This is a genomic window from Peribacillus sp. NPDC097197 (assembly GCF_050278025.1).
Lineage (GTDB): Bacteria > Bacillota > Bacilli > Bacillales > DSM-1321 > Peribacillus.
In genome coordinates this window covers 57672-115342 of the sequence record NZ_JBNNST010000012.1, presented here as the reverse complement: position 1 = coordinate 115342, position 57671 = coordinate 57672, and the positions used below count along the sequence as shown (strand labels likewise).

At 42.3% G+C, this 57671-nt stretch carries 55 protein-coding genes and 2 riboswitches (2 of these 57 cut by a window edge); of the genes, 15 read left to right on the top strand and 40 right to left on the bottom strand.

All coding sequences use genetic code 11. From position 1 onward, the window contains the following. Both ACQKL6_RS15920 and ACQKL6_RS15915 read left to right on the top strand, forming a co-directional pair. Positions 1–378: the 3' portion of an ATP-binding cassette domain-containing protein gene (locus ACQKL6_RS15920; protein WP_402958498.1), read on the top strand. 375 nt of this gene lie to the left of the window's left edge; the window shows 378 of its 753 coding nt (coding positions 376–753); its start codon lies beyond the left edge, outside the window; the stop codon is at positions 376–378. Beyond that, positions 368–1534: an ABC transporter permease gene (locus ACQKL6_RS15915; RefSeq protein WP_427651460.1), complete on the top strand. Its 1167-nt coding sequence runs from the start codon at positions 368–370 to the stop codon at positions 1532–1534. The genes ACQKL6_RS15920 and ACQKL6_RS15915 overlap by 11 nt, the downstream gene beginning before the upstream one ends. Positions 1535–1568: 34 nt before the next feature. On the opposite strand, the gene ACQKL6_RS15910 is transcribed toward ACQKL6_RS15915, so the two are convergent. The 7 genes from ACQKL6_RS15910 to queF all read right to left on the bottom strand — a co-directional run bounded on the left by ACQKL6_RS15910 (position 1569) and on the right by queF (position 9055). Then, positions 1569–2717 carry an ABC transporter permease gene (locus tag ACQKL6_RS15910; protein ID WP_427651459.1) on the bottom strand — a complete coding sequence of 383 codons (1149 nt, stop codon included), beginning with the start codon at positions 2715–2717 and terminating at the stop codon, positions 1569–1571. Next, positions 2714–3907: an ABC transporter permease gene (locus ACQKL6_RS15905; RefSeq protein WP_427651457.1), complete on the bottom strand. Its 1194-nt coding sequence runs from the start codon at positions 3905–3907 to the stop codon at positions 2714–2716. Before ACQKL6_RS15905 ends, ACQKL6_RS15910 begins: the two co-directional genes overlap by 4 nt. A gap of 12 nt (positions 3908–3919) precedes the next feature. Further along, entirely contained in the window at positions 3920–4855 is a 936-nt protein-coding gene (locus ACQKL6_RS15900) for an ABC transporter ATP-binding protein (protein WP_427651456.1), read from the bottom strand. 141 nt (positions 4856–4996) lie between these two features. Next, entirely contained in the window at positions 4997–5656 is a 660-nt protein-coding gene (locus tag ACQKL6_RS15895) for a response regulator (RefSeq protein ID WP_402872008.1), read from the bottom strand. After that, positions 5656–6843 carry a sensor histidine kinase gene (locus ACQKL6_RS15890; protein ID WP_427651455.1) on the bottom strand — a complete coding sequence of 396 codons (1188 nt, stop codon included), beginning with the start codon at positions 6841–6843 and terminating at the stop codon, positions 5656–5658. Before ACQKL6_RS15890 ends, ACQKL6_RS15895 begins: the two co-directional genes overlap by 1 nt. A gap of 123 nt (positions 6844–6966) precedes the next feature. Then, complete coding sequence (locus ACQKL6_RS15885) at positions 6967–8313, bottom strand: aspartate kinase (RefSeq protein ID WP_402872014.1); 1347 nt, start codon at positions 8311–8313, stop codon at positions 6967–6969. Between the two features lie 244 nt (positions 8314–8557). Then, positions 8558–9055: a preQ(1) synthase gene (queF, locus tag ACQKL6_RS15880; RefSeq protein WP_402872017.1), complete on the bottom strand. Its 498-nt coding sequence runs from the start codon at positions 9053–9055 to the stop codon at positions 8558–8560. 266 nt (positions 9056–9321) lie between these two features. On the opposite strand from queF, the gene ACQKL6_RS15875 reads away from it, so the two are divergent. After that, positions 9322–10179, top strand: a complete 858-nt coding sequence (locus ACQKL6_RS15875; RefSeq protein ID WP_427651454.1) for an EamA family transporter — start codon at positions 9322–9324, stop codon at positions 10177–10179. Positions 10180–10457: 278 nt separating this feature from the next. Further along, positions 10458–10592 (top strand): BA3454 family stress response protein, encoded by a 135-nt coding sequence (locus tag ACQKL6_RS15870; protein ID WP_402872021.1) that lies wholly within the window; start codon positions 10458–10460, stop codon positions 10590–10592. 156 nt (positions 10593–10748) lie between these two features. Here ACQKL6_RS15870 and qoxD read toward each other — a convergent pair whose 3' ends face one another. The 7 genes from qoxD to ACQKL6_RS15835 form a co-directional block, all read right to left on the bottom strand. After that, positions 10749–11033, bottom strand: a complete 285-nt coding sequence (qoxD, locus tag ACQKL6_RS15865) for a cytochrome aa3 quinol oxidase subunit IV (RefSeq protein ID WP_402989226.1) — start codon at positions 11031–11033, stop codon at positions 10749–10751. Beyond that, positions 11033–11629, bottom strand: coding sequence for a cytochrome aa3 quinol oxidase subunit III (gene qoxC / locus ACQKL6_RS15860; RefSeq protein ID WP_402989229.1), 597 nt, complete (start codon positions 11627–11629; stop codon positions 11033–11035). The genes qoxD and qoxC overlap by 1 nt, the downstream gene beginning before the upstream one ends. Beyond that, on the bottom strand, positions 11629–13575 hold the full coding sequence (gene qoxB, locus ACQKL6_RS15855; protein ID WP_402872029.1) for a cytochrome aa3 quinol oxidase subunit I: 1947 nt from the start codon (positions 13573–13575) through the stop codon (positions 11629–11631). The genes qoxC and qoxB overlap by 1 nt, the downstream gene beginning before the upstream one ends. A 69-nt stretch (positions 13576–13644) precedes the next feature. After that, entirely contained in the window at positions 13645–14565 is a 921-nt protein-coding gene (qoxA, locus tag ACQKL6_RS15850) for a cytochrome aa3 quinol oxidase subunit II (RefSeq protein WP_402872032.1), read from the bottom strand. Between the two features lie 597 nt (positions 14566–15162). Then, positions 15163–15462 (bottom strand): hypothetical protein, encoded by a 300-nt coding sequence (locus ACQKL6_RS15845; protein ID WP_402872035.1) that lies wholly within the window; start codon positions 15460–15462, stop codon positions 15163–15165. A 219-nt stretch (positions 15463–15681) separates the two neighbouring features. Continuing rightward, positions 15682–16893, bottom strand: a complete 1212-nt coding sequence (locus ACQKL6_RS15840; protein WP_427591630.1) for a S1C family serine protease — start codon at positions 16891–16893, stop codon at positions 15682–15684. Positions 16894–17112: 219 nt separating this feature from the next. Beyond that, positions 17113–17892, bottom strand: coding sequence for a hypothetical protein (locus ACQKL6_RS15835; RefSeq protein WP_402989239.1), 780 nt, complete (start codon positions 17890–17892; stop codon positions 17113–17115). Between the two features lie 190 nt (positions 17893–18082). Between ACQKL6_RS15835 and ACQKL6_RS15830 the strand changes: the two genes are divergently transcribed. Both ACQKL6_RS15830 and ACQKL6_RS15825 read left to right on the top strand, forming a co-directional pair. Further along, the gene (locus ACQKL6_RS15830) at positions 18083–18439 is read left to right on the top strand and encodes a hydrolase (protein ID WP_402872044.1); all 357 of its coding nucleotides are present in this window, start codon (positions 18083–18085) and stop codon (positions 18437–18439) included. A gap of 66 nt (positions 18440–18505) precedes the next feature. Next, positions 18506–18886, top strand: coding sequence for a hypothetical protein (locus ACQKL6_RS15825; protein ID WP_427651453.1), 381 nt, complete (start codon positions 18506–18508; stop codon positions 18884–18886). Between the two features lie 60 nt (positions 18887–18946). Here the strand turns inward: ACQKL6_RS15825 and ACQKL6_RS15820 are convergent, their stop codons facing one another. From ACQKL6_RS15820 to ACQKL6_RS15800, 5 genes are all read right to left on the bottom strand, one after another. Continuing rightward, positions 18947–19960, bottom strand: a complete 1014-nt coding sequence (locus tag ACQKL6_RS15820) for an ABC transporter permease (protein WP_427651451.1) — start codon at positions 19958–19960, stop codon at positions 18947–18949. 1 nt (position 19961) lies between these two features. Further along, the gene (locus ACQKL6_RS15815) at positions 19962–21464 is read right to left on the bottom strand and encodes a sugar ABC transporter ATP-binding protein (RefSeq protein WP_427651450.1); all 1503 of its coding nucleotides are present in this window, start codon (positions 21462–21464) and stop codon (positions 19962–19964) included. A gap of 67 nt (positions 21465–21531) precedes the next feature. After that, entirely contained in the window at positions 21532–22647 is a 1116-nt protein-coding gene (locus ACQKL6_RS15810) for a sugar ABC transporter substrate-binding protein (RefSeq protein ID WP_402872056.1), read from the bottom strand. 113 nt (positions 22648–22760) lie between these two features. Further along, positions 22761–22867: riboswitch (SAM riboswitch) on the bottom strand. A gap of 89 nt (positions 22868–22956) precedes the next feature. Further along, positions 22957–25698 carry a GTP-binding protein gene (locus ACQKL6_RS15805; RefSeq protein ID WP_427651449.1) on the bottom strand — a complete coding sequence of 914 codons (2742 nt, stop codon included), beginning with the start codon at positions 25696–25698 and terminating at the stop codon, positions 22957–22959. 400 nt (positions 25699–26098) lie between these two features. Beyond that, positions 26099–26272, bottom strand: a complete 174-nt coding sequence (locus ACQKL6_RS15800) for a hypothetical protein (RefSeq protein ID WP_402872063.1) — start codon at positions 26270–26272, stop codon at positions 26099–26101. A gap of 462 nt (positions 26273–26734) precedes the next feature. Here ACQKL6_RS15800 and brnQ point away from each other — a divergent pair, with 462 nt between their 5' ends. The 4 genes from brnQ to rluF all read left to right on the top strand — a co-directional run bounded on the left by brnQ (position 26735) and on the right by rluF (position 30996). Next, positions 26735–28060 carry a branched-chain amino acid transport system II carrier protein gene (gene brnQ / locus ACQKL6_RS15795; RefSeq protein WP_402989253.1) on the top strand — a complete coding sequence of 442 codons (1326 nt, stop codon included), beginning with the start codon at positions 26735–26737 and terminating at the stop codon, positions 28058–28060. 113 nt (positions 28061–28173) lie between these two features. Further along, on the top strand, positions 28174–29106 hold the full coding sequence (locus tag ACQKL6_RS15790) for an aldo/keto reductase (protein ID WP_403124399.1): 933 nt from the start codon (positions 28174–28176) through the stop codon (positions 29104–29106). A 201-nt stretch (positions 29107–29307) separates the two neighbouring features. Next, the gene (locus ACQKL6_RS15785; protein WP_427591636.1) at positions 29308–30201 is read left to right on the top strand and encodes a DMT family transporter; all 894 of its coding nucleotides are present in this window, start codon (positions 29308–29310) and stop codon (positions 30199–30201) included. Positions 30202–30288: 87 nt separating this feature from the next. After that, positions 30289–30996 (top strand): 23S rRNA pseudouridine(2604) synthase RluF, encoded by a 708-nt coding sequence (rluF, locus tag ACQKL6_RS15780; protein WP_402872080.1) that lies wholly within the window; start codon positions 30289–30291, stop codon positions 30994–30996. A gap of 200 nt (positions 30997–31196) precedes the next feature. Here the strand turns inward: rluF and ACQKL6_RS15775 are convergent, their stop codons facing one another. The 18 genes from ACQKL6_RS15775 to ACQKL6_RS15690 all read right to left on the bottom strand — a co-directional run bounded on the left by ACQKL6_RS15775 (position 31197) and on the right by ACQKL6_RS15690 (position 49730). After that, positions 31197–32165 carry a sugar phosphate isomerase/epimerase family protein gene (locus ACQKL6_RS15775; RefSeq protein WP_402989263.1) on the bottom strand — a complete coding sequence of 323 codons (969 nt, stop codon included), beginning with the start codon at positions 32163–32165 and terminating at the stop codon, positions 31197–31199. Between the two features lie 21 nt (positions 32166–32186). Next, entirely contained in the window at positions 32187–33227 is a 1041-nt protein-coding gene (locus tag ACQKL6_RS15770; RefSeq protein WP_402872084.1) for a Gfo/Idh/MocA family protein, read from the bottom strand. An 18-nt stretch (positions 33228–33245) separates the two neighbouring features. Next, positions 33246–34268: a Gfo/Idh/MocA family protein gene (locus ACQKL6_RS15765; RefSeq protein ID WP_427591637.1), complete on the bottom strand. Its 1023-nt coding sequence runs from the start codon at positions 34266–34268 to the stop codon at positions 33246–33248. 18 nt (positions 34269–34286) lie between these two features. Then, complete coding sequence (locus ACQKL6_RS15760; protein ID WP_427591638.1) at positions 34287–35009, bottom strand: ThuA domain-containing protein; 723 nt, start codon at positions 35007–35009, stop codon at positions 34287–34289. 189 nt (positions 35010–35198) lie between these two features. After that, positions 35199–36242 (bottom strand): LacI family DNA-binding transcriptional regulator, encoded by a 1044-nt coding sequence (locus tag ACQKL6_RS15755; RefSeq protein WP_407407080.1) that lies wholly within the window; start codon positions 36240–36242, stop codon positions 35199–35201. 54 nt (positions 36243–36296) lie between these two features. Continuing rightward, positions 36297–37118 (bottom strand): carbohydrate ABC transporter permease, encoded by an 822-nt coding sequence (locus ACQKL6_RS15750; protein ID WP_402872094.1) that lies wholly within the window; start codon positions 37116–37118, stop codon positions 36297–36299. Next, on the bottom strand, positions 37115–37975 hold the full coding sequence (locus ACQKL6_RS15745; protein ID WP_402872097.1) for a carbohydrate ABC transporter permease: 861 nt from the start codon (positions 37973–37975) through the stop codon (positions 37115–37117). Before ACQKL6_RS15745 ends, ACQKL6_RS15750 begins: the two co-directional genes overlap by 4 nt. Positions 37976–38085: 110 nt before the next feature. Beyond that, a complete protein-coding gene (locus ACQKL6_RS15740) occupies positions 38086–39381 on the bottom strand; it encodes an ABC transporter substrate-binding protein (protein ID WP_402872101.1) in 1296 nt (431 codons plus the stop codon). Positions 39382–39771: 390 nt separating this feature from the next. Further along, entirely contained in the window at positions 39772–39957 is a 186-nt protein-coding gene (locus ACQKL6_RS15735) for a hypothetical protein (RefSeq protein WP_402989277.1), read from the bottom strand. Positions 39958–40154: 197 nt separating this feature from the next. Further along, positions 40155–40994 (bottom strand): YitT family protein, encoded by an 840-nt coding sequence (locus ACQKL6_RS15730; protein ID WP_402872314.1) that lies wholly within the window; start codon positions 40992–40994, stop codon positions 40155–40157. Positions 40995–41171: 177 nt separating this feature from the next. Beyond that, a complete protein-coding gene (locus ACQKL6_RS15725) occupies positions 41172–41849 on the bottom strand; it encodes an ABC transporter ATP-binding protein (RefSeq protein WP_427651448.1) in 678 nt (225 codons plus the stop codon). After that, a complete protein-coding gene (locus tag ACQKL6_RS15720; RefSeq protein WP_402958535.1) occupies positions 41846–42934 on the bottom strand; it encodes an ABC transporter permease in 1089 nt (362 codons plus the stop codon). Before ACQKL6_RS15720 ends, ACQKL6_RS15725 begins: the two co-directional genes overlap by 4 nt. Before the next feature lie 108 nt (positions 42935–43042). After that, entirely contained in the window at positions 43043–44422 is a 1380-nt protein-coding gene (locus tag ACQKL6_RS15715) for a sensor histidine kinase (protein WP_427591639.1), read from the bottom strand. Beyond that, positions 44422–45096, bottom strand: a complete 675-nt coding sequence (locus ACQKL6_RS15710; protein WP_402958539.1) for a response regulator transcription factor — start codon at positions 45094–45096, stop codon at positions 44422–44424. Before ACQKL6_RS15710 ends, ACQKL6_RS15715 begins: the two co-directional genes overlap by 1 nt. Positions 45097–45762: 666 nt before the next feature. Continuing rightward, complete coding sequence (locus tag ACQKL6_RS15705; RefSeq protein ID WP_402958541.1) at positions 45763–46137, bottom strand: immunity 22 family protein; 375 nt, start codon at positions 46135–46137, stop codon at positions 45763–45765. Between the two features lie 12 nt (positions 46138–46149). After that, positions 46150–47673 (bottom strand): T7SS effector LXG polymorphic toxin, encoded by a 1524-nt coding sequence (locus ACQKL6_RS15700; RefSeq protein WP_427591640.1) that lies wholly within the window; start codon positions 47671–47673, stop codon positions 46150–46152. Further along, positions 47670–47957, bottom strand: a complete 288-nt coding sequence (locus ACQKL6_RS15695; protein ID WP_403124382.1) for a YwqI/YxiC family protein — start codon at positions 47955–47957, stop codon at positions 47670–47672. Before ACQKL6_RS15695 ends, ACQKL6_RS15700 begins: the two co-directional genes overlap by 4 nt. A gap of 366 nt (positions 47958–48323) precedes the next feature. Then, complete coding sequence (locus ACQKL6_RS15690) at positions 48324–49730, bottom strand: M28 family peptidase (RefSeq protein WP_402872122.1); 1407 nt, start codon at positions 49728–49730, stop codon at positions 48324–48326. Between the two features lie 254 nt (positions 49731–49984). Here ACQKL6_RS15690 and ACQKL6_RS15685 point away from each other — a divergent pair, with 254 nt between their 5' ends. The 3 genes from ACQKL6_RS15685 to ACQKL6_RS15675 are packed head-to-tail and all read left to right on the top strand — an operon-like array spanning position 49985 to position 54172. Next, positions 49985–51133 carry an iron-containing alcohol dehydrogenase gene (locus ACQKL6_RS15685; protein WP_402872125.1) on the top strand — a complete coding sequence of 383 codons (1149 nt, stop codon included), beginning with the start codon at positions 49985–49987 and terminating at the stop codon, positions 51131–51133. 11 nt (positions 51134–51144) lie between these two features. Continuing rightward, positions 51145–52740 carry a sensor histidine kinase gene (locus ACQKL6_RS15680; RefSeq protein ID WP_402989295.1) on the top strand — a complete coding sequence of 532 codons (1596 nt, stop codon included), beginning with the start codon at positions 51145–51147 and terminating at the stop codon, positions 52738–52740. A gap of 1 nt (position 52741) precedes the next feature. Continuing rightward, complete coding sequence (locus tag ACQKL6_RS15675) at positions 52742–54172, top strand: sigma-54-dependent transcriptional regulator (protein ID WP_402958551.1); 1431 nt, start codon at positions 52742–52744, stop codon at positions 54170–54172. A gap of 52 nt (positions 54173–54224) precedes the next feature. Here the strand turns inward: ACQKL6_RS15675 and adhP are convergent, their stop codons facing one another. Then, entirely contained in the window at positions 54225–55238 is a 1014-nt protein-coding gene (gene adhP / locus ACQKL6_RS15670; RefSeq protein ID WP_402958646.1) for an alcohol dehydrogenase AdhP, read from the bottom strand. Positions 55239–55512: 274 nt separating this feature from the next. Here adhP and ACQKL6_RS15665 point away from each other — a divergent pair, with 274 nt between their 5' ends. Next, positions 55513–55809 (top strand): DUF3892 domain-containing protein, encoded by a 297-nt coding sequence (locus tag ACQKL6_RS15665; protein ID WP_402872134.1) that lies wholly within the window; start codon positions 55513–55515, stop codon positions 55807–55809. Positions 55810–55967: 158 nt separating this feature from the next. On the opposite strand, the gene ACQKL6_RS15660 is transcribed toward ACQKL6_RS15665, so the two are convergent. Both ACQKL6_RS15660 and ACQKL6_RS15655 read right to left on the bottom strand, forming a co-directional pair. Next, entirely contained in the window at positions 55968–56780 is an 813-nt protein-coding gene (locus ACQKL6_RS15660; RefSeq protein ID WP_427591643.1) for a hypothetical protein, read from the bottom strand. Between the two features lie 101 nt (positions 56781–56881). Then, the gene (locus ACQKL6_RS15655) at positions 56882–57391 is read right to left on the bottom strand and encodes a YbaK/EbsC family protein (RefSeq protein WP_402958553.1); all 510 of its coding nucleotides are present in this window, start codon (positions 57389–57391) and stop codon (positions 56882–56884) included. Between the two features lie 163 nt (positions 57392–57554). Continuing rightward, positions 57555–57599: riboswitch (PreQ1 riboswitch) on the top strand. A 6-nt stretch (positions 57600–57605) separates the two neighbouring features. On the opposite strand from ACQKL6_RS15655, the gene ACQKL6_RS15650 reads away from it, so the two are divergent. Next, positions 57606–57671, top strand: partial view of a QueT transporter family protein gene (locus tag ACQKL6_RS15650; RefSeq protein ID WP_402872143.1) — the beginning only. It continues 420 nt past the right edge of the window; only the first 66 of its 486 coding nucleotides appear in the window; it begins with the start codon at positions 57606–57608; its stop codon lies beyond the right edge, outside the window.

Genomic DNA, 57671 nt, shown 5'->3' with positions numbered 1-57671 from the left:
GGGATGAAGGATTATCTCGATCGTAAAGTCGGCGGATTCTCGAAAGGCATGCGCCAAAAAGTGGCCATATCGCGGACGCTCATCCATGACCCAGAAATCATCCTGTTTGACGAGCCGACGACAGGACTCGATATCACTTCATCGAATGTATTCCGCCAGCTTGTTCTTCAGCTAAAGAATCAAGGCAAAACCATCATATTCTCAAGCCACATCATGGAGGAAGTCACCCTGCTATGCGACTCTGTGGCCATGATGCACAAAGGGGAAATGGTGTATAAAGGCCAGTTGGAATCTCTATATAAAGAAGAGAACAGTCGTGATTTGAATTATATATTCATGTCCAAACTTGTAAGGGGGAATCAGTCTCATGTTTCTTAATATGTATATAAAAGAATTGAAGGAAGCTTTACGGGATCGACGGACGCTATTATTAAGTGTATTTCTTCCCATCCTTTTGTTGACGGGACTGACGTTATTTTACGAGAGCATGATGTCCACGGATGAGGAGGAGACCCATACCCTTGCTGTAGATCCATCATTCACGACGGACGCCAAATCACTTCTGAAGGACTTCCCCCAAATTGATGTCCAATCGTTTCAGAATCCGACAGATGCTGTCCAAGACGGAAAAGCCGCTGCCGCCCTACAAGTTAGTGACAAGTTCATGGAGCAAATCAAACAGGGGGAACAAGTCACATTCAGCCTTTCAGGTGACTCCTATAGCCAAGATAGCTCCTTCGTCCTTTCCCAGGTCGAGTCAGCTTTAACTCTCTTTGAAAAACAAATCATCCAGGAGCGCCTACAATCGATCAATGTGGATACTAACATGATCAGCCCGCTAAAGGTCGACTTCAAAGAGGCCGGGCTAGATAGCGATAATGGTGCCTCCTTGAGCATACTTTCCCTCTTTCTGCCCATGATCATCACGATGGCGATCAGTACAGGCGCCTATCCGCTTGCCTCTGACTTATTTGCCGGGGAAAAAGACCGGAAAACGATGGAAGCTTTACTTATGACACCAGTTAGCCGTGGAAAGATTCTGCTAGCCAAATGGCTGACGATTTCCTCCATCGGGGCCCTGGCGGGAATCGTCTCGATCCTTGTCGTCACCTTGGAACTCATGTTTTTAACGGAAGAATTGAAAAAGGGCTTTCATTTCGGTAGTGACCTATGGTTGATTCTTCCGACCGCCCTATTGATCACCATTTTATTTTCTCTATTCATTGGCGCCCTGCAAATGTCAGCCAGCATCATATCCAAAACCGTGAAAGAGTCGCAGAACTACCTATCGCCGATTACGATGCTCGGTATCCTGCCTGTCCTATTCCTAGGAGGCACTGGCCTGCACGAATTGACGACCAAGCATTTCTTGATTCCATTCTTCAATATATTCGCCCTTTTTAAGGAACTGCTTTACGGCGTTATCGACTACCAGAATATCGTACTGACAGCAGGTAGCCTTATCGTCTCCATTGCCATCTTTTTCACTGTATCAAGACTATTATTCTTGAAAGACAAATGGGTATTGAATTAAGTAAAAGACGCGCTGAGCTACCAGCGCGTCTTTCTTATTCAAATCGGATCCTCCGTATGCCCAGTAATAAAAACACGAGTCCGAATAACAGTAAGATAGCGATTGATTCAATAGGGAGGGACCCATTGCCCGCAATATCCGTCAACCCCTTCATGGCCCACCTCTGAGGCAGGAACTCCGCCATCTTCTGCATAAAGGCGGGCTCGATTTCCAGTGGCCAATACACACCGGCAATCATGCAGGTGGAAATGACGACGAGGTTTCCGATTGCAGACTGTTGCTCGACCGTTTTTACAAAGCCCGAAATCATCAGGCCCAGGCCTACAATCGCGAACAACATAGCAGAAACGAGAAGCACCAAATAGATGGGATTTCCCCAGCTAACATCAAAAAAGATAGAAGTCGCCAGCATCAAGATTCCAAATTGAATCCAGCCAATCATGAAGAAGGAAAGTAGGTAACCGAAAGCTATTTCAAAACGTGATGCCGGGGTGGACAGTAAACGGTACCATACGCCGTTACTTCTCGCCTCTAAAATCGTACCCGTGACACTCATCATCGTAATCATCAAAAACATGATGGAAAACCCGGAAGCGCTGCTCGAAAAACCTCCCTGCTCATTAACCTGGCCTCCACCGAGGGTAACCTGTTTCAGACCTGATTCTTCCGTAGCCGATTCCTTTCTCAGCTTTCCATATAGCTTTTTCCAGTCTTCGCCGCTCTGTTCACTCCAAACGAGGGAACCGGCCATTTCGATATTCAGTTTCGAAAGCTTATTTGAAAGATACCCGGTGATCGTTTGGGGCGTGGTGAACTCGGGAATATGTTCAAACCGAACATTGGGAAGGTCCCCCTCCAACATTTTGGCTTCGAATCCCTTACCGACATGAATGACTCCGACAATCTTTTTATTATCAAGATCCGTGAGCGCATCCTGGTTAGAACCCTTTTCCAAGGTGAACAGGGCATTCTTCTCATGCAATTCTTCAAATAGCGATTTCGATAACAAGGACTTATCTTCATCCACGAATGTAACCGCTAGCGGATCTCGATCATCCGATCCCATTAAGGTACCGAATAAAAGTGTAAAAATAAGAGGCATAGCAAACATGATAAGATAGCTCTGCCGTTCCTTAAAGACCCGCTGGATTTCAAAGCGGCAGATGTTCCAGATTTTTCTCAAGCGTATCTCCCCCTTAAGCGCCAAGCACCAATCAGCATGGATACAAACCCTATTAGCCCCAAAACCGAAAACGGCAACAACAGTCCACTCCAGCCCACGCCGGACATGATGTCCAAGAAACCGGTCAGTGCCCAATTATTCGGCGTTAGTGCTGCAATGGTTTTAAGCCGCTCAGGAAACGCATAGATCGGCAGCATCGAACCCCCGACGATTGCAAACAGTTGGATGCCGATCCCACTGATCAGGTCGGCTGTCTTCTCTTTCTTGATGAAGGCGGCCAACAACATGGATAGACCCGCGACGGCGACGGAATACATGAAACCGAACGCCACCACCTGCCCTCGACTTTCTCCCCAATTCACGTTGAAGAAGAGAGAAGTGGCTACGTAAAAGAGCAATAATTGAATGAATGCGAAATAGAGGGTGCCCAAGAACTTCCCGATAAGGATGGAATATTGATTCATCGGGGCACTATTCAATCTTGCCAGCGTATCTGTATGACGTTCCTGGATCATGGATTTGGCTCCCAGAGTCACATTAAAAAGCAAAAACATGACCAGCATCGCGGCTGCATAATACTGCATCGACGAAATGGATGTTTCGCCGACCGATTGATCACCGACTTCCATGTCCACCTCTCCACTTTCCGTCAACTCCTTGGATACTCGCTCTGCAGTTTCCTTAGCATCGCCTTTGCCCGTAGCGACCGCTTGTGTCTGCGTCACATTTTTCATGACTACCTCGGATGTCTTTGAAATCGTCTGAACCCGCTCGGTAAAAGAAGAGATGATCGATTCGACGACCGTCGCTTTTAGTTGAGTATCTTGATTCGAGTAAAGAACGGCCTCATCAAAGTTTGCTCCCCATTCAGCCGGGATAAGGATTCCAACTTCAACTTCCCCCTTTTTCACCATTTCTTCAAGCTTCTCTTCACTGTCTATCGTTTTCAGCGTAAGGAACTCCGTCTTTTCTAAGACATCTTGCTTCAATGCATCGGCCATCGGATCTTTTTTATCCACGTACAGCCCGACAGATGTATCCTGAAACCCTTCATCTCCACCAAAGATATCCTTCAAAGCCATCCCTAAAATCAACGTCAAGATTAAGGGCATAATCAGCATGGTCATGAAACCTCGCCTGTCCATGGCCCGTATCTTAAAATCCTTCCATGCAATCAGAAAGCTCTTCATTCTCCACCCCTCCTAATCCCGTAGCGATTTCCCCGTCAATTGTAGGAAAAGACTCTCTAAATTCGGTTCCTTCCTTTCAAAGGACAGCACTTTAACAGTGGACTTCACAGCAGAAGCTATAATATCAGAGACGATATTCGGGTGATTGGTCACCATGACTTCTAGTGTGTGTTTTTCTTCATTGATCACGACTCTATCCACATTCTCCATCCCTTCCAATTCCTTAAGCCACAAACCATTGAGGGAATCGACCTGTAGCTTGATGAATATTCCCTCCGCCAACGTGTCACATAAGGCTTCTTTCTTGCCGAGCGCAATGATTTTCCCTTCATCGACGATGGCGATCCGGTCGCAAAGGTGCTCGACTTCCTCCATATAGTGACTGGTATAAATCACCGTCATCCCTTCCCCATTCAACCGCTTCACCGTTTCTAGAATATGGTTGCGCGATTGCGGATCGATTCCGACCGTTGGCTCATCCATAATCAGTAGCTCAGGCTCATGCATTAAAGCGGCTCCGATATTCAGCCTCCTTTTCATCCCGCCCGAGAAGGTTTCGACTTTATCTTTAGCTCTATCCAACAACCCGATGATTTCAAGCACAACCCCTGCCCTTTGTTTCCCTTGTGCCCTCGTCAGTCCCTGCATCCTTCCCCAGAACAGTAAATTATCCTGTGCGCTCATCGTCGGGTACAGGGCAATTTCCTGTGGAACGATTCCAATTTTCTTTTTAACGTCCCTTGGCTGTTTTTTCACCGAAAGACCATCGATAAGGATGTCTCCCGAGTCATAAGGCAACAACCCGCAAATCATGGCAATCGTCGTTGACTTACCTGCTCCATTTGGTCCCAACAAACCGAAGGATTCCCCTTTATCCACCGAAAAGGAAACATCCTGTACGGCCACATGCTTCCCGTATGATTTCCTGACCTCTTTCACCTTTAACACGATACATTCCCCCTCGTATGACGCTTCCCCCTAATTCTATGACCAAAGTAAAAAAAAACCATCTGCCTCAAGGAAGAATTCCACAAAAAAAATGACCTTCGTCTATGCCGAAAGTCATCTATCTTGGATGATATGGAAGTTTCACTCTGTAAACGTAGTGACCCCATATCGTACGGCAAAAACGGCAGCCTGGGTGCGGTCACGTAATTCAAGTTTGGAAATGATATTGGAAACATGGTTTTTCACGGTGCCCTCCGTGATGCACAAAGTGGCTGCGATTTCCTTGTTACTTTTTCCATGGCCAAGATCCCGAAGGACATCATATTCCCTGTTTGTTAAATCACCAAGGACAGCAGGCGATTCACTCGCTTTCCTTTCTTTTTCGCTCCTTAACTCTCGAAGCATGTGTATGGTGATTTCCGGGGGCAGCACCACCCCACCTGATTGAACGGTCCTGATGGCATTTGCAATCATGTCCGCTGACATGTCCTTCAGCAAATACCCGCTCGCCCCTTCCTCCAATGCTGAGAAAATGAGGGCACTATCTTGAAACGTTGTAAGCATCAGCACCTTTGTATGGGGAAGTTTTGATGTAATCAACTTTGTCCCTGCCACACCATTCGTCTGTGGCATCCGGATATCCATCAACACAATATCCGGTTTCATTTCCACTGACCGTTCATAAGCCTCCATGCCGTTACTTGCCACGCCAACCACTTCCAGTTCTGGACGCAAATTCAACAAAGCCGCCAAACCGTCACGGATGAGCGGCTGATCATCAACCACCATTACCCTTATCATCACGTTCCTCCTATCGCCCATTTTTTCTCGTTTAACGGGAACTCTGCGGTCATATGGAACCCTTGGGCTTCCTTGCTTCCATATGACAACACCCCACCCATTTCATTAATCCGGTCTTGCATCGTCTTCAACCCGAACCCTGGAATGATAAGGCTTGCACCCTTGCCGTTATCCTGGATCTCAACCCTCACCATTTCCGGAATGCAGACCAGCCTGATTGAACTAACCGTTGCATTTCCATGACGTTTTGCATTGGTTAGACTCTCCTGAATCACACGGATGAGTGTTGGCTGAAGGGTATGGGGAATAAGGCTTGAATCCCCCGAAAGTTCAAGAGTCGATTTCAGGCCTGTCGATTGGTGAAATTCATTCAGCAACCTATTCACACTTGTCAGGAAAGTCGTCTCGTCTTCATTCAATGCCTGAACGGAATAGCGAACCTCCTCCAAGGCACCCTGGGCCAAATCCTTGCAAATATTCATCGTACCCTTCGCTTTTTCCAAGTCATGGTCGATCAGTTCATAAGCTAGCTCCATCTGCACGAATAAGGCCGTCATTTTATGTCCCACCGTATCATGTATCTCCCTTGCAATCCGGTTTCTCTCTCTGATTTTTGCCGTTTCCTCTGCCTGAAGGGAATATTCCTGCAACCGTTTATGGGCCACAGACAGCTCTTCATGCGCCTCATTCAATTGTAAGTATTGCTCATTCACCACATCACTGGCCTCAGTGAGTTTCCGGATCAAATTGCCGACTACAGACGTAAAGGCGACAAATGAGAAACTCATGAGGTTATCCATGATATCCAGCGTACCTGTTTGTAAATAGGTCGAAATCATAACCAAACCCCATAGTAATACAAAAAACAAGCCAAATATTCTATGTTTCTTAGACTCCGAGACAAGGATAAACACAGTAATCGCAACGACACCGACTAGAATCATATAAAGGGTAGTCTGGGGGAACAAAAATCCATATACAAAACTGAGGATGCCATCGAAATAGACGATTCGGAGATCATGTTGAATTGAATCCTTATAAAAAAGCAAATAATGATTCAGGATAAAACCAATAGCGATCAAGATGAGCAGGCCTTTTACATATGGATTGGAATCCGGAATCCTCCAGTAATACATAAAGCTGATCATCAAGAACATGGCAATCCGTAGATTGACTAACCACCCCATACCGTCCGCCCTCTTTCCTTCTCTCTTCTACCATCATGCCTAAATTATGGTAGAAAATAAAGAGCTTATTTTTCCAAAAACGAAAACCCCCCCTGTTCAGGAGGGTCTCATATTCTCTTATTCTTAAAAGAACTCATGATATAGCGCCTGGATGGCCGTCTCTTCACTATGACCCTTCACACCGAACATCATGCTCACTTCGGAAGAACCTTGGTTAATCATTTCAATGTTGACCTTAGCATCGGCCAACGCTTTCGATGCCCTTGCCGTTGTTCCCACATTATGACGCATGCCTTCACCGACGACCATGATCAAGGCCAGATTATGTTCAACAATGACTTGATCGGCATGAAGCTCCTGCTTAATGCGCGAAACAATTTTCGCCTCGGCCTCTTCACTCATTTGATCTTGACGGAGGATGATCGTGACATCATCAATGCCAGATGGGGCATGTTCATAAGATACACCGTAATCTTCAAGAATATGAAGCAATTTACGACCGAATCCAACTTCACGGTTCATCAAGTATTTATTAATGTAAATACTGCAAAACCCTTTGTCACTCGCAATCCCTATGACGGGCCCATTCATATTATCACGGGTACTCACAATCCTTGTCCCCTGTGCACTCGGATTGTTCGTGTTCTGTATATGTACTGGAATACCAGCACGGAATGCAGGGATTAACGCTTCATCGTGAAAGACCGAAAAACCGGCATAAGACAGTTCTCGCATTTCCCGATACGTCAATTCACGTATTCCCTTCGGATTGGACACCACATGTGGATTCACTGCGTACACGGCATCCACGTCCGTAAAGTTCTCATATAAGTCTGCCTTGACGCCATTTGCAAGAATCGAACCCGTAATATCCGATCCGCTCCTTGAAAAGGTTAAAACATCCCCATCCATTGTATATCCGAAGAATCCGGGGAATACCACGATACCCGGCTCCTCACGAAGTGCATATAAACGCTCATATGATTCAGGAAGCACCTGTGTATATCCGCCCTCATCCGTCACAATCAAGCCGGCTTTCATCGGGTCCATATACTGAGCCTCTACACCACGACTCCGAAAGTAGGCTGAAACCAGCTTCGCATTATTATCTTCTCCGCTCGCCTTCAAGGCATCCAAATAACGCTTCGGTTTACTCTGGTCTGCATGCAGCAGGCTATATAAATTGTCACGTATCTCCGCAATGACCTCTCCTGGAATGTCTAACTCCTCAGCAATACTCGCATATCGAGAAACGACATCTTCTATTAAAAGCCCACCATCATCCCCATGCAACTGGCGTTCCGCAGCGGCAATCAGTAAATCCGTCACCTTTATATCATCAGAATTGCGTTTCCCTGGTGCTGAAACAACGATGACTTTTCTCTCTGGATCTGAAACCACAATTTCGAATACCTTCTTCAATTGTTCTCCCGACGCGAGTGAGCTCCCGCCAAACTTTGCTACTTTCATCCCGACAACCCCTATTTTTAGAAATATTCTGTCAAAATCAACTCTCCCTATTATTACGCTTTTTTACGAAACAATCAAGGATTAATTCCATTATATGAGGACATATGTATTTTTGATAAAGACAATCCAGAAGAAATTTAAATGATGGTTAAAGTGCCTTATCCTATCCGCCCAATTTAAGTTCTACACATAAAAAAGCTTCCCGAAAAATCGAGAAGCTAAATCATTAAAGCCCACATTTCACTTACCGATTATCCACAGTTTCTGGATACAAGTCATGGTTCATCAACCGGTAACTCGCCATTTCTTCAAACTTCGTCCCTGGTTTTCCATAGTTCGTATAAGGATCAATGGAAATGCCACCCCGTGGAGTGAACTTGCCCCAGACCTCAATATACTTCGGATCCATCAATTCGATTAAATCATTCATGATGATATTCATGCAGTCTTCGTGAAAATCTCCATGATTGCGGAAAGAGAACAAATACAATTTCAACGACTTGCTTTCGACCATTTTCACACTTGGAATGTAGCTGATATAGATGGTCGCAAAATCAGGCTGCCCCGTAATCGGACATAAACTCGTAAACTCCGGGCAATTGAACTTGACGAAGTAATCCCTGTTCGGATGCTTATTATCAAAGGACTCCAAAATCTCCGGTGCATAATCAAAGGAATATTGTGTACCCTGGTTTCCTAGTAGGGTGATATCCTTTAATTCTTCTTCTTTTCTTCCAGACATATAAACGTCCTCCTCTTCCACGTATCCAGGGAGGTTCATAATGGGGCCTCTACACAATAAAAACCATATCTCCTTAAAGATATGGTTGATTCGCAAAATATCAGACCATAGTTTTTTTAAGAGGGTGATGCTATGAACCTCTCCCGTTTATCGGGAATTCATTTGATTTTATCATGTGTAAATATAGTAGATAAACTCAATTCTGTCAATATCAAACTTTGAAACTTTCTTATCTTAAGCTAGAATATATAAAGAGTTTATCCCAAATGAAGGAAGAGATTACAGCCATGTGGATTTTTGCAGCCCTCATCACCAGTTTTTGTTTCGGCATCAATAACAGCATTTTCAAATGGAGTGGAACAAAAGGCCATTCCAAAATACATATCCAGTTCTTCTTTTATTTTGTTGCTTTCATTCTATCCATTATGTATGGTGTGCTCGTCGATGGGCTGAACCTGAATTGGGTCTCCATCCTGCTAGGTGCGGCAATCGGGGTCCTCAATGCTAATGGGAATATCCAAATGGCAAGTGCCTTTGAAAAAGGCCCGGCAAGCTTGACTTCACCTTTAATCGCGGCGAATACCGTTTTCCCGATTCTCTGTGCAGCGCTCATTTTTCATGAGCACATTTCTCAGTTGCAATGGAGCGGCGTCATCTGTATGTTGCTCGCCACCTTGATCATCCAGTACACGCCAAATGCCAAAGGGAATCATCAGTATGTCCCTTGGATGATGCATACCTTATTTGCCATCTTCTCCTTTGGCGTACTCGGCATCCTGATGACGACAACGACACGCCTTCACCTGAGCTCCCTTGATATTCTGGTATCCATGTACGGAGGGGGAACGGTTTACCTCATGGTCGCGATGGGCATTAAACATGAGAAAATTAAATCTAAAGAAATCAAGATTGGTTCCTGTGTAGGCCTCTTGAGCGTAATCGGATACGGCTGCTATTTCTTCGCCCTGAATACCGGCATAGCAAGCATCATCTTTCCAGTCGTCAGCCTCAACTGCCTGATCGTCGTATTCGCTGGTTGCTACCTATTCAAAGAAAAACTAAAAACCTACCAAATCGCCGGCGTCTTCGCAGCCCTGATCGGAATCATCCTAACCAAAATCTAAAATCAAACCCCATTCCCGAGCCACCTTGGGAAATGGGGTCTGACCCCTTAACCAACAGCCATGACCCCTGTCGTACTAAGCTTATTTCACTTGAATGAATTCTGGGAAATAGGGTCTGACCCCAAAAAGTGTTGACATCTCGTTTTATTTATCAGATAATTATGAATATTAAATATTTTAGAGAGCGGCATAGGCTAAATGTTTGATTGCCCGGTAAGAATGGGTATATAGTAAGTGTGTACTTCGAAGGTACCATGATAAAGAAAGGAAGATGGAAAATGGTTAAAGTTACTGTGAAAGTGGATTACAATGGAAAGTCATATCAAACGAATGTTCTTGCAAAACCAGGTGCTAATGAGCAGGAAATTTTCCAAATGGCACTTCATCAAGTCGAGAAACAATGGAAGGAATAAAAAAGCAGGCATCGCCTTAGATACCTGCTTTTTTTTATTGCCTTTTTTATGCAACTTCCAAAATCCAATCGAATGGATCCCCTTACCCTACCATATGAAATTTCCTCCAACAAAAAAGAGCGCCTTTTGAAGGACGCCCTCTTTTGATAGATTCTCTTACAAGTAACCCCAAGTCATAGCTAGTAAAGTACCGAAAACCGTGAATAATGCAATGAACATACCGTAATAAACGTTTACGTAAATTGCTTTTCCATCTTTCGTTTCACCAGCATGCATGAATACAACAAGTTGAAGACCTGCTTGTATAAATGCAGTAACAAGAAGTACCGTCATACCAACTGGGAATGACATATCAAAGAAGTAGACGGCAAGAGCCACTGCAGTAAGAATCATTGAGAATACAAAACCCATTACTTGTTTTCGTGGGAACAATTCAGACATTATGAGATCATTCCTTTCAGATAGATGAAGCTAAAGATAAAGATCCAAACTACATCCAAGAAATGCCAGTAAAGAGAGAAGATAAACGATTTATTAGCTGTCGCTGGAGTCAATCCGCGCTTTTTAACCTGAAGGATAATGAACGTTCCCCAGAATAGACCAGCGGTTACGTGAGCTCCATGAGTTCCTAATGTTGTCATCAGCATGGCTGTGAAAGCACTAGTTTGTAATCCTGCCCCAATATGAACATAGTGGATAAACTCGTAAACTTCTACGCATAAGAATCCTAGGCCTAGCAGAAGCGTGATAGCAAAGAAAGTTATCATCGCTTTCTGTCTGCCAAGACGCATGGCGTGAATACCAAGACCGATAACAAAACTACTTGTTAAAAGTAAGATTGTTTCAGCTAGAACTGGAGTGATTTCAAAAATCTCCACTCCAGGGCCTCCAGCAGTACGGCCCTGTAATACGAAATATCCAGCAAAAAGTGTAGCGAAAAGCATAATTTCAGCACCAAGGAAAATCCAGAAACCAAATATCTTCAGACTATTCTCTTCAGTACTATATTCAAGTGGCAGCGAGTTATCAATTTTCATTATTTAGCACCTCGCAATTTTGATTCTGTCTCTTCAATTTCTTCAACTGAAATGTAGTGACCATGATCTTCCTCGAATGACCGAAGCGCCATACAAACAAAGATCGCGATTGTAGCAACGATAGCAGGAATCCAAAGTGCAAATATGAATGAGAAGCCCCAAACAAAGAATATCGCACTCATGATGATCGGCATTCCGCTATTATTAGGCATATGAATTTTTTCATACTTGCCTGGGAATAAGTCATGTCCCTTTTTCTTAGCATCCCAAACAGGTTCGATTGAATTAACCTGTGGTAATACGGCAAAGTTATATTCCGGTGCAGGGTTATGAGTAGACCATTCAAGAGAACGAGCATCCCATGGATCTGAACCGATGTTTCTTGGAGAGTAACGTACACTGTAGTACACGTTATAGACGATTACTACAAAACCTACAGCAAGTCCAGCTGCTCCAATGAAGGAAATCATATTCATCAACCCGAATCCAGTTGATTCGGAATATGTGTACATACGACGTGCTTGACCATCTAATCCACTGAAGAACATTGGCATAAAGGCAACTAATGTACTCATTGTAATGATCCAAGCTGAAATCTTACCAAGCTTTTCATTCAACATGAAACCGAACATTTTTGGCCAGTAGAAATGCAGACCAGCTAGCATCGCGAATACAACACCAGGAATAATAACCATATGGAAATGGGCTACCAAGAACATTGTATTATGGTACTGGTAATCGGCTGCTGACATACCAAGCATTACCCCAGTAACACCACCGATAGTAAAGATCGGTAAGAATAGTACTGAATAAATCATTGGAGTGGTAAATGTAATCTTACCTTTCCAAAGCGTGAACAACCAGTTGAATATCTTAACTCCGGTTGGAACAGCAATCGCCATCGTTGTGATAGAGAAGATACTGTTTGTAAGTGCTCCTTGACCCATAGTAAAGAAGTGATGCACCCATACTAAGAATGAAAGAAGCGAGATAAGAACCATTGAAGCTACCATTGATTTATAACCATATAGGTTACGTTTGGCAAAGGTTGAGATAACCTCACTATAAATACCGAATGCCGGCAAGATTAAGATATAAACCTCAGGATGTCCCCAAACCCAGAAGAAGTTGGCCCAAAGCATATCCATACCGCCACCAGTTGTTGTAAAGAAGTGGGTTCCGAATAATCTATCCATTGTTCCCATGATAAGCAACACTGTTAATACAGGGAAAGCGAAAACAATGATTAAGTTAGTGATTAAAGCTGACCAAGTAAACATTGGCATTTTCATCAATGTAATACCAGGTGCTCTCATTTTCAGGATTGTAGTGATGAAGTTAATACCCGTCATCAATGTACCAAGACCTGAAATCTGAAGAGCGAACATGTAATAATTCGAGCCTACCGACTCACTGAAGTCATTACCTGCTAGTGGGAAATAAGAAGTCCAACCTGCATCAGGAGAACCACCGACTACGAATGAAATGTTTATTAACATCGCACCCATAAAGAATAACCAGAAACTTAGTGCATTTAGACGTGGGAATGCTACGTCACGTGCACCGATTTGAAGCGGAACAACGATGTTCATGAACGCCATGATAAATGGCATTGCCATGAATATGATCATTACGACACCATGTGTCGTGAAAATTTCATTATAATGCTGTGCATCTAAAAGAGTGTTATCTGGTACGGCAAGTTGTGCACGCATCATGATAGCATCTGCGCCACCGCGGAAAAGCATGGCTAAAGCAGCAATTATATACATGATACCGATACGTTTATGGTCAACCGTTGTTAACCATTCACGCCAAAGATAACCCCATTTTTTGAAATAGGTCAAACCAGCAATTATGGCAAGCGTAGTAAGACCAATGGCAACCATCGATGCGTAAATCGCAAGACTTGGATGAGGTACGGCAAATCGATCAAAGAATTCCATACTATCGTGACTCCTTTTGGAAATTTATTGTTTACCCTGTAAGGTTAGTTGTATAACTAACCCCACATCTTAATGATTGCTATGTTCTTCGTGTTCTTCGTGCTCTTCGTGTGAATCATGTCCTTCGTGTGAACCTTCGTCTGATCCATGATCATGTCCACCATTTTCACCCTCAGGAGCAGGACTGAATTCTAGATGAGTTCCAGTGTAAGTGGATGTACCAAGATGACCTGGTTCTAATAACTCATCGAATTTATCTTCTGTAAGAGGTTTAGCAGTTTGATGCACTTCATCTACCCATTCATCAAACTCGGCTTCTGGCATTGCTGTAACGTTGAACGTGTTCTCAGCGAATCCTTTACCACTAAAGTTTGCGTTTCTACCCATGTATTCACCTGGTTCGTCAGCTGCTAGGTGCAGAGTGTTAACCATGTCGCTCATTGCGTATTTTTGACCACCAAGTTGTGGAATCCAGAAACTTGTGATTGGTCCATAAGAGTAAAGTTTGAATTCAAGCGGACGGTCTGTTGGAATGTATAAATAGTTAACCGTTTCAATATTTTCTTCTGGATAACTAAAATGCCATTTCCAGTTAGATGTTGAAGCGTAAACAACCAAAGGCTCTTTATCTTCATATCCTTCAGGTGTTGCCTCTACTTTATAGTTACTTTGAGTAGAAACAATAGAAAGGAAACCTACAATTAAAATTGGAACACCAACACAAATTGTCTCTACAAGTTTACTTCCTTCAATATGAGGCGGTTCGTAATCCTTACTTTGTTTAGAAGCTCTGTACTTGACTAACATATAGATTAAAATTCCAAAAACGACTAGAACGATAATCGACATTAATCCAATAGATAACATTATGTCCTTAGCTTGCGTTTCAGCTTGAGGCCCTTTTGGATCTAAGACCATTAATGGTTCGCAGCCTGTTAACACTGTGGCAACAGTAAAAAGGATGGTTAAAAAAGCCCACTTTATTTTCATCGTGCTACCCCTCTCTTAGTATAATATATTTGACATTGGTAATTATTCGGAGAAAACATTTACCAATCTTTAAACCTCTTATTCTCATATCTTAGTTCCAAGTGGAAAAAAAGACAATATGAAATGAAGAATGTCATAAAAAGTTCATTTAAAAACCGTAAATATGTGGTAAATGAGCAGTTATATTGTATTATTTTTTTCTTATGCCCTATAATAAATCCTTATAATGAAAAACGAGACAGCTTCCCAAAGTACAGGATTGTCCCTACCTATGTCTATTTTATTTTATATTAATATAGTGAAATAAACAATTGTAACATTATACATCATGGGGAAATATGCCTCAAAATCACCTCTAATGTTAAATATTTCACAATATGAGTAGGATAATATGTCTAATCTGGTATAAACATCCTTTTTCTTCACTTACTTATTTTATACTGATATAAATTATTGTAAGTGTTTTTCCCTTAGCCATTGTGGAAACTAAAAAATCATACTTTTTTATCATTACCTGCATACGGTTTTTTTAAAGTAAATAAGCGTTTCTTCTATTGAAGAAACGCTCTACTCTCCTAATAAAAAAGAAGAAAGGTGTCAAATTGACACCTTTCTTCTTTTTGTTTTGGACTTGAATTTTATAAGCTTCGTTGTTTCCGGTATAATTCTTTCCCCTTTTTTGGTGTTCGCCGTCATTTCTTCTGCCAAGACAAATAATATACCAACCAAGAAAATACTCGCTGCACTTAACGCTATGGTTATCCCTATTGTTGATAGCACATACCCTCCGTTGTAACCGCTTACAGAAAAACTGATTAAAAACAATATAATTCCGATTGTACATCCTGTGCCTGATACCCATTTCAATGCATCCATGATCTTCTGATTAGCTTCCATCCTGTCAGCTCCTTTTCTTTCTATTTTAACAATTTTCACATTTTTGTCAATATTTCTACTATTTTACATTATAAACACGTTGTTTTCCTTGACAAATCATTTCTCTTTATTGGAAGGGAATATAGATATGTTCCCTCATGGTTATATTATTAGCTATACTAAAAATTCTACTCTAAAAGAAAAGACTTCGGACAGTTTTCAATCCGAAGTCTTTTCCTATTAAGAACCTTTCAAGGTTATCGTCAACGTCTTTTCTTTTGCCCCTCGATAGATCTTGAATGTTACCTTGTCACCTATTTTCTTATCTTTGTACAGTTGTTTTCTCAATTCAGCAGCCGTGCCAATCTTGGCGCCCTCAATCGCCACGATGACATCCTGTTGCTGGAGACCTGCATCCGCAGCCGCCGAACCTGGTTCTACACTATTGACCATTACCCCGGTTTTTGCAGGCTCAGGCATTTTCTGTAGATAATATTGTGGGAGTTCCTCTGTATTGGTAAGACTGACACCTAAATAGGGTCGCGTAATTTTTCCCTTTTCGATTAGCTCTTTTACTATCGGGATGACCTCGTTACTTGGAATCGCAAAGCCTAAGCCCTCCACTCCACTTTCCGATATTTTCAAGCTATTGATGCCAATCACTTCACCAGCCGTATTGATTAAGGCACCCCCGCTATTTCCAGGGTTGATGGCCGCATCCGTTTGTAACACATCCAGCTCCCATTCGCCGTCCGAAGTATCAACCGAAATCGCCCTTCCCGTTGCACTAATGATTCCTTGTGTTACTGAGCGCGAAAAATCAAGTCCGAGCGGATTCCCGATGGCCAATACCTCCTCACCTGGTCGAATGCTATCAGAATCACCAATACTGACGGCTTCCGGAGCAATTGAATCATCAATCGTCAACACCGCTAAGTCCGTTAAGGCATCAGCACCGACCACCTCTGCTGTTGCCTTTTTCCCATCATATAACGATATTTCCACTTCCTTAGCTCCTTCGATTACATGGTTATTCGTGATGATATAGGCTTTGCCATTATCTTTTTTATAAATGACCCCTGATCCCGTGCCACTTTCCACCGTTTCATTTTCCGTACTTTGCTGCTGGAGGGGATACCGACTTTGTGTTTCTTGAAAGTTGACGACACCTACAATCGATTTTGAAGCTGTTTCAACCATATCAGCCCTCTGATTGGAATCTGTACTCGTCGACAATTTCTGTGGAGTGACCGTTTGCTCTACGGCTGCGGTTTGAGAGGTTTCATTCACGGATTTTTTCTCGGTATCCCCAAACTCACCCCCGAATACAAATACAGAAGAGGTTACTAAAGAAGCGACCACTCCAGAAACAAGGCCAGTAAACACATGTGACTTTACTTTTTTCGGTTTTTCTTTCACCCTGACTTGTCCTTCACCATTATAGTTCTCCATCTTCTTCCCTCCTATTTATGACTTTCACCTGCCTCCATCATAAACAGGAATTATTAAAAAATTCTTAAGAAACCTTGAAAAAATATAAATTTCTTAGATGGACCGATATATTTGTGGATTGGACCGATAAAGGTCTGGTTTTGACCGATATATTTACGACTTTGACCGATAAACTGCTTACAACCAAAAAAAAGACGCCTCTATTAAAGGCGCCCCTCCTTACATCACTTCATACACTTCTTTTTTCTGCTTATTCACGCCATACCAGCCAAATGTGGCAGTATGTCCACCTTCGTTACTATCATTGACGACTTCAAAGACTTGAAAAATATAGTCTCCCTTTTCATCATCATGATCATATTGGATTTGTAGATGCGGATTATTTTCGGCATCCACATAATCCTTCACCAGCTGCTCCGCTTTCGCTTTTGTAAAGGCTTGGTCCGGGTCCTTCTCCTCTTCAACCGGTCCTTCTTCGGCTGGTTCTTCCTTAGCGGCTTTTTCCTCTTCTTGTGCTTCCTTCGGCGTTTCTGTTTCTACTGCCGGTTTATCTTCAACTTCCGACTCGGGGATTGCTTCTGATTCCTCCCCCGTTTGGTCATCCGTCGTTTCCTCTAAATCCGTCTCCTCTTCAACTGGTTCTACGTCGGCTTCTTCCGTTTTCGCCAACATTTCCGTAGCCTTTTGAACCATCAACTTGCCTTCTTCAAACTTTGCCTTATATGCGGCTGCCTCTTCGAAAAAAACCTGTGCTCCTTCTACATCCTGTTCTTCATATTTTTTCATTCCATCGTAAAGTATGCCTGATAGCTCCATCAGCTCTTTCGCTTCCGCAGTGGGATCATCTTCATAAGCCAACTCAAATGCTTCATGTGCTTCTAAATAATTCTCTTCCTTTAGTTGGCTTTTCCCCAATTCCATGTTTGAATCATACATCCTCGTTGCACAACCTGAAACGATAAATACCATCAATACAATACATACGGATAATTTCTTCATAGTAGCACTCCCCATCCTTGTTCAATGTCCTAAGTTGTCCTATCAATCTCTAAATCTATCTTACCCTATTTCATAAGAAATATCTGACATCTATGTATGAAAGCGACTTTTTTATAGGATATTCATTTTTAGGGTTACTTTTTTACAAATAGTGGTACATCATAATTAAACACTTGAAGGGGTGGTATAAATGAGTCAAGAAAAGCAGACGTATCATGTGGATTTAGTGAGTGGAGATATTCTAGCACAGAAACTAGATGAAAACCCAAGCTTCACCATACAAGCGAATGATGACGAATTAGCCGAGTTAAAGCAATGTTTGGACGACCATCTGAAAGATGATCTTGAAGCTTTTGCCCGTTCTCACGTACCTTATCTTCTCTACCATCATGACCGGGCCAATGATAAATATGATGCGGCCATGAAAAAACTATACCGGATCATATACAGGTTAGGTGACGAGGCCGCCCGGAATCACATTGAGGAGATTGGCATATTGGAGGATAACAAATTCGAGGGAGACAGTGAAATCCAGAAGTTTAAATAAGTACCCTATTAGAACAGGATCTTATATATGAAGATTCTGTTTCTTTTTTCATATAAGGAGGTAGGGATGATAAGAGCGATGAAGTTTATCCTATTGGCTTCCTCTCTTTGTCTACTGTATGGCTGCATGCAAAATCCATCCAGTAAAAAAACCGGGGAGGAAAGTGAAGCAAGCCCAACAACGGAAGAGTCCTCTGAAGAAAGCGGCCTCGAGCAAGGGGTCAGCCAAGTGGCGGAAGGATATTCACAGGCACCCGGGGAAAACGATGCAATCGGTTCAGATAAAGAAAAAGAAATTTATCTTTACATGAAGTCACTATACAACACTGGAGGACAGAATACCCAAGACGCCATCACGGAAAAGGCGAGTAACAAATTCGAGATTACACAAGAACAGGCCGGTACGATTTATATGCAGTATGAAATGAAGTTATCCAAGCCCAAATGAAAAATTCGCCACACTGAAACAAAAGACCAGCAATCATGGCGACTGCTGGTCCTTAATGTTTCAGTGTTTTTGTTTATAATAGGTCACAGCCAAGGCAAGGGCGAGAACTGCGCCTTTCACGATGTCCATTGCATAATATGGGACCGACATCATGATTAGCCCATTTTGCAGAATTCCAATCAAAACGGCCCCGATGAACGTTCCGAAAGCATTCGGTTTACCTGCTCCTAGAACAGAAGAACCAATGAAGGCCGCCGCCACCGCATCCATTAAATAGGGAGAACCTGAATTGATTTCCGATGTCATGACGCGGGAAGCAAGGACGATCCCGCCGATAGCAGCGAACAGCGCCGACAGAAGATAGGCCACTACTTTATATTTATTGACCGAGATTCCCGAAAGTCTAGCCGCCTCCTTATTTCCCCCAATGATGTACATATAACGGCCATGCTTCGTGTAGGTCAAAAAGATATGAGTCGCAACGACAATGACGCTCATGATCAGGATAATCCAAGGCACTTGTCCGATTTTGGCGAAAAATGGGCTGATTAAACCTGTAGCGAATGTTCCATCAGGCATCACCATGTTTTGTGAAACCGTGGCCCCTTTTGTATAAGTAAGGGCAAGCCCTTGAATGATGAACATGGTCGCCAATGTCATCAGCATGTCCGGGATTCTTAACTTTACAATCATGAATGAATTCAATGCGCCCACCACAAGCGAAGCACCAATGGCCGCTATTATCGCAATCAACGTATCCTGGGAAAACCAGACAAACATCGAGATGACGATGGCATTGGCTAATGAGGCAACGGAGCCAACTGACAAATCGAAGCCGTCAACCGTCAAGGAAATCGTGATCCCGATGGCGATGATTGTCACGATGGAGATGGAACGTAAAATGTTAATAAGATTATTCGTTTGAATGAACGATGGATTCGCAATAGCAAAAACCGCAATCAAGATGATGATCGTCAGAATCGTTCCATATTTATAAAAGAATTCGAACAGATCAACTTTTTTCCTGGCTGGCGTTGTTGGTTTCTCTGTAAGAACCGGAATTGGTGTACTCATCCTATTTGCCCCCTGTTGAGTAGAATAGTAGTTCTTCTTCATTTGTCTTGCTTGTCTCTAGCTCCTTGACCATCCTTCCGTCATATAAAACATAGGTCCTGTTTGTGATTCCTATGATTTCGGCCAATTCGGATGATGCATAAATAATCGCTTTCCCCTTTTGGGCTAACTTTGCGATCAGTTCAAAAATATCCTTCTTGGCCCCGACGTCGACGCCTTTTGTCGGCTCATCGAATATGTATACATCCGCATCAGCCAATAACCACTTTCCGATGGCGATCTTTTGCTGATTGCCCCCTGATAGGTTTTCGACCTTCGCTTCCTCTGAAGGCGTTTTGATCCCAAGAGTAGCTATCAGGTCTTTCGCCTTTATCTTTTCTGCCTGGCGATCGACGAAGCTGAATGCCTTACTGAATTTCCCGACACTTGCAGCAGTCAGGTTCGTAGTAACAGACTCCTGTACGAGAACGCCTTCTTTCCTCCGTTCTTCGGGGACTAGTGCCAAGCCGCTCTTCACAGCATGATGGGGCGTTTTCAGGCTAAGCTTCCTTCCTTTTAACACAACTTCCCCCGTTATAATGGCCGTATGGCCGAAAAGCGTTTTACAAAGCTCCGTTTTTCCTGCCCCGACAAGACCCGCTAAACCGACTATCTCACCGGCCCTCACATGAAGACTGACATCTTTGACTTTATCGGCATCCGACAGTCGGTTCACTTCAAACATCACCGCACCTATCTCGGCATTCACGACGGGAAACTGTTCTTCCATTGACTTTCCAAGCATTTGCTCAATCACTTCGTTTTGTGTGATATCACTGATTCTACTGCGCCTCACACTCTTCCCATTTCTCATGATTGTAATGTCCTCACACACTTCAAATATCTCGGGTAGACGATGAGAAATGAAAATAATGCCTACACCACGTTGCTTCAGCTCATTCACAATCCGGAATAGTTCCGTTGTTTCCGTATGGCTTAACGGAGCAGTCGGCTCATCGAGAATCAAGAATTTACATGCGGTTGAAACGGCCCTAGCTATCAAGACCATCTGCTTTTCGGCCAACGTAAGGTCCCTTACCAGTTTTTTCGAAGACACATGGATGTTCATTTCTTCCAAGATTTCCGTCGCTTTTCTATGTAATTCCTTCCACTTGATGATTTGTTTTCTCCCCATGTTCTGTACGGATTCATTCAGCATCACGTTCTCCGCAACCGTTAAATAAGGAATGAGGGCCGTATCCACTTCCTGATACACAATTTGAATGCCAGCTTCCTGTGCCGACTTTGGCGAACGGATATCCTGTACCTGGCCATTTAGGAAAATGTCGCCGGTATAATGGACATGAGCTCCTGATAAGACTTTCATTAGCGTCGATTTCCCTGCTCCATTTGCGCCGACCAATGCATGTGCTGTTCCCGACTGTACTGAAAAATTAACTTCACTAAGCGCTTTTACACCTGGAAACTCAATCGATATCTGTTTCATTTCTAGTTGAATGCCCATGTCCAATCCCTCCCATTAAACAGACACTCTCTTCAACTTGAAAGAGAGTGTCTACTGATTCTGATCGTTACTTCTTATAATGTTCTTTCAATACTTTCATCCAGTCTTCTTCAAATTCCGTTGATACTCCCCAGCCTTGAACAATGCCGGATAGATTGGTCATGTTGACAGCGTCCTTCGATGATTGAAGCTGTTTTTGAGATATCAATGATGCTTCTAAATCATAGGTTTGCGGCGTTTCTTCCCCCGCTAGTTTTTTCGCTAGCAATCTCATATTCACTGCACCAATCAACTTCGGATCAACCGCTGCGGTATACGACCATGAGCTTCCTTTTGTTTGAATCTCCTGAAGGTCGGCATTGGACACGTCAATACCATAGATTTTCACTTCATCGCGCCCCGCTTCTTTTATCGCACGAGCTGCTCCGATAGCGAATGCATCCCAGGTTGCGAAAATTGCGTCTATTTTACCTTTGGGATACTTGTTCAACATCGCCGAGACCGCATTTTGCGTCTGGACCGAAGTATCTGAAGATGCCACTCCGAATCTTTCAATTTCATGAATGCCAGGATTTTCTTTCAGCTTTTCTTGATACACGGCATTTCTTCTCACCATTGGAGGGAAACCATCTACCCAAAGGTATGCAATGTTCGCTTCGCCTTTTTGCTCTTCTATCAATTTGTCAAAAGCAAGAGTTGCCAATGCTTCGTCATCTTGTGAAGTTACTGTTACCCCATCAATTTTCGTTAAATCGCCGATGGAATCGAATGTGACTACGCTTTTCCCTGCATCCACCAGCTTTTGTACGTCATTCACTGTCGCTGCATCATCACCATGGGAAATGATATAGCCATCATAGTCTTCCTCCAGAGCCTGAGCGATGGCGTCATGGAATTTAGCCGTATCGCCATTGGCCGTAAAAGTATCTACTTGGAAGCCAAGTGCTTCTCCTTCTTCTTGCGCCCCTGCTAAGTATTGGGCCGTGTGATCATCGCCGCCAATTTTACGAATGACTTTAATTTTAGCTCCCTCGCCTTTCGCAAATCGCTCTGGAACATTTTCAAAAGATACCTTTTCCTCTTTTTTCGCTTCCCCTGTACTTTGTCCCGAAGAACACCCCGTCAAAAGCAACGCCGAAGCGATGACTGAAACGAAAGCTCCTTTTAAAATTGATTTTCCCATTTTAATTCCCCCTATTTTTTACATTATTCTTATCTGTTAGCTCGGCATAAACACAAAATAAAAACCTCTCTAAAATAGAGAGGTTTAATCAGCTGGTTTGCAGACTTATCCCTCTCTTATCTGTCAAAACATTTCTGTTTTGCAGGATTTAGCACCAATTCCTAATTGGAACGGTTGCTGGGCATCGTAGGGCCAGTCCCTCCGCCACTCTTGATAAGAGAATATAATGTGTTACGTTTCGTTATGGTAAGTACCACTTTATAGGGATATAGTCATTAAGTCAATAGTTTTTAGAATATTTTAAATGTTTTATTTTCCTTGCAGTTTCGCCAGGCGTCTTTTCTCGATTTTTTCAAGGCGTTCGAATTGGCGCAGTTTCACTTCGAACAGGGTAATCGGATCACGGTAGACTTCAGGATTTTGTCTCATATGTTCCAATGTAGCCTGCTGTTCTTTGATTTCGGCTTTCGTCTGTTCGATATTTTTTTCAAGGATGGCAAATGGATTGCGGTAGAACAGGGATATGTCACGTTCCAAGGATTTTTCGAACAATCCAAACTGAGTAAGGAATCTGTCACTGATCATATCGGCAACATCCTGGAAGTCTTCATTTTCCAAGAACTTCTTATATCGATTGTACATATTCGCTTTATTTTGCGGAATGGCACCAAATAGCTTCCCGGCTCCCTTAAGAATCAACTGAGATGGGGTCCTTCTTAGTAATATATTTACATTTTCTATCCGGATGCTGCTTGTCATCCGGTCCGCATCACGGCGCCAGTCATCCAAGACCCGGAAGTCCCCGGCCAGTACAATACGTTCTTCTTTGTATAGCTCATTGAAGCCTGCGCTCATCTCATCCATGAACTGTTGGCTTTGCGTGAATTCTAACTCAGATGTAGCAATCCAGTCTTGAAGCGAGCGGAAATACTGCGGCATGATTTTATCGGATATAAATGCCTGGATCCGATCGTTCATTTCCTGATTCAACTGTATATGCACTTGGCTAAAGTCACTATTCTCAGATAATGTTTTAGAGCAATCACGCAGTAATTCAGGAATTCGTGTGGAAAGCTGTTTTTTCACTTCTTCTTTTAATAAGCGATAAGATCTTGTAATGTTTTCGGTTTTTTCTTTTTCCAAATCAGTCAACTGATTCGTAGCGCCATTCAACTTCACTTCCATCTGTTCATTCCAAGAAATCGAATGCTCGCATTTCCGTTCATTCGCTGCCCGTTTTTCTAATAGATAGGATAAAGTTTTACGCGTGAAGGCAAGGAGCTTCTCCGCCCTCATTTCCTTCCAATTGCTATCTTGATAGTTTGCGTGAAGGAAGACGGCTAGATCCTGCAGTTGCTGTTTGCTGTCATAAAGCTTGGAGAAAGCAAATACCTTCGCGTTCGGGAAATAAGCATTCACCTTATCCCATGTTTCATCTTCCATCCTGACTGCCACTTGATCACTATAGATGGTATCCATTTTATTCAGCAAGAAATGAATAGGAAGTTTAGGGGCCATTTGTTGCATTTCCAATAGCAAATCACGTTCACTGCCCGTGAAAGGTGCCCGTGCATCCAGAACGAACATCACTCCATCGCTCTCCAGTAAGTAATTTTGGAAGTCAGGGTCTACGCTTTTCTCTCCATTAAATCCTGGAGTATCCAGTAGACGCAGGCGATTATTTCTCAAATAATCACTGATGAGTGTCACATCGACAATCGTTCCGCGTTGACGACGCGTTTCATCCAACTCCGTTAACTCTTCGACCATTTTACGATCTGTATCGGTAATTTCATAGATTTCCAGGTCATCGCCATCTTTAACGCTCACAAGAGATGAATGGTCTTCCGCTGCAATACTTTCACCCGCTATCGATTGAATGAAGGATGTCTTGCCATTTCCTGCACTTCCAACAAGAAGCAGATTGAAATTGCTCATATCCTTAATTCCCTCAACCATCCATTTCAGCTTATTGCCGACTGATAGATCATTGCTCTCTGCCCATTGAATGATGGAGTGAATCAGTTTTTCGCCTGCTTCGAGACCGCCTCCCAATCTAGGGGATTTCGCTAACAGACTTTCTGCATCTTGAACAACAAGTGCGCTCACTGTATCTGGGAAAATCTCATTCCAGGAAAGGACAGATGCCGCTGCAAATAACGAAATCTCCCCTTCCGCGATTTTTAACCAATTTTCCAACAGTCTTGGTACGACAGGGCTTAACTCTTTGACTAAATGCGTACCTTCTAGTAATCCTGCATAGGCATCGCGATAATAGACGGAAAGCTCATCCCAAACATCCCCGTTGTTCAATTCGATTTCATCGATCAATTTATTGATGACCTTAAGCCATTCAAAGTAAGAATCCGTATATTTATAGTTCTTCCAAAGGGCTACCGTCATTTTCTCAAAACGATCTTGGTCAAGATTATATAAGGATCTAAGCACGTTCGCGAAATAATCCGGAGCCGTCGATTGTGCAACGCCCTGCTGGATGTATGTTTTCAAAACATCGAACCAAGTCATTGACTCCGTACGGATACTTTCGTTGGCCGCTAAAACTATCGCGCTATTCCAATCCTTTTGCGCTTCAAAGAAGGAGCGCGCAATTTCCGTGACATTTGGATAATCCGGTTGGAAATCGACTGCTTCCTTCACCACTTTGGATGCCAGATCATTTCTTGTTTCTACTATGTATAGTGAAAACAGTTGCAGAAGGACTTCCGTCTTTAATACAGGTTCGCTCGTATTAATGGCTTTATAAATATCTTCTGCCGTCGAATACATCTCTAGCTCAAAGTAGGCATCAGCAATATTCTTCTTAGCCCATTCAGCAAGATTGCCCTCTATATTCTCCCATTTAAATATGGCCGCCTCAAAGTCATGATGCAGGAAGTACACTTCCCCCTGGGCAAACCTGATTGTGGTTAAATCCGATCTTTCCTTTTTTTGTTCCACGAGAAACATTTCTCCCAAGGCTTGAATCGGATGCTTATTTATGTCATCAATCATCGTTTCATAGAACTTTTTGCCAATCAGCTGTTCTTCCATCGTAATTCCCCCGATATATTTCATATTTTCAAGTAAAGGATCAAATCAATAGGTTCCTTTAGATAAGAAAATGATCTGTCAAAGCTCCAAATTATTATTTTAACAAAACAATATGGTAACAACATGTCATAACTCTTACAAGTTTAAAACAGAAACCGCCGGGCTTGTAATGTTTTTAACAAATCGACTCTCTCCCTTAAAATATGCTTTTATGGATTTCACCAGGATATGAAGCAATGCGAGGGATTTCTCCTATACCATTAAATTACCAGAATCCCCGTTTACACACTACCTTAAAATGGTAAAAATAAAATAATATAAAAAAAGCAGCACCTTTGATCATGAAGGATACTGCTCTCTGATAAGCATTGAACAGTAATTGTCCTTTGACAAATTGGGATTATACCCCTGTGCGCTTACGTTGATTATTGGGCTTTTTAGTTAATTGGCTTTTAAGCGGTTTTGTTTTTTTCACAACACCGGTTTCAAGTTTATCTTTACTTGTTTCAGCTTGCTTTTGCGCCAATTTCTGCTTGACAGCATCCGCCAGGCTCAACTTTTTATTTTCAGACATCATATTGTCTCCTTTAGTGTTCTACTTCTATTATAATATAGATGAAGGTAGAAAGATAATAGGGAGTTTTTACGATTCTTTCGATTGATCATAAACCGTTTTAAACCATACCAGATTCTCTAGGACTAATATCCTGTCCTAAAGAAGACTTCATCCTATTGACTTAGTATACTGAATTTGCTAAATTATCTCTAGATTATAATAGCTCCTTACGATGAAACCTAGGTTTTGATGGGAATCAAAAAAACCAACATGCAAAGCTTAATAATATTGGCTCCGTATGGACCGTACGTTGACTGATTGCCGTGGCTTTTAAAAAAGCGCGGATATGGGTGGTAAAGCGAGCACACAACTCGTCCCTCTAAGTAGGGGCGTTTTTTTATTTTCTTAGTAATACTTTCACATGATCCCGTTAGTCCATTCGGCGAGATTTTCACTAGAACGTAAAAAGGAGACATCATCATGAAAAAAACAGACGTATTATTTATCGGGCTTATGCTTTTCTCCATGTTCTTCGGGGCGGGCAACCTGATTTTCCCTCCATTTTTGGGAGCCTCATCAGGGACTTCCTTCTGGCCGGCCATCGCAGGATTTATCGTCACAGGCGTCGGACTCCCGATTCTAGTTCTGGTCGCCGTTTCCCTCGTCAAAGGCGGGGCAGAAACGATTGGGTCGCGTGTGCACCCAACTTTCAGCAAGATTTTCATGATCGTCATCTATTTAAGCATCGGACCTTTCCTTGCCATACCCAGAAATGCTAACGTCGCCTATGAAATGGGATTCAAACCCTATCTTGGCGACACGATAGGCCAATCGCTCTTTTTATTCCTATTCACGATTGCATTCTTCTTGATTGTTTATGCCATATCGATGAATCCTGAAAAAATGGAGACCATCATGAGCCGTTGGAGCACGCCCACTCTATTAGGGTCTATTGTCATCCTTTGTATCGTTGGCTTTATAAAACTGGATGCACCCTTCCAGGCACCAACAGAGGCGTACGTAACAGGTGCTTTTTCAAAAGGGTTCATTGAAGGTTATAACACGATGGATGCTTTAGCCGCCCTAGCCTTCGGGATTGTCATCCTGACCTCCATCCAAAAGAGAGGGGTATCGGACCGTAAGCAGCTGACTAAGTACACCATAAAGGCTGGAATGGTCACAGCAATCTTCCTATCTCTTGTGTATACATCCTTAGGTTTCATGGGAGCACGCATGGCTGCGAACGGTTCTTATGAAAATGGAACCGATATCCTGACCGCCGCTTCTACCCTATTACTTGGGACAGGCGGGAAAACCCTTTTGGGGATCATCTTCCTATTGGCCTGTATCGCATCCGTAGTAGGATTAACAACAGCCTGTGGACATTATTTTTCCAATCTCATTCCTAAGGCCAGCTACAAAACGGTCGTCCTGCTCATCACGCTAATCGGGTTCACTCTATCCAATCTAGGATTGAATCAAATCTTAAAAGTATCCGTACCTTTCCTAGTGATGGCCTACCCTTTAACAATTGTCCTGGTCGCTTTGACATTCTTCAGCCGTCACTTTAAGAATCCAAAAAAAGTATACCGGAGCGCTATGATTTTCACCGGTATCTTTGCCCTGATCGATGGACTGAGCGCTTTTGATGTACCATTAGGACTCGTGGAAACATTCACCGAAGCCCTTCCGTTTTCTGAACATGGAATGGAATGGGTCCTACCAGCCTTGGTTGGCACGGTCATTGGCATTATTCTAAGCCAAGCAGGGAAAGCATCACCCACCGAAGACATGGAAACCAAATAAGTGGAGCAGATGAGTCCGTTGATTCATCTGCTTTTTTCTCGCCTTCTATTGCTTATTTTTGGAAATTTACACCCTATTTTTGTTATGATTAGGATAGAGGAGATGATCAATAAATGTCAAAGCAAACACGTATTGGTAAAACGAATTTGTATGTGAATCAGATTGGTCTTGGTACGAATGCAATTGGTGGACATAACCTATTCCCTAACCTGAATGAAGATACAGGAAGAGATGTCCTGCGGACGGCTCTTGAAGAAGGCATCAACTTTTGGGATACAGCCTACATTTACGGGCCCGGACGCTCGGAGGAACTGATTGGCGAAGTGCTGAAGGATACCGGCAAACGCGAGGAAGTGGTACTCGCTACGAAAGGTGCCCATAAATTCGTGGATGGTAAAATGGTCATTGACAACTCTCCCGCTTTCCTTAGAGAGTCTGTAGAATCCAGTTTAAAGCGGCTCCAGACTGATTATATTGATTTATTTTACATTCATTTCCCTGATGAAGCTACACCAAAGGATGAGGCTGTCGGGGCTTTAAAAGAATTGAAAGATGCCGGAAAAATCAAGGCGATTGGCGTCTCGAATTTTTCGTTCGAGCAATTAAAAGAAGCCAATAAAGACGGCTATGTCGACGTCTTACAATCCGAATATAACCTGTTTAAACGGGGAGCCGAGCAAGACTTGCTTCCATATACAGCTGAAAATCAAATTTCCTTTGTCCCTTATTTTCCGCTTGCATCCGGCCTGCTTGGTGGCAAATATAATGAAGAATCGAAGTTTGACGACCTGCGAGCTAAAGATCCCCTTTTCCAAGGACAAGCCTATTCCAGCAACTTGCAAAAAGTCGAGGAGCTTCGTGAAATCGCCAACCGAAAAAACGCAGAGGTTGCGGACGTCGCCCTTGCCTGGTATTTAACACGTCATTCCATAGATGTCTTGATACCCGGGTCCAAAAAGCCTGAGCAAGTCTTGCGTAATTTAAAAGCATTGGACGTTGAATTAACCATCGATGATATTGCTGAAATCAGCGCGATTTTCGCTTAAAAGATAAGAGAGAAGCTGTTCAATTTCGATTGAACAGCTTTTTTCTTTATTTCATATTCATGGTCTCCCGCAATGAATGAATAGCATCCCTTCCTGGACAAGAATAATCCCTCAACGTAATATTCACTATTTATATTGCTTCCCTTTTTCTACATTGGTATATTTATTGAATATTCAATCACTAAAGAAAGAGGCTACCCCATGAAAAAATCTTATATTCTTTTATTTCTTATCTTGGCTAATTTATTCTGGGCAGGTAATTATATTTTCGGCAAATACGTCGTTGCTGAACTTTCACCGATTCAACTCACGTTTTCACGCTGGCTAATTGCTGTTATCTTATTATTTCCTCTTGCTCATTGGATTGAAAAACCCGATTGGAAAAGTGTATGGAAAGCATGGAAAGTACTATTACTGATGGGCTTGCTCGGCATCATCGGCTATAATTTTTTCCTGTATTGGGCTTTGACCTATACGACTTCCATGAATGCCGCTCTCGTTAATTCGATTACCCCTGCGGTCATCGTCCTGTTTTCCGTCTTACTATTAAAAGAGAACATTTCATTCCTACATGTGATTGGCCTTATTCTATCCTTATTCGGAGTATTATTGGTCTTAACGAATGGACATCTTCAGACCATTTTCCATCTTACCTTCAATAAAGGAGATCTGTTGATGATTCTGGCGATACTTGTCTGGACCTTCTATTCACTCATCGCCAAAAAGATAAAAAATATCCCGGCCATATCAGCCACCGCCGTATCCGTTTTACTTGGACTGATTCTGGCTGCTCCGTTCGCCTTTAGTTCGGGGCTGAACCTTGATGTAAGTACTCAAGCGATGGTAGGCATTTTATATATTGGAATCTTTCCATCCGTTGGTTCCTTCATTTTCTGGAACATTTCACTGCGTCATATTGATGCAAGCCAAGCTGGCGTTTACCTTAATCTCATTGTCGTCTTCACTGCGATTCTAAGCTTGATGTTGGGGCAAAACATCACAATAGTCCAGATTCTTGGCGGCCTTCTTGTCTTCTCCGGTGTCTACTTAGCCACTAAAAAGAAGAAGGATAAAAAAGCTGTGGCTTCTGCTTAAGTAGACATTTTAGCTTTCCCCTTGTTTATCTAGCATGATTTACGTTATCTTTATAGAAGAAAATCTGAATGTAAAGGTGTGCTTTAGTTGAGAATCAATAAATATATTAGTGAATCAGGGATTACTTCGAGACGAGGCGCCGATAAATGGATTGCTGAAGGTCGAGTGACCATAAACGGAGCTGTGGCCGAACTTGGCAGCCAAGCTGAACCGGGCGATGATGTTTGTGTCGATGGCAAACCGATAAAAGTAGAGCAGCAGTATGTATATATTGCACTGAATAAACCCACAGGCATCACAAGCACGACTGAAAAACATATCAAAGGAAACATTGTTGATTTTGTTAATCATCCGCTACGCATTTTCCATGTTGGTCGTCTTGATAAAGACTCAAGCGGTTTGATTCTGCTTACAAATGACGGAGATATCGTAAATGAAATCCTCCGGGCAGAGAACAAGCATGAGAAAGAGTATATTGTCACTGTTGATAAGCCACTTACGGATTCCTTCCTACAAGAGATGTCATCAGGCGTAGAAATTTTGGATACGAAAACACTTCCATGTGAAGTCAAGCCGCTTTCACGCCATACATTCAACATTACCTTAATGCAAGGGTTGAACCGGCAAATCCGCCGCATGTGTACGGCACTGGGTTATGAAGTCCGTGAACTGCAGCGCGTTCGCATCATGAACATCCACTTGGACAGGTTACCCCTCGGTCAATGGCGCGACCTGACAAAAGAAGAATTAAACGAACTATTTGCAGAATTGAATTACACACCAAGAAAAAGATGAGTGAAGAGGATGCCCCCAGATTTGGGAGCATCTTTTTTAGCAGCTGCATTCCTTTTATCGGTCAAACTGCGTAATATATCAGTCAATTTCAACATTTTATCGGTCTAGTTGAAGATATATCGGTCTAATCCAGCTTTTTTTCGGTCAAAGTCCAATTCGACTCCAAAATAAAAAGCAACCATTAGGCTGCTCATTATCGGTTATACCCACCATAGATCGGTTGGACTTTCGTTGATCAGGACGGTTTTCAAGTTCGTCACGGCTCGTTGGAAACCTTCTTCGATCGACATGAGCGGATCTTCGTGTTCGATGCTGACGACGTAATCATACCCATAAGTACGAAGGGCACTCATCATGTCGGACCATTCTTGAAGGCTATGGCCGCAACCAACTGAGCGGAAGTTCCAGGCACGTGTCTGGATGTTGCCGTACGGTTGCATGTCGGTGAGACCGTACATATTGATATTATCTTGGTCCAGATAGGTGTCTTTAGCATGGAAATGATAAATGGCTCCAGCTTTTCCAAGAATTTTAATGGCGCCGACAGGTTCGATTCCCTGCCACCAGAGATGGCTTGGGTCAAGGTTGGCACCGATTGCGTTCGATGTGGCTTCCCGTAGCTTCAACAAGGTGTATGGTGTGTGGACGAGAAAACCTCCATGCAGTTCGAGTCCAATTTTAATATGATGTTCATCAGCAAGCGCAGCGATTTTTTTCCAATAAGGAATCAGTTTTTCTTCCCATTGCCATTTCAAGACGTCCGCATATTCGTTCGGCCATGGAGCAACCGGCCAATTCGGATATTTAGCACCTTCGTGATCACCTGCGGTACCGGAAAAGGTATTGACGACAGGTACATTCATCAAGGCAGCTAACTTAATGGACTTTACTAAATTTTCATCACTTTCCCTAGCCCAGCTTTCATCTGGGGAAATAGGGTTGCCGTGACAGCTGAACGCACTGATGGCTAGCCCCCTTGATTGGATGGCTTCCATGTAGTCCTGCCGCTTTTCTTCACTCTCCAATAGCTCATCCAGTGGACAATGGGCATTACCTGGGTACCCGCCTGTACCGATTTCCACTGTTTTCAATCCAGAGGCTGCCACATAATCAAGCATTTCCTCAAATGTTTTTTGTCCGAATAGTACTGTAAAAACGCCTAGTTTCACTCGCCTCACCTCACCTTTGCATTAATTGATGCTCATGACTTTTCCGCTTGCGGAACTTTGGTAAATAGCTTCAATGATTTTCGATACTTTCATGGCTTCCGCCGGTTTTACCAGTGGTTCGGCAAAACCAAGGCAACTATCGATAAAGTTCGCCGCCTGTTGAAGATCCGGTGTGTCCTCACCTGGCATCCAAACCGCTTCACTATTCAAAAGCATCCCGTGTTTCGCCTGATTCAATATGAGCGGGAACACATCTAGACCGCCCTGTGTTCCGGATAAACTCAAGACTGTCGCTTCTTCACGGATATTCGCGGCCCATGACGTTTCAAATAACAAAGAAGCTCCATTTGCAAATTTGATATAAGCCGTTGCATGATCATCCACTTCAAAAACGGAAGCATCGAAATTGCCCCATAGATTAACTTGATCGACACCCTTACTGACATAATTATATGTCGAACCTACAATTTCGATTGGTTCTGGGTCATCCATCAGCCATAAAGCCAAGTCAAGCAAGTGACAGCCATAATCGATCACACTGCCTCCGCCTTGCAATTCCTTGCTCGTAAATACGCCCCAACCGGGGACTTTCCTTCGTCGAATGGCCTGAACTCGTGCCACGTATGGCTCTCCAATTTCACCTGCTCGAATCATTTTTTTGGCAGCCTGGGCTTCCTTCATGAACCTGTAATGATACGCAATGGAGAGCACTTTTCCAGATAAGTTTGCCGCATCGGTTATTGCCTTACATTCCTCAGTCGTGATGGCCATCGGCTTTTCACATAAAACATGTACACCAGCCTGCAATGCCGCGATGGAAATCTCGGCATGAAACTTGTTCGGTGTGGCTATCGTGACCGCATCCACTTCGGCAAACATATCTTCATAATTGGTAAAAACTTTTTCAATATGATGTTGCCTGGCGACATCTCTCGCCTTCAATTCATCAATATCCTGAATTGCATATAAAACCACTTTATCCTGTAATGTTTGGAAGGCTGGGATATGCCTTTTTTGGGCAATCCCCCCAGCACCGATAATACCCATTTTCAATTTGTACATGATGACTATTAAACCCCTTTATAAGCGGACGATTTGTCTGGATGCATTTGATTCCATTGCGCCGAGAATGACTTTTAGTGATTGTAATCCTTCAATTCCTGTGACAAGAGGCTCTTCATTGTTTACCACACTTTTTATAAAGTGGCTGATTACTCCAGTATCATGCTGTCCGCCAGAGTCATTTGTCTGGATGCCCCCTAATTCGAAGGTTTCGGTCTTCCCATTCTTATGATGGATAATCAGTGAATATTTAGGGTCGTCTTCTAGACGCAATACGGCTTTTTCCGCATAAATGACCGTTGCGTTGTCTTCTTTTGCGTACGACCAGCTTGCCGTCAGGGTACCAATAATACCGCTTCCCGTTCGCAGGATGCAGGCAGCGCTATCATCAACATCCGCCTGTTGCTTTGCACTCGTTTCCACAAAAGCTCCGACTTCCACAAATTCCTCGCCTAACACATATCGCAGTAAATCGGCTTTATGAACACCTAAGTCCCCCATCGCCCCGATGACCGCTTGATCTTTTTTAAAAAACCAGCTGTTCTCCCCATCGACACTCCAAGTTTCAGGCCCTGAATGTCCAAAAGCTGTCCTGAAGCTGTAAATCTTTCCTAATTCCCCACTCTCAATTAGCTTTTTGGCTTTTTGATGTGAAGGGACAAACCGCTGATTATGACCAATCATTAATATCTTGCCGCTTTTTATAGCTGCTTCATTCATTTTTTCCGCATCTTCTAAAGAGGTCGCCATGGGCTTTTCACAAAGAACATGCTTTCCAGCTTCAAGAGCAGCGATCGTGATGGGGGCATGCAGGTAATTCGGTGTACATACACTAACCACGTCAATATCCTTATTCTTTAAGAGTTCTATATAATCAGTATATGCTTTTGCGTCATACCTTTGTGCCGCTGCATTCGCCCTGTCTTGCGCAATATCACAAACGGCTACAATATCGGTTTCCTGATGCGCTTCATATTCCGGAAAATGCCTATTTTTCGCAATGCTCCCACAACCAATGACTCCCACTTGTACTTTGACCATTCTGCTCTCTCCTTCACTTCATCTCTTGGATGAGATATTCTCCAATGGTACCGCTTTTCCATAAACCACATTGTTGTGAGAACGTGGCTTGACCCACTTGACCGCATTCTTTATCACCTGCTGTATCTCTGGGTTATAGTAGGTCGGATACGTTTCATGGCCAGGCCGGAAATAGAATATCCTTCCTTTTCCACGCTGGTACGTGCATCCGCTTCGGAAAACTTCGCCGCCTTCAAACCAGCTCATTAAGAGCAATTGATCTGGTGCGGGTATATCGAAATGCTCCCCGTACATTTCTTCCTTCTCAAGCTCAATATATTCACCGATTCCTTCAACAATGGGGTGAGCGGGATCCACGACCCAGAGCCGTTCCCTTTCATCCGCTACGCGCCATTTCAGATCGCAGGTCGTTCCCATTAATTGTTTGAAGATTTTCGAAAAGTGTCCTGAATGGAGGACGATAAGGCCCATCCCTTCGAGCACCCGCTTATGAACACGTTGGACGATTTCATCCTGCACTTCATCATGTGCAATATGCCCCCACCAGAGGAGTACATCCGTTTCCTTCAGTACCTCTTCCGTCAGACCATGCTCTTTTTCGTCAAGCGTAGCCGTGTTAACCTCAATCTGATCTTCTTGTAAGAACTCGGCAATCGCACCATGGATCCCATTTGGATAAATCTCTGCTACCTCTGGCTTCGTTTGTTCATGGCGATACTCGTTCCATACCAAAACCTTCATCAGAATCTCCTCCATATGTTTTTTCGGCGACTTCCCCTGCATGTTTAACTAATACCTCTTATTTTGTTACGCAAACGTTTGCGTTAGAAACAATAAAAAAATAATTTTGAATAATAAGATTAAATACATTGGTAATCTATATTGTAAATTTATGTTAGGAAAAATCAAGCTTTAATTGCTAAAACAATTCTACAATTTCTCTGTAATTTCTTTTTCAATAGCGGAATGTGACTCACGCTGTACGATTTTGGTAGGAACCCGGATACTCTTTTCCATCATTTTAGGATCGGCTATTAAATCAAATACGCACTTTGCTGCTTCATAGCCCAGTTGGTACGTATGAATATCGACCGTGGTTAGTGGTGTACTTAAGAATTCGATAAACTCCGAGTGATTAAAGCAGACGACACTTATTTGTTCCGGAACTTTCAACTTCTTTTCCGCTAACACGCCCAATAACAGCACACCCAATAATAGGTCCATGACTATAAATGCCGTTGGTGATTCAGGTAAATTCAGCAGTTCCTCGATGGCTTTTATGCCATCGGCGCGATTCAATGGAATCAGTTTAATACTTTCCTTTGGCACGCTTAACCTTGCCTGTTCCATTGCTTGTCGGAATCCGCTTAAACGCGCCTGGATCACTTCGAATTCAGGACTGCCCCCTAAAAAGGCAATTCGTTGATGACCAAGATTGATGACGAACTCCGATAATTCCTTAGCCGCTTGAACATTGTCGTTATCAATGAAAGTGATGCCACTCATATCCGTCCTTGGCTTCCCTACCAAGACAAATGGGAAGCTTTGTTTCACTAGATAGGGCACCACTTTATCATCCTGCTTCGAATACAAAACAATCATGCCATCCACGCGTCTACCTTGAACCATTTTAACGACATCTTCAAAAATGGCATCCTCGGTTTCCCCAGTCGTTAGCGAAAGGCTATACCCCTCTTTATTACAAAAGTCGCCAATGCCTCGGATCACTTCTGGAAAGAATGGATTGTACAGGGATTCCCTAGCCGAATTTTTCATTACGATTCCAATGGTCTTCGTGGATTTTGTAACCAAATTCCGGGCATTTTCATTCATATGATAGCCCATTTCCTTCAATACCTTCCGTACTTTACGCTTTGTCTTTTCACTAATGGTAGGACTGTTATGAATAACACGCGATACCGTGGATGGAGCGACATTCGCTTTCTTGGCAACGTCTTTGATCGTTACAGACATTTTCATCTACTCCCGTTCATCGCACAGGGCTTATTATTCCCTATATCTAAATAGTTATTTAACCGCACCGTCAGCAATTCCTTTAATAATTTGTCTTTGGGCAAAAAAGTACGCAATGATAACTGGAATGATTGACAAGGTAAGTCCTGCCAAGGCAAGATGCCATTGTTTCGTATATTGACCGAAAAAGAAGAATAATTTAAGTGGAATGGTCTCAGATCCCGCACCCCCGATAACAAGCGATGGCAAAAGGTAATCATTCCAAATCCAGATGACATTCAAGATCCCGACCGTGATTGACATCGGTTTCAATAATGGAAAAATGATATACCAGAATACTTGAAAACGGTTGGCTCCATCGATTTTAGCCGCTTCATCCAGCGTGATGGGGATCCCTTTTAAAGTACCATGATATAGGAATATGGAGAGACTGCATCCAAACCCTAAGTACATGATGATCAATCCGGTGCGATTCAACATACCCATCTGACCAAATTGGGCTACAAGCGGGATCATCACCGATTGGAATGGAATAAGCATGGCTGCCACAAACACGAAGAACAGCAAAGAACTAAATTTACTTTTATTTCGTGATAGCGCGTATGCGGCCATTGCTGAAAAGATAATAATTATCACGACACTGACAACCGATATAAAGATGGAATTGAATAAAGTCCGAAGAAAATCCAATTGTTCGAAGGCCTGAGTGAAATTTTCTAGTGTCCAGGTATCCGGCAAGCCCAATGTGTCAGAGAAAATCTCGCGTTTCATTTTAAAAGCATTTACGATCATTAAATAAAAAGGGGTGAGCCATAACAAGGCCAATACAAACCCGATCAATCCGACCAGCCAAAGCTTCCAATTCTTTCTCATCATAGCTCAACCTCCCTTTTCTTATTGATATATACCTGTGTCAAGGAAACGGCTGCCACAATCACGAAAAAGATCACGGCCTTGGCCTGTGCATAAGCCATATCATTTTCGGTAAACGCGGATTTAACAATGTTCATTGCGACCATTTCTGTTGAATTGTATGGCGCACCGTTCGTCAAAGAAAGGTTTTGATCATATATTTTGAAAGAGTGTGAAAGCGTCAGGAACAAACTAACCGTGAAGGCTGGTGCCACAAGCGGAAAAGTTATATGGCGAAAACGTTGGAAGCTATTGGCCCCATCGATTTTAGCCGCTTCAATCAGGTCTTCAGGAACTGCCTGTAAATAAGCGATATAAATGATCATGATATATCCCGCCATCTGCCAGGACGTTAAAATGATCAATCCCCAAAATCCAGTCTCGGTTGTGGAAAGCCAACCATTAAATGCCTCTATGCCGGTTACATCGCCAATGGCACCAAAGACTTTGATGAAGATGAACTGCCAAATGAAACCAAGAATCAATCCACCGATTAAGTTCGGCATAAAGAAAATGGTCCGAAGAAGGTTGCTCGATTTCAGTTTTGAAGTCACGATAAGTGCCAAGCTCAAACCAAGAACGTTTATGACCACAATCGCTGTTACAGAAAATTTGATGGTGAACCAAAATGTATCCAGGAAGCCCTTGTCCGAGAATAGGTTTATATAATTTTTGAGACCCGTGAAATCGGGCGTACCCAAACCGTTCCAATTCGTAAATGAATAATAAAACCCGTAAATGAGCGGCACGATCACGACCAAAATGAGCGCGGCTAGAACAGGTGTCAAGAACAGCCAATATGCAGCATCTCGATTTCGCATTTGAAACCGACCTCCTAATATAGTGTGTAAGTAGCGGATATATTTATAGAACAAACAACCAATCGACACAAGTTAGGCTCGATTGGTTGTTTCCCTATTTAACGGAATGCCTATTTACTGTGGATTTTCTCCCAGTTTTCAATGTTTTGTTTGACGAGTTCATCCCATGTCATTTTACCGGTTACATATTTTTGGACACTTGCACCCAGATCATCGTTCCACCCGACTGGATATCCATTGAACACCCATCCAATGGTATTTCCCTCTTGTGAATACTTATAAATTTCTTTTGATAACGGATCGGCAATTTTTTCAACGTCATACCCTTCATAGGCTGGAATGAATTTAAAATCTTCTAATACAGCTTTTTTACCTGCATCGGATGTATACATCCAGTCTAGGAATTTCCTCGCTTCTTCCTGAACTTTCTCATCCGATTTCTTATTTACTGCCCAATAGTTCGGTACCCCGACCGGCATGGCTGCCGTGTCCCCATTCGGAATAGGGATGATGCCTATGCCATTTTCAGCTAATTCGGGATCCATGTCATACACTGTGTTATACACCCAGTTCCCTTGCTGGATGATTGCAACCTTTTCAAGGGAGAATAACTCTTCTACTTGTTGGGAGTAATCAAGGCTTGCCGTTGGCTGAACAGAATATTTATTTTGAATATCGACCAGTTGTTTGAACTTGTCTCCATCCGAGAACTTGACGGTTTCCGCCTTGCTTGCCGTCAACACGTTTCCATCAAACTCCGGTGCTAAAAAGACATTGGATAAATGGTTTCCCGTTACCCATTTCTCTTTGACCGGATACGCGAATACTGCATCAAGCTTCAATTTGCCTTTCTGTGAATCCAGCTTCTTCACTGCATCCTCTAGAGCTGTATAGCTTGTAAGTTCTTCCGCCTTGATTCCGGCTTCTTTAAAGACCCTTTTGTTATAAATCAGGCCATACCCTTCCTGATTGAATGGAAGCCCAAGAATCTGCCCGTCCTCTTCAACGCCATCCAACGTCCCATCCAGTGCTGCCTCTGCAGCTTTCGTATCCTTCAAATCTGATAATCTATCTTTATATTGTTCCACATCGATCGGTCCGCCAATATTAAACACCGCTGGTTCCTCACCGGAAGCAAATTTTGCGGTAATGGCTGATTTATAATCATTCCCGCCGCCAACTGTCGATACTTTGATTTTCACATTTGGGTTCTCTTTTTCATACTGCTTGGCCAGAGTCTCAAATTGCGGCTTAAACTCTACTTTAAATTGGAAAATATCCAGCGTCACTTTATCTTTATTATCGGAATCACTGTCCCCGCCAGTAGAAGAAGAGCAACCTGCCAAGACCACACTAAATATCAATAAAATAGAAAAGATTCCCCCATACCATTTTTTACGCTTCATGCCTATCAACTCTCCCTTTTTCCGTAAATTCCTATACCTTTTAAGAAAACGTTTGCATAAAGTATGAAAAGTAGATATCTTATAAACTGTCATTTCACTATTCTATTGAAAGATAAACCACCACCTTACAAACCTAATTGTAATCGGTTACATTTCTTTTTCTTTATATTACCACTTAATGACATTACTTACAATTAAATGTATAAGTCTACGAATATATTACGTTTCTTCTTCTAAATTATATGATTGAATACCCAAGAATTATTCCTTCTCCTGATTATATAATTTGAACGGATATCCATTCTGGGTATTTCTTCATCTTTTTCAACCATTCAGAATGCAAGCTGTATTTCATTAGAGAAATGGGAAACCAAAAGGCTTCCCTTCCATTCACTTCAAAACCATTTTCACGTTGGAAGACCCATACTCTTCCTTCAATTCGTAATATTTATCACTTGCTTGTCCAAATTCCTCGAACACACCACTAATAAGTAATTCATCCGTTTCCTTATCCACTATGCTGTACTTAATATTGCTCTTCCCAAACTTTCTGTCATCCACTTTTAAAAGAATCATGCTAAACACCTCCATATATAATGGCTGTATTCCTCATGATGGTTGGATTCTTACTTACATAATATAACAATTTATTCAAAATTCACAGATTTTTTTGTCATTTTCAGGGAAATAAAAAAAGACCTGCCTAGGCCCCTTGAAATAAAGTCCGTTTATCCATATAAAAAAAGGAGCCCAATCCGGCTCCCAAAATGATTTTATGACTTCGAAATATCCACGAACCCCTCACCAAATACATCCCTTACATCATGTATCGCGATAAAAGCTTGGCTATCGGTAGACTGAACAATTCTCTTTAACTTGACGACCTCTTGTTTACTAATGACAATATATAGAATTTCCTTCGCATCTTTCGTATAGTAGCCATGTCCATCAAAAACTGTGACCCCTCTATCCATTTTAACCGTTACTTGTTTCGCAATGAGATCTGCTTCTTTCGAGATGATGGTGATTGCCTTTTTCGGGTTTACACCCTCAATGATGAACTCCATTACTTTCGTTCCAATATATAGCATAAGGATGGTTAGCATGAGACCTTCCGCACCGATAATGAAATAGGATGAGACGGCCACGATTATATCAAAGAACAATAACCCATAACTTATGCTCCAGCCTAAATATTTATTTGTGATCCGAGCAAGAATGGTAGAACCTGCCGTCGTACCGCCCACCCGAATGATCAAACCAATTCCTACACCAGCAAACACACCGCCAAATATGGCATTGATTACGATTTCATCCGAAGAAACGTTCCAATTCTCCGTTAAATGTAGAAAAAGAGAATGGAAGGTGACGGCAATAATCGTATAAATGGTTGTAATCCTCGATAAAAATTTATATCCGACAATCAGAAGGAATGCATTCATAATGAAACTTACCAGGCCCGGTGACCACTGGAATAAATAGAATAAAATGATGGTAATCCCCGTTACTCCACCTTCACCGAGATCATTGGGAATAACGAAAAGATTGATTGCCAACGCAAAAATGAACGCACCTATTATTATAATGAGAACATCTAAAGAAGTCTTTTTCATATGTAACTTACCCGCCTTTATATAAACAATTTCCTTGCTATATAGTAACACGTAATTTCTTGATTCCTTCATTGATTTTCTTAATCTGTTAAAATAATTCATCTCTTAAATCAGGAATGGTAAAAGGCCACTGTACTCCCGCTAAACCGGAATACAGTAGCCTGCATACTACCTCTTTTATAGAAGAATCTTGCCATCCGTAATGTTGACGACACGGTCACACAAATCTAACATTCTCTCATCATGCGTCACCATGATGGCTGCCTTGTTTCTTAACTTCACCTCGGTCGCAAGCATTTCCACTACCTCTCGCCCCCGCTTTGAATCAAGGCTTGCAGTGGGTTCATCTGCTAAAATGATGTCTGGATTATTCATCAACGACCGCGCAATTGCTACCCGTTGACGTTCACCGCCTGAAAGCTCTTCTGGCAAATGATTGCACCGATGACTAAGTCCGAGATGACTAAGTAATTCATCAGCTTTTTTCACAGCTTTCTTGTCACGTTGCCCCATCAGTTCTGAAATAAGCAGAAGCTGGTCACGTACGGTAAGGTACGGAACAAGATTGGATGATTGAAAAACAAAGCCAATTTTCTCTAGACGGACACGTGTTAATTTCTTCGGAGAAAATGATGTTATATCCTCATTATTTAAAAGCAAACTACCTTTACTTGGGGAAAGTAAAGCACCTGCTATAGAGAGGAAAGTACTTTTCCCCGAACCTGATGGACCAACAACGGCCACAAATTCCCCAGCTTTCACTTGAAAGGTAACATCGTCAAGAGCCCTCACGATATTCTCACCTTCACCGTAAATTTTGCTGACGTGATCGAATGATAGTTTATGATTCATCATGCTACCCTCCCAATGGCTTCAATGGCATCAATTTTTGACACTCGATATAGTGATAACAAGGAACCCAATACCGAAACAATCAATAAAAGAATCGAATATTGAATGACCAAAGAAGTACTTAATTCAAAAGGCATTCCTTCTGGCATGATGAAAGTGACCCCGTATGTTAGTGCAACACTACTTGCTATACATACCACCGCAAGCATGAACACTTGGCCCACGATACTTTTTGCAAGGTAGCCAGTACTTGCTCCGAGTGCTTTCATGACTCCAAATTGATTCGTCTTCTGTAAAGTGATGACATAGAAGAACACAGCAAGAACAAATGCAGCAATCACAAACAGAAAGGCTATCATCATCGCCAATGTACCTTGTTCTTCTTTAAATCCCGGGATACTTTGAAGCATCTCATCCTTCGTAATGAGATCCACATCAGACACAGACTTCAACGGACCTACTTGATCCATTTGAACCGCAATTGTGCTAATTGCGTCCGTGTTTTTCAACCGAGGATTAATCCCCTGCCATCCCTTAACGTTCATGTATACAACAGGTGTATGGCTGTAGGATTGATTTTCGGTGAATCCTACGATAGTGAATTTGTTACCGGATAATTCATCTACTACCGTATCCCCTACCTTATAGCCGTCCTCTTTTAAAGAATCATTGGCTACTATATCGCCTTTCTTCTTATTATCATAGCTTTTCCCTTCCACGATTTTGGGTGCAAGGAACCCATTGGCATCCGTTGCAAAAATCGTGACATCCGTCTTTTTCGATGTACCTTCTTTATTGAAGGTCAACATCATTTGACCCAGGGCCTCCGCTCCTTCAACACCCGTTGAAGAACGAACCTCACTTAATGTATCCAGCGGAATAGTAGATCGGTTTAGTTTATGCTCCACGTTAGACTCCATCATGAAATAGTCAGCATCCATGCCTTGTATCGATGAAGCATTTTCAGCTGAAAGTCCATTAGCCAATCCAGAAATGATAAAGACCAGCCATGCGACCAAAACCATGATCAACCCGATCAGTAAGTAACGCACCTTTGAATGTTTCAGCTCACGTATTGCTAAAAACATTTTTTCATCTCCCAATTCTTTTGTTACCGTTTGAACATCCAATCCCTTATGTTCATGTGGTATACATCGATTGTAATGAATCATTATGAATGGAAGATGAACAATTGATTACATAAGCGGCAAACGAACATAAAAAGTAGACCCTTCCCCAAGTTCACTCTGAACCGCAATCGTTCCACCGTGAAGTTCCACCGTCTTTTTCGTAATGGAAAGACCTATGCCGCTCCCGTTCTCACTGCGATTACGCATTTTATCAACTTTATAAAACCGTTCAAAAATATGAGGAAGCTCTTCATCAGCTATCCCCATACCGGTGTCTTTAATGATCACTTCGACCATCCGGCCAATTTTTTTGATGCGTATAATGATTGAACCCCCACTTTCAGAGTACTTAATGCTATTCGTTATCAGGTTTGTCCATACTTGAATTAACAGCTTCTCGTCTGCAGAAATCATGGTGGATGGTAGATCCATTTCAATCACCATGTCTTTTTCCCGCCAACTCCATTCCAGCATGAACAGCACTTGCCTTATTTGCTGAGCTAAATCAAAGCTTGTACGCTGTAGGGGATCGTCTCCTTTATCCAATGAAGCGAGAATCAGAAGCTGCTTACTCATTGCCGACATACGCCGACTCTCCTTTTCAATAATGGACAAGTACTCCTTTCGTTTTTCCTTCGTTAACTCTTCCGATTGCAGGGTTTGGGAGAAGCCCTGGATCGAGGCGAGCGGAGATTGAATTTCATGTGAAACATTGGAAACGAATTCCTGTCTCATGTCTTCCAATCGTTGGATGCTCTGAGTCATTTTCGAAAAATGTTTCGCCAAATCCCCAATTTCATCACCACGGGTAACGTTCAATTCACCACTATAATCCCCATCAGCAATCCTTTTTGTCGCTTCCGTTAATTTGGTAATGGGCTTAACTAGAAAACGTGTGTTAAAAATAATGAAAAAGAAACTAAGTAAGATCATAAGAACGAGCAAAACGGCCAGGAAAAAGCGAATTTCTCCAAACTGCTTTTCAATATCAGGCCTAACGAACAAGGCGTATTTTTCGCCATCCACGTTCAGCGGAACCCCAATACTATTTTCTAATGCATCTTCAAAAAAACCGGTAATGAACAGCCCGTTATTATAGGTTTCAATCCCTTCATAGACTTTCCCATTCAAGACATCAGAAACCGTATCCCCATCCAAATCCGTTTGATGAAACGATTTGCCATAAGAAGTAGCCTTACCCTGTTCATTGATTAAGTACAGCTGGTAATGCAATCCTGATACATGGTTTAAATAAGCATCAATATCCTGATCAGGATTTTCCTCATACAAAGAAACGATCTCCCTTGCGACCTTGCTGATTTTCTCTCCATTGTAGGGTTTAAGAACTTGATGGTAATACACATTAGAAAGTAAAAAAGCAATGACGCTAGCAAGCACCATGATTAAGATCGTTTGGACAACGATTCGAAAATAGAGTGTTTTCACTATTTTTTGACCCCCAGCTTGTATCCCAATCCCCTGACAGTCGTGATGACAAAATCATCCGTACGTCCTGTGAATCGTTCACGTAACCGTTTGATATGAACATCCACCGTCCGGTCATCCCCTTCAAAATCTGCTCCCCACACAAGTTCGATAAGTTGCTCCCGCGTAAAAACCTGATCGGGAAAACTCCCTAATTGAGCAAGCAGTTCAAACTCCTTAAGCGGAAGAAGCAATGTATTTCCCTGAATTCGGACTTCATAACTTCTTCGGTCGATGATGGTTTGATTTAATGTTATTAACTCAGCATTCACCATACGGTACCGTCGCAAAAGCGCTTTTATTCTAAATAAAAGCTCTTGTGGCTCGAAGGGTTTAACGAGATAATCATCCGTCCCGGCATAGTATCCCTTTTCTTTATCAATGAGCTGATCCTTAGCCGTAAGTAAAATAACCGGTAAATCATATTGATCGCGTATCTCCTTACAAAGATCCAGTCCGTTTTTATAAGGCATCATGATATCCACAACAGCCAGATGAATCCGTTCTTTCTCTAATAATAAGGAAGCCACATTCCCATCCTTCGCTTCGAACACCATGTATCCTTCTTTTTCTAAGTGAAATTTCAGTAACTCTCGAATATGCCGATCATCATCTGCAATTAATATATGTATCAAAGAAACACATCTCCGCTTCTTAATATGAATATCCCTACAATAGCAATATTCGAGCTCTTAAAACAACCCAAGCCTATTTAAAATAAAACAGGTAGAGGGTTTTTATCCCTTCATCAAAACCTATAAAGAAGTGATATATCCTTCTGAAGCTAAAAACCTTGAAGTGTATATTAAACACATATAAACCTAGACCACTTATTCGTCTAGGTTTTATGTTTTGCCTATTAAAATTATTCCTTCCAAATATGTTTTACTTACCTTCGTATTTATTCAATGTCCACAAGTAAGATAAACTAAAAAGTCTGCGGATAACCAAACATCCCTCATCATATTTAGTTAGAAAATTATCCTCTAAATCAGTTGTCCCTTAGGTATAGCTTTGGAGAATAAAATGGTGGTAACTGATGATATTATGGTTATTTACTTAACAAAATTAAGAGTAAATTGGGCATACGTTTAAAAGGTGTTGTACGTACTATATAATTTGTAAAAACATCAAATTTGGGATTGCAAGGGTTATCTCTATTCTGTAAGTAATAAATAGTTCATTCGTCACTAGGTATCTCTTCAAACTTTGCCAATCAAGGTTTCACATAAATTACATTATCTCAGGTATATCAATCTCTTTGCCTGGAGACTTACTAATTAGAACCTTTAAGAGTTCTCTTATTCATAATTAGTAGTAGCAATAAAATCAAAAGCACCAGTTGAACTAATTTCATTGTTATATTCAAAATTATATATTAAAATTACTGCATTATATGATTTCTTTAGGTTTATACTTTTCTGGATTTTTGGGATGACAATTTCTTCATACGAACACCCATCTAATAATGCTGATATATCACTACTACTATTCTTATAGACTGCTTTTTCTATTGTATCCTCATCAGTTTCATCCATATCAATATTAAAATCGATAAAGAATTGGGAAGGGACAGACTCGCCATCCTCATCATACGTTAAATCAACATACTCTCCTATTGGGTCCTCATCGTTAATATTCCCTAACCAAATTGAAACCCATCCTTGTTTTTCCATTATAGTACCCTCCTACTTTAATCTTAGACCTTGTGGTAAAGACGAAACTCCACCCTCTAATCTATAATTAGCCCAATTATTAAGCCGTCTAACAAATGTATTATAGTCGCTAGAAGTATCTATTATTGCTAACAATTCATTATGTGCTTTAGTTGAGCCTAATCCTCCGTGAACACCCTTTGGATTGACAAATTTGACATCGGATATAGCTGTTCTTAAGTCTTTAATCTCTTCAGCACCAATATTCCAACACTTAAATTGCGGAGCTCTTGAAACTAAGTGCCATTCATGTAAACCTCCAGGTTCTCTAAGCTGACGTTCAATTTTCTTTCTAATCTTTTTATCTTTCCAAAGTTCGTCTAGTTCATTACTTGTAAGGGAATTGAAGAATTTATTAAAATTCCCACTCTTTGCAGTTGGTATATCATCAACAGTTAATTTGTTTATATCTTTAGCATTATCTATACCCTTACCAGCATCCTTAATCTTAACACCTTTTAGCACATCATGACCCTTATCTAAGACTTTTATGGGTTTAATGAAAGTGAACGCTGCAGCTGTTATTCTTTCATTTGTAGTGGAACCGGGACCAATCATAGTAGCTATATCGCCTAGAAGGAAATCAGTTGCCGCTATGGCATATGGGGCTAGGCCATCCGGAGTTCCTGAACCGTTACCACCAAGTACCTTCCTTTTCCCTTCAAATGTTAAAGCATAGTCCCCAGTATTTGAATCCATTATTGAATCATCGCTTCGATTGCTTTTAATATTCTGTTTGGCCAGCCCTGCATAGATTGCTTCCATTTCCTTTTCGAGCTTCCGGGCTTCGGCCTCTTGTTTCTTAAACTCCCGGTAGCCTTTCATGTTCTCGGCCACTTCATCCTTCACTTGATAGGCTGCACTCACTTGAAAGGCGCTTTGGTTGAAGTTCATCGGGGAAATGGTACCGTCCTGACTGGTGGCTTCAATGAGAGCCTGCACAAGTCCAATGGCCACTTTTTCCTGGTCCTCGCTCACTTCATATTCCTCGACCAGTTTACTGTCTACATCCTTCACTTTCTTGATGGTCGTATTCTTTTCTTTTTCAGCACTCTCCATTTTCTCATGGAAATCATCTTGTTTGAATACGCTAAGCTGAAGGATATCTTCAATGTTTTGGAAAATCTTTTGGAGATCGGTAGACTGCTGGTTCACCATCGACTTGGCATTGGTAAGACCATGGGCCACTTCTCCCTCTAAAAAGGGCACCTCGACCACGGTCTCACCGGATAGGTCCGCTTCTTCCAATATGGCCGGAATGCCTTTTAGGAAACTGATTTGTGTGGAGAATAATTCGATCCAGGCATTCGCCACGGTGACCTGCGCCCGGTAAAAGTTCTTGATGGCCGTCGCCCCGGCTCCGGCCAATTCTTCATCAAGGTCGACGATTCCCTGGAATTCCTTTTTAAGCGTTTCGACCTGTCCCTTGAGGTCCTCATATTGCTTGGCCCGTGACTTGACGGCCGACTTCAAAGGCTTAGCTTCGAATATCGTCATAATGGCTGATACCCCTGTGCAGTATGGGTGATGGCTTCATCCTGCTCTTTCAGTAAATCCACGTTGGCCCGGGTGTCTTCCAGATTCTTTTTGACGATCGTCAGATATTGATTGAAGGTCTTTTCCAGATTGGTTTCCCTTTCCTCCCATTTCGATGTGAAGCTCAGATCGTTATTGCCGAGCTGATCGACCGGCAGTGCTCCGATTGTCGTCCCATCCACGGCCGTTTTCACCTGGCCGACTTGCTTGGTCACGGCGGAATGATTCAGTTTAATCGTCGTCATTTACAACACCAACTTCTTGAATTCGGATAATTCTATATGTATCCTTCTGTTCTAATCGGGTATTCCTCCCATTCATACTATCCATTTCACTAAAGAAAAACGTAGAGTGAGCGTCACTCCGTCCTTGTACATATCCCAAAAGAATCACCTCATAAATAATTCCTCGAATAAACAAATGTCATATTTTACATATTTTTTATTATAAGGATTAAAGTCCGAGAGATAAATAGGGATAAATACGCTACTTTGATAGTTCAACAGGAATTTCCTCACAACAATCTCGATATAGCATTAAGTCTTTTTACCTCCTTTTTTTAAAATAAATCAAAAAAAGGATGCAATCTGCATCCTCTTGGCTTTCATTGTTTATCTAATATCCTGTTTGAAGTGTAAATGAGGCATTCTTTGTTTCTTACCTTTTTTATGTTTCGGTTTCGGTTTTTTCTCTTGCACTTTTGCTTGGTCATAGACCGCTGTCCCCGCAATTCGTGCTACATCTTGAAGCTTTTCTTTTGAGATTTTATCAATCGTATCATCTGGGGAATGATACCAAGGCTCTGATGGATTGTGTATGAACAAGGCAGCAGGGATACCTGCTTCAGAGAAGGATACATGGTCACTTCGACCTCCCTCTCCATAAGGGGTAGCTACACCGTTCAGTCTCTTGCTAGAAGCCTGTGCAAGATCCGTTACTAGATTCGGTTCTCCATCGTTCGTCAAGAGAATCAAGTCCCCAGCATCCTTACTACCGACCATATCCAGATTGAAGTTTGCAATACTTCTGTTGATTTCATCTTCTGATAGATTGTCCACATAATCCTGCGAACCTAGCAATCCATTTTCCTCTGCTCCAAAGGTGATGAAGCGAATTTCCGTGTCTGTAGGCAGATCCTTCAGAACACGGGCAAGCTCAAGCGTGACAGAAGTCCCTGATGCATCATCATTTGCACCTGGTGCCCCAGCTACTGAATCATGATGTCCGGTTACATATATGATGTCACTCTTCTTCGCCTTTATATTCTTGGTTGCTTTTTTCGTTGCCACTACATTATAGGACGTTTTTTCTCCCGAAGAAGCACCCTCGATTTTCAAGGAGGCCTTCACCTTTTCTCCATTTTCCAATTTTGCTACGACTGCTTCACCTGCCGTTTTCGTAATTGTGACAGACGGTGCATATTGGTCATTGACTCCTCCGAGTGTCCCGTTTAAATCTCCCTCTGCATTATTGTAAATGATGACTCCCACAGCCCCTTTTTGAGCTGCATTCACTACTTTCTCAGCAAAAGAAAGGCTTCCTCGTTGTATGAGAGCAATCTTTCCGGCAACATTGGCTTGTTCAAGCTCCTCCAACGTTCCTAATCCAGCGTATACCACATCACCTGAAACGTCCCCATTTACGGAATAGGTTAAATGTTTTGGTTGAACTTCCCCATCATATCCGTCGAAAGCCAGTTCCACCTTGTCAGGATCTGTGTAGGATAAGAATTGAAACTCTTCAATATCCGCTTTGTAGCCATATGACTTAAACTGCTTTTTGATGAACTGGACCGCTTTATACTCCGATTCTGTCCCAGCCACGCGAGGTGTTTGAGAGAGGTATTCAATATTCTTGTAGATTTTGTCGACATTGATTCTCTTAACAATTTGCTTATCTGTGGAGGGGGCTTTTTCACTCGGAGATGAATGAGCAGGTGCCGCCAATGCAGTGGTACTACTAACGCCTCCCAACGCTAACGTAGTAGCTAATGTAAGAGATAGAAATGGTTTTTTCATAGATTTCCTCCTAATTTCAATAGATTCTTATAATCCATTGTAAATTATTCAGAATATTTAAAATAGGTATATTCATCCTAATTATCCCATTTCCCCGCTAGTCTATAATACCTTTTATAAGCGTTTACGCTGGGATACGATTTATTTTTTTGTCATCCTATATAAAAATTCTTTCGAACGTACAGGAATTTAGCTTTTTTTCTGGAAAGTAGTACAAAGAGAATACGACTTTAATCAGGGAAGAAGGGGCGAGAATGTCCATTACTAAATTCGTGATGCCTGAAGTGATTTTTGGAAAAGGTTCGATAGAGCAAGCGGGAGAGGCATGCCTACGTTTAGGGGCCAAAAAGGTGCTGATTGTAAGTGACCCTGGTGTAGCCAATGCCGGCTGGCTGGATATCGTCGTAAAATCCTGTCAAGATGCAGGACTTGCCTACGCTTCCTTTATCGATGCAACGACAAATCCTAAAGACCGTGAAATAGAAGCCGGCTGTTTGACGTTTCATAATCATGAGTGTGATGCCATCATAGGGGTTGGCGGAGGAAGTGCGCTGGATGTCGCCAAAGGGGTCGCTTTATTGGCATCAAACGGCGGAGTCACCAGTGATTATGAAGGGGTCGATAAAGTCCATTCGCCTCTTCCACCCATGGTGATGATTATGACCACGGCTGGATCCGGCTCGGAAGTCTCCCAATTTTCGGTGATTGTCGATTCGTTCCGAGAGAAGAAAATGACGATCATCTCAAAGTCGCTCGTACCCGATATTGCCATCATCGATCCGGCTACGTTGACAACTTTGGATCCAGACTTGACTGCGGCAACGGGTATGGACGTTTTGACTCACGCCATTGAAGCCTATGTTTCTATCGCAGCAACACCACTTACTGATGTTCAAGCACAGAACGCCCTCTCCATCGTCTCCCGTTACCTACGCCCTTCTGTTGCATCTAAAAATAATGAAGAAGCAAAAGAGGCGATGGCCATGGCTAGCCTGCAAGCCGGACTTGCCTTTTCCAACGCCATTTTAGGAGCCGCCCATGCGATTTCCCATGCCATCGGCGGAAAGTACCTGCTTCCGCATGGGGAAATCAATGCAATCCTTCTCCCCCATGTCATGGATTTCAACCGAATTGCTTCCCCTAGGCGATTCAGCGATATTGCGGAAATCATGGGAATCGACACACGGACCTTAACAGAGCAACAATCAGGCGCCGCCGCTGTTGCCTTCGTTCGGGAGTTATCCCAAGATATAGGCGTGCCTCTAAGTTTAGGGGATGTCGGCATTACTACGGATATGATTGAACTAATAGGCATGACCGCTATTGATGATGCCTGCATGATTACAAATCCTCGTGATATGTCCATAGAACAGATTAAACAATTGCTCCTTACAGCCCTATAGGAGGTGCAACCATGAACAAAAATGAAATGATAGATTTAATGACCGGTGTACGGTCTTCGAAAAAAACATACTACACTGAACTAAAGAAGACCGTCGATGAGTTAAAAAAGAAGAATCTACAACTTGAAATCATGAATGATATTACCAAGAACATGAACGGAGACTTGGATATTCATCTTATTCTTCGAAATGTAGTCGATAAACTAAAACGACTGGTCTCATTTGATGACTGTCATTTCATTATTTTATATGAAGAAGATCCGACTCTACTCCATATATGCCCTAATGAACCATGCGAGCTTAACATTGAATCCAAAGACCAATTACATTCGATAAAGGAACCGATCCAGATAAACGTCGAGATGCTCCCTACTTATCCAGAAAAAGAACAACTTCTGTCCCTTCAGATAGAAACGCTCCTCTTGATTCCTATGTACGGAAAAAATGAAGAAATCGGGATTTTAACCTTCGGCAGGAAGAATAACACAGCATGGCTCAAAGAGGAGTTAGATTTTCTAAAGCAACTATCCAATCAGCTAGCGCTAACTTTCGAAAATGCTCTGCTCTATATGGAAGTACTTCATTCTAAGCAGGAATGGGAGGATACCTTTAAGGCGGTAGAAGATATGATTGTCGTCTTTGACCGGGAGGGTGGGGTCTACAAATCCAATGATGCAGCCAAGGATTTTTTTGAATTAGAACCTTTGAAAAAGGCATCTCAAGCTCTCATTCAAGAAACCTTCTCACTTGATAAGCCAGGGTTTCAGGAACTCCTTCTTCAGCAAGGAGCCATAATGGAAATGCACGCCTACCCCATTCAAAACAAGGAACAGCAAGTATACGGGGTTATCGCTTATTATAAAAATGTTACCGAAAGAAGAAAAATGGAAGCTCAATTACTTCATGCCGACAAGCTAGGGGCCATCGGTGAAATGGCAGCGGGAATAGCCCATGAATTGAATAGTCCATTAACCGCCATCATTGGTAACTCTCAGCTTTTATTGAGAAGCACACTTCCGGAACACCATGATTACAACCTGCTAACCGATATCCAAAATTGCGGCGACCGATGCAGGCAAATCGTAAAAAGCCTGCTTACCTTTTCACGGCAGGATGAATACAAGTTCCACTATTATTCTATGAACGAAGCCATCCACCAAGTTTTGAACTTGCTGAAGTTCCAACTCGAGAAGAAACAAATATTCATTCACCTTTCCCTACAGGAAGACCTGCCGTACATCAAGGGCAGCCAACAGCAGATTGAACAGATTATCATCAACTTGTTATTGAATGCCAAGGATGCCTTGAGTGATCTTGATGAATCAGCCCCAAGAACAATCACCATCCAGACCTTTTTAGAAGAGGAATATATGATCGTCCAGGTGGCTGATAATGGGACAGGAATTGAAGCCGAGCGCCTCCCTCTTATTTTCCACCCTTTTCATACGACAAAAGACCGCGACAAGGGGACTGGACTGGGGTTGTCTGTTAGTCTTGGCATCGCGAAAGATCATGGCGGCAAAATTGACGTATGGAGTACGCCAGGCCAAGGAAGTATATTTTCACTGAAGATCCCCCTACCGACAGAAGATGAGAGGAGTGAATAACATGATTCATTTACTTGTAGTGGACGATGAAAAAGAGGTGGGTACCTTTTTATCCCGGCTTTTTACGATGAAAGGATACAACGTACACGTCATACATAGTGGAAAGGACTTTTATGCAATCGATTTTAATCAGGAGCATTATGATGCTGCGATGATTGATTTGAAGCTTCCCGATTGTGACGGCCTTTCCCTTTTACAACATCTCAAACAAAAACAACCTCGTTGCAAGGCACTCATCATGACTGGTTACAGCACAGTCAAGACCGCCGTCCGCGCAATGAAACTTGGCGCAAGTGATTATATGGAAAAACCCTTTGCCGATATTGAGATATTAGAAAAGCAGATTGAAAACCTCCTGAATGAAAACACGGATGTGAATCAGCATTTCTTTCAGAAACTGGCCAGGGACTCCGGTCTCATCGTCGGTGAAAGTGTCATAATGAAAGAACTGACAGAAATGGCGTTCAAAGTCGCTCAAAAATCGGTTAATGTCTTAATAGAAGGGGAAACGGGAACGGGTAAAGAGGTGCTCTCCCGCTTCATTCACTCAGCAAGCCCGCGTAACCACGAGCCCTTTATCGCGATTAATTGTGGAGCCATTTCAGAATCCCTGCTTGAAAGTGAATTATTCGGCCATGAAAAAGGCGCATTCACCGGTGCAACCCAACAACGAAAAGGCTTTTTTGAAATAGCCGGAAATGGAACCCTTTTCCTTGATGAAATTGCTGATGCCAGTCCAGCCATCCAAGTCAAGCTTCTGCGGGTCTTGGAAACTAGGGAATTTATGCGGGTCGGAAGCAGTGGGACATTACGGACCAACGCACGATTGGTAGCTGCCACTAATGAAAATCTTCAGCAAGCAGTAGAAAACAATAAATTTCGGGAGGATCTATTTTACCGCCTGAATGTTGTCACTCTTGAAATACCAGCATTACGTCATAGAAAAGAGGATATCCCTCTCCTTGTCGAGCATCTGGTCGAAAGGAATGGTCAGGCAGATGTATCCTTTTCACAAGAGGCTATCGAAAAATTACAGCTATACGACTGGCCCGGAAATATACGTGAGCTATCTAATACCGTGATGAGAACCTTAACCCTCGCAGATCATGGACAGGATATCACTGCGGACGATATCGTTCTCCCTACCCATCAGGTCATTTCACCCAAGAAACAAGCTACAATGGATCTTCACTCTCCTGAAAACCCTCTCGAAGAATGGCGGAAGAAACTTGTAGCCGATTTTAATGAAAAAGATGAGCTGACGCTTGAAAACATACTCTTGGAAATCAAACAGTTCGAATCTACCATCGAAAAAGAGCTCGTCCTGCAAACCCTTCAAAAAACGTATGGAAACCGGAATGAAGCCGCCAAGCGCCTACAGATTTCAATGAGGAAATTACGTTATATACTAAATGAAAAAAAACATACCTGACTCTTATATGAACAAGGGTGCCCCCATTAATAGGACACCCTTTCATTTTTTTCTATTCCATTGTTAAAACGATACGACCGTTAATTTCACCCTTTTCCATCATTTTAAACACATCATTGATTTCATCAAGCGGTCTTGTTTCAATATTCGTCCGTACTTTTCCATCTGCCGCAAATTGAAGAGATTCTTGTAAATCTTTTCTTGTACCAACGATTGAACCTCGCACAGTTACCCCATTTAATACCGTATCAAAAATAGGGATAGGAAGTTCATCATTCGGCAATCCGACCACGACGAGTGTTCCGCCTCTTTTGACTGAACTGTAAGCCTGTTCAAATGCTTTTTTCGTTACGGCAACAGAAATAGCTGCTTGTACGCCACCAACTTTATCCTTAATTGCTTGAACGGGATCATTCTTCAACCCATTCACTGTATAATCCGCTCCTAGTTCTTTTGCCAGCTCAAGCTTATCATCTTGAATATCGACGGCAATGACATTGAATCCCATCGCCTTCGCATATTGAAGCGCAACATGCCCAAGTCCGCCAATACCATAGATTGCGACCCAGTCCCCTGGTTTTGCTTCTGAAACCTTAAGCGCTTTATACGTCGTCACACCTGCACAGAAAATTGGGGAGACCTCGGCAAAATCTAGCCCTTCCGGAACCTTGACAACATATTTTGCCGGTGCCTTACAATATTCCGCATATCCTCCGTCCACCGAATATCCTGCATTGAGTTGATCCAAGCAGAGCGTTTCACGGCCCGTCAAACAGTATTCACAGTCTCCACATGCTGAATAAAGCCATGGAATCCCTACTCGGTCACCGACTTTCAATGTTGTGACGCCCTCTGCTACCTTCTCGATAATCCCTACTCCTTCATGTCCAGGAATAAGCGGGAGCTTTGGCTTCACCGGCCAGTCGCCATGTGCTGCATGTAAATCCGTGTGACATACGCCACATGCCTTAATTTTAACTAGAATCTCACCATACTCTAAATCCGGAATCGGTACATCCTTTATTTCAAGCTCTTGTTTAAATTCATTGACGACCGCTGCCTTCATTGTTTTAACATCCTTCAATGTTTTCGATTCCACCGTACTTGTCCCCTGATTTACATTCATGATTCTATTCCTCCCTTAGGTCCGTGTTTTTCTCACTTCCACTTATTTATAATGCAAGTGCCATGCCAAACAGAAAAGTCCAATCAAGTTAGGTTCAAACGTAAATCCTAGCCGAAAATTCGGCCCATTATGACAGAAATCCGGCTCAATGATGACGAAAACCAGTTCGTATATTGCTGGAAAAATGGTTCACCCTATAAAGAGGAGGTGTACAATGGACACATTTGAAGAAGCCTATGAATCCTACAAACAACAAGGAACGCCACAAGCAAACCAACAAGGTGGGAACGACAAAGAAGAAATTGTCGCCGTACGGAAGAATGAAGAGGATAATATCATCGCCATCAAGACAAATACCGGAAGGGAACTGGACTATCCCACCGCTCTTTCAGAAGCCAAGGCTGGTGCACTCGCAAACGTAGATGTCTTTCATAAATATGGTCGGGACATTTTGCGGAGTGAGCCTGATGGCATTAAAGAAAATAATCTGGATGAACTGCCTGAATTTTAAAGACCGAGAAAAGCTGCCTTCCATTCAGGCAGCTTTTTTCCGCAACAAAAAAAGAACCGCATACTAACAGGTTCTCCTAACGACTTCCTCAAGGTTTTCCGGGATATTGAAAATGGAGCAACCAGCACTCTCCCTTTTTCTCCAATCCTTCTATCTGTTTACCATTCATAATGATAGAACTCAGATATTTCCAGCAAGCGGCCACAGATTTCGACCACTTCTATGATTTCAATCCAAGACATATCCATCCCAAGTTCATTAGCATGCGAAATCTTATCCCGTAACTTCCTGATGGCATTGGCATCTTTCTTCCCCTTACTTTTGGATGGGATTTGAAAAAATGTTCTCAACTCTTTATCTTTATGAATAATGTCGAATTTATCGCTAATTTGTAGACATTCAATTAAATTAATCTCCTCATTTTTCTCCATTCTCCTTTCATATAATTCACTTGCCTTATGTAGACGATCCTCACTAATCATCGGATACCAGCTTTCACCCCCGAATCGATGCATGATAATATCACTAAGTCTCATTTCCAATAAAGTGATATAGCCAAAAATCAGCATCCTGATTGGTGGTTTTTGGAGGTCGGCATGCGTGATTAACTTTTTGATTGAATTATTCTCTAACACGAATACCCTCGTTTTCTTCTTAAAAATGCCTAACAATTGGATCAAGGGCGTTGAATCCGATACAAGTTCCCTTGGGGAAAAGAGCTTCATATAATCCGAAATGTTCCCTTCGCCAAGTTCATGTCTATCGATATAACCAACGATTTCCCCCTGGTCTTTCACGGCCAATGTATCAAAGTGTTTTTCCTCCATTACATTTTTGATATCAATGGCCGATTCATCTTTTCCACAAAACTCAAACTCTTGGGCTATGCTTCTGACCGTGATATTTTCCTCATATAGATTTTTAAGACTGTGATAACTACTATTGTTGTTTTTGTACTCTACATTGGACATCCATGACCCTCCATCATTAGCATTCTATCCTAATTCATTAGAACCTAATAACTCCCCACTATCAGAAATAAGTCCACATGAAGTGGACTTTATTCCTTCATTCAAATGATATGTTTCTGCATATCTTCATTCACTTCTTGTTCCCAGTCCTTGCAAACATCTACCCAGTCCTTTGCTTTTGAGAATTGAAATAAATCCCCGAGTGAAAGTTCAATGGCTGAGTTCGCGCTCCCGCAAGCCGGGAAAACTGTCTCAAACCGTTTCATCGAAACATCCAAGTAAACATCCAGTTCATTTGCCAATCCAAATGGGCAGACACCCCCGATTGCATGTCCGGTCTGTTCAAGAACTTCTTCTGGAGATAACATCCTTGCCTTGAACCCAAACATTTTCCGGAATTTCTTATTATCGACTTTCGCATCTCCAGCGGCCACGACCAAAATTGCTTGGTCTCCTTCTCCCCTAAATGACAACGTTTTGGCAATGCGCGCGGGTATAACCCCGATTGTCTCCGCAGCTTGGTTTACTGTGGCACTAGATGTTTTGAATTCCATCACATCATGTTCCCTGTTCCATTGTTTAAAGTGGGCCCTAACACTCTCGATTGACATTTACTTTCATCCCTTTCCTTTAACTCTTTTTATGAATCGTACCATTCTTCACTATAGTAAAGCAAAATCTCTTTCCTTTATTCTAAATATTCAATATTTCGCATAAAATCTTGAAATTGACGAAAGAGGCCAAAATACGATACTATTAAACTTCGGGCAAAAGCCTAACGTGGTTCGTAACCATCCCACGATAAAAAACTAGGGAGAGTAAAATATGAATATTCGTACGCTCGCGATAAATGGTCTATTGGCTGCCATCTATATCGCTGTCTCATTCGTG

What these genes read in the sequence shown, in the direction of transcription:
- ACQKL6_RS15750 (WP_402872094.1), bottom strand. Translation starts at nt 37,118, where the DNA reads ATGATGAGAAAGAATTGGAAGCTTTGGCTGGTCGGATTGATCGGGTTT.
- ACQKL6_RS15845 (WP_402872035.1), bottom strand. Translation starts at nt 15,462, where the DNA reads ATGGAAGCTAATCAGAAGATCATGGATGCATTGAAATGGGTATCAGGC.
- ACQKL6_RS15695 (WP_403124382.1), bottom strand. Translation starts at nt 47,957, where the DNA reads ATGACGACGATTAAACTGAATCATTCCGCCGTGACCAAGCAAGTCGGC.
- ACQKL6_RS15705 (WP_402958541.1), bottom strand. Translation starts at nt 46,137, where the DNA reads ATGGAAAAACAAGGATGGGTTTCAATTTGGTTAGGGAATATTAACGAT.
- ACQKL6_RS15875 (WP_427651454.1), top strand. Translation starts at nt 9,322, where the DNA reads ATGAAGGAAGAGATTACAGCCATGTGGATTTTTGCAGCCCTCATCACC.
- ACQKL6_RS15760 (WP_427591638.1), bottom strand. Translation starts at nt 35,009, where the DNA reads ATGAAGGTTTTGGTATGGAACGAGTATCGCCATGAACAAACGAAGCCA.
- ACQKL6_RS15830 (WP_402872044.1), top strand. Translation starts at nt 18,083, where the DNA reads ATGAGTCAAGAAAAGCAGACGTATCATGTGGATTTAGTGAGTGGAGAT.
- ACQKL6_RS15785 (WP_427591636.1), top strand. Translation starts at nt 29,308, where the DNA reads ATGAAAAAATCTTATATTCTTTTATTTCTTATCTTGGCTAATTTATTC.
- qoxD (WP_402989226.1), bottom strand. Translation starts at nt 11,033, where the DNA reads ATGTCTGAATTGTTCCCACGAAAACAAGTAATGGGTTTTGTATTCTCA.
- ACQKL6_RS15735 (WP_402989277.1), bottom strand. Translation starts at nt 39,957, where the DNA reads ATGATTCTTTTAAAAGTGGATGACAGAAAGTTTGGGAAGAGCAATATT.
- ACQKL6_RS15725 (WP_427651448.1), bottom strand. Translation starts at nt 41,849, where the DNA reads ATGATGAATCATAAACTATCATTCGATCACGTCAGCAAAATTTACGGT.
- ACQKL6_RS15825 (WP_427651453.1), top strand. Translation starts at nt 18,506, where the DNA reads ATGATAAGAGCGATGAAGTTTATCCTATTGGCTTCCTCTCTTTGTCTA.
- ACQKL6_RS15685 (WP_402872125.1), top strand. Translation starts at nt 49,985, where the DNA reads ATGTCCATTACTAAATTCGTGATGCCTGAAGTGATTTTTGGAAAAGGT.
- qoxC (WP_402989229.1), bottom strand. Translation starts at nt 11,629, where the DNA reads ATGAAAATTGATAACTCGCTGCCACTTGAATATAGTACTGAAGAGAAT.
- ACQKL6_RS15680 (WP_402989295.1), top strand. Translation starts at nt 51,145, where the DNA reads ATGAACAAAAATGAAATGATAGATTTAATGACCGGTGTACGGTCTTCG.
- ACQKL6_RS15890 (WP_427651455.1), bottom strand. Translation starts at nt 6,843, where the DNA reads ATGGGGTGGTTAGTCAATCTACGGATTGCCATGTTCTTGATGATCAGC.
- ACQKL6_RS15840 (WP_427591630.1), bottom strand. Translation starts at nt 16,893, where the DNA reads ATGGAGAACTATAATGGTGAAGGACAAGTCAGGGTGAAAGAAAAACCG.
- ACQKL6_RS15810 (WP_402872056.1), bottom strand. Translation starts at nt 22,647, where the DNA reads ATGGGAAAATCAATTTTAAAAGGAGCTTTCGTTTCAGTCATCGCTTCG.
- ACQKL6_RS15690 (WP_402872122.1), bottom strand. Translation starts at nt 49,730, where the DNA reads ATGAAAAAACCATTTCTATCTCTTACATTAGCTACTACGTTAGCGTTG.
- ACQKL6_RS15800 (WP_402872063.1), bottom strand. Translation starts at nt 26,272, where the DNA reads ATGTCTGAAAATAAAAAGTTGAGCCTGGCGGATGCTGTCAAGCAGAAA.
- ACQKL6_RS15745 (WP_402872097.1), bottom strand. Translation starts at nt 37,975, where the DNA reads ATGCGAAATCGAGATGCTGCATATTGGCTGTTCTTGACACCTGTTCTA.
- queF (WP_402872017.1), bottom strand. Translation starts at nt 9,055, where the DNA reads ATGTCTGGAAGAAAAGAAGAAGAATTAAAGGATATCACCCTACTAGGA.
- ACQKL6_RS15655 (WP_402958553.1), bottom strand. Translation starts at nt 57,391, where the DNA reads ATGTCAATCGAGAGTGTTAGGGCCCACTTTAAACAATGGAACAGGGAA.
- ACQKL6_RS15700 (WP_427591640.1), bottom strand. Translation starts at nt 47,673, where the DNA reads ATGACGATATTCGAAGCTAAGCCTTTGAAGTCGGCCGTCAAGTCACGG.
- ACQKL6_RS15720 (WP_402958535.1), bottom strand. Translation starts at nt 42,934, where the DNA reads ATGTTTTTAGCAATACGTGAGCTGAAACATTCAAAGGTGCGTTACTTA.
- ACQKL6_RS15915 (WP_427651460.1), top strand. Translation starts at nt 368, where the DNA reads ATGTTTCTTAATATGTATATAAAAGAATTGAAGGAAGCTTTACGGGAT.
- ACQKL6_RS15790 (WP_403124399.1), top strand. Translation starts at nt 28,174, where the DNA reads ATGTCAAAGCAAACACGTATTGGTAAAACGAATTTGTATGTGAATCAG.
- ACQKL6_RS15770 (WP_402872084.1), bottom strand. Translation starts at nt 33,227, where the DNA reads ATGTACAAATTGAAAATGGGTATTATCGGTGCTGGGGGGATTGCCCAA.
- ACQKL6_RS15665 (WP_402872134.1), top strand. Translation starts at nt 55,513, where the DNA reads ATGGACACATTTGAAGAAGCCTATGAATCCTACAAACAACAAGGAACG.
- ACQKL6_RS15660 (WP_427591643.1), bottom strand. Translation starts at nt 56,780, where the DNA reads ATGTCCAATGTAGAGTACAAAAACAACAATAGTAGTTATCACAGTCTT.
- qoxA (WP_402872032.1), bottom strand. Translation starts at nt 14,565, where the DNA reads ATGAAAATAAAGTGGGCTTTTTTAACCATCCTTTTTACTGTTGCCACA.
- ACQKL6_RS15885 (WP_402872014.1), bottom strand. Translation starts at nt 8,313, where the DNA reads ATGAAAGTAGCAAAGTTTGGCGGGAGCTCACTCGCGTCGGGAGAACAA.
- ACQKL6_RS15835 (WP_402989239.1), bottom strand. Translation starts at nt 17,892, where the DNA reads ATGAAGAAATTATCCGTATGTATTGTATTGATGGTATTTATCGTTTCA.
- ACQKL6_RS15730 (WP_402872314.1), bottom strand. Translation starts at nt 40,994, where the DNA reads ATGAAAAAGACTTCTTTAGATGTTCTCATTATAATAATAGGTGCGTTC.
- ACQKL6_RS15820 (WP_427651451.1), bottom strand. Translation starts at nt 19,960, where the DNA reads ATGAGTACACCAATTCCGGTTCTTACAGAGAAACCAACAACGCCAGCC.
- ACQKL6_RS15740 (WP_402872101.1), bottom strand. Translation starts at nt 39,381, where the DNA reads ATGAAGCGTAAAAAATGGTATGGGGGAATCTTTTCTATTTTATTGATA.
- adhP (WP_402958646.1), bottom strand. Translation starts at nt 55,238, where the DNA reads ATGAAGGCAGCGGTCGTCAATGAATTTAAACAAGAGCTTGAAATAAAG.
- qoxB (WP_402872029.1), bottom strand. Translation starts at nt 13,575, where the DNA reads ATGGAATTCTTTGATCGATTTGCCGTACCTCATCCAAGTCTTGCGATT.
- ACQKL6_RS15870 (WP_402872021.1), top strand. Translation starts at nt 10,458, where the DNA reads ATGGTTAAAGTTACTGTGAAAGTGGATTACAATGGAAAGTCATATCAA.
- ACQKL6_RS15805 (WP_427651449.1), bottom strand. Translation starts at nt 25,698, where the DNA reads ATGGAAGAACAGCTGATTGGCAAAAAGTTCTATGAAACGATGATTGAT.
- ACQKL6_RS15895 (WP_402872008.1), bottom strand. Translation starts at nt 5,656, where the DNA reads ATGATAAGGGTAATGGTGGTTGATGATCAGCCGCTCATCCGTGACGGT.
- ACQKL6_RS15755 (WP_407407080.1), bottom strand. Translation starts at nt 36,242, where the DNA reads ATGTCTGTAACGATCAAAGACGTTGCCAAGAAAGCGAATGTCGCTCCA.
- ACQKL6_RS15815 (WP_427651450.1), bottom strand. Translation starts at nt 21,464, where the DNA reads ATGGGCATTCAACTAGAAATGAAACAGATATCGATTGAGTTTCCAGGT.
- ACQKL6_RS15675 (WP_402958551.1), top strand. Translation starts at nt 52,742, where the DNA reads ATGATTCATTTACTTGTAGTGGACGATGAAAAAGAGGTGGGTACCTTT.
- brnQ (WP_402989253.1), top strand. Translation starts at nt 26,735, where the DNA reads ATGAAAAAAACAGACGTATTATTTATCGGGCTTATGCTTTTCTCCATG.
- ACQKL6_RS15765 (WP_427591637.1), bottom strand. Translation starts at nt 34,268, where the DNA reads ATGGTCAAAGTACAAGTGGGAGTCATTGGTTGTGGGAGCATTGCGAAA.
- ACQKL6_RS15905 (WP_427651457.1), bottom strand. Translation starts at nt 3,907, where the DNA reads ATGAAGAGCTTTCTGATTGCATGGAAGGATTTTAAGATACGGGCCATG.